Source organism: Sediminicola luteus (assembly GCF_002514735.1).
Lineage (GTDB): Bacteria > Bacteroidota > Bacteroidia > Flavobacteriales > Flavobacteriaceae > HQA918.
The window spans coordinates 230,686-288,356 of the sequence record NZ_KZ300476.1; the positions used below are offsets into that span (position 1 = coordinate 230,686).

Annotated in this window: 40 protein-coding genes and 1 tRNA gene (2 of these 41 only partly in view); 15 read left to right on the forward strand and 26 right to left on the reverse strand. The window is 44.1% G+C overall.

Features of this window, described 5'->3' with window-relative positions:
• The 7 genes from B7P33_RS00755 to B7P33_RS00785 all read left to right on the forward strand — a co-directional run.
• Positions 1-725 carry the 3' portion of an ABC1 kinase family protein gene (locus B7P33_RS00755; protein ID WP_097440061.1) on the forward strand. It extends 589 nt beyond the left edge of the window, so only the last 725 of its 1,314 coding nucleotides appear in the window; its start codon lies off the left edge, out of view; the stop codon is at positions 723-725.
• Positions 722-1,342 carry a flavin reductase family protein gene (locus B7P33_RS00760; RefSeq protein WP_097440062.1) on the forward strand — a complete coding sequence of 207 codons (621 nt, stop codon included), beginning with the start codon at positions 722-724 and terminating at the stop codon, positions 1,340-1,342. The genes B7P33_RS00755 and B7P33_RS00760 overlap by 4 nt, the downstream gene beginning before the upstream one ends.
• Positions 1,339-2,760, forward strand: a complete 1,422-nt coding sequence (locus B7P33_RS00765; protein WP_097440063.1) for an SDR family oxidoreductase — start codon at positions 1,339-1,341, stop codon at positions 2,758-2,760. The genes B7P33_RS00760 and B7P33_RS00765 overlap by 4 nt, the downstream gene beginning before the upstream one ends.
• Before the next feature lie 65 nt (positions 2,761-2,825).
• The gene (locus tag B7P33_RS00770; protein WP_097440064.1) at positions 2,826-3,506 is read left to right on the forward strand and encodes an SDR family NAD(P)-dependent oxidoreductase; all 681 of its coding nucleotides are present in this window, start codon (positions 2,826-2,828) and stop codon (positions 3,504-3,506) included.
• Between the two features lie 15 nt (positions 3,507-3,521).
• Entirely contained in the window at positions 3,522-3,992 is a 471-nt protein-coding gene (locus B7P33_RS00775; RefSeq protein WP_097440065.1) for a TspO/MBR family protein, read from the forward strand.
• Positions 3,992-5,278, forward strand: coding sequence for a cryptochrome/photolyase family protein (locus B7P33_RS00780; protein WP_097440066.1), 1,287 nt, complete (start codon positions 3,992-3,994; stop codon positions 5,276-5,278). Before B7P33_RS00775 ends, B7P33_RS00780 begins: the two co-directional genes overlap by 1 nt.
• Positions 5,279-5,347: 69 nt before the next feature.
• Positions 5,348-6,790 (forward strand): hypothetical protein, encoded by a 1,443-nt coding sequence (locus B7P33_RS00785; RefSeq protein WP_097440067.1) that lies wholly within the window; start codon positions 5,348-5,350, stop codon positions 6,788-6,790.
• Positions 6,791-7,221: 431 nt separating this feature from the next.
• Here B7P33_RS00785 and B7P33_RS00790 read toward each other — a convergent pair whose 3' ends face one another.
• Genes B7P33_RS00790 through B7P33_RS00805 form a run of 4 tightly spaced genes read right to left on the reverse strand, consistent with a single transcriptional unit; the run spans position 7,222 to position 9,812 of the window.
• On the reverse strand, positions 7,222-8,100 hold the full coding sequence (locus tag B7P33_RS00790) for a sterol desaturase family protein (RefSeq protein ID WP_097440068.1): 879 nt from the start codon (positions 8,098-8,100) through the stop codon (positions 7,222-7,224).
• 3 nt (positions 8,101-8,103) lie between these two features.
• Entirely contained in the window at positions 8,104-8,664 is a 561-nt protein-coding gene (locus tag B7P33_RS00795; protein ID WP_097440069.1) for a hypothetical protein, read from the reverse strand.
• A 50-nt stretch (positions 8,665-8,714) separates the two neighbouring features.
• Positions 8,715-8,957, reverse strand: coding sequence for a hypothetical protein (locus B7P33_RS00800; RefSeq protein ID WP_097440070.1), 243 nt, complete (start codon positions 8,955-8,957; stop codon positions 8,715-8,717).
• 18 nt (positions 8,958-8,975) lie between these two features.
• Positions 8,976-9,812 carry an ABC transporter six-transmembrane domain-containing protein gene (locus tag B7P33_RS00805; protein WP_097440071.1) on the reverse strand — a complete coding sequence of 279 codons (837 nt, stop codon included), beginning with the start codon at positions 9,810-9,812 and terminating at the stop codon, positions 8,976-8,978.
• A 247-nt stretch (positions 9,813-10,059) separates the two neighbouring features.
• On the opposite strand from B7P33_RS00805, the gene B7P33_RS00810 reads away from it, so the two are divergent.
• The 6 genes from B7P33_RS00810 to B7P33_RS00835 all read left to right on the forward strand — a co-directional run bounded on the left by B7P33_RS00810 (position 10,060) and on the right by B7P33_RS00835 (position 13,798).
• The gene (locus tag B7P33_RS00810; protein WP_097440072.1) at positions 10,060-10,392 is read left to right on the forward strand and encodes a hypothetical protein; all 333 of its coding nucleotides are present in this window, start codon (positions 10,060-10,062) and stop codon (positions 10,390-10,392) included.
• A gap of 64 nt (positions 10,393-10,456) precedes the next feature.
• Positions 10,457-11,608 carry a hypothetical protein gene (locus tag B7P33_RS00815; protein ID WP_097440073.1) on the forward strand — a complete coding sequence of 384 codons (1,152 nt, stop codon included), beginning with the start codon at positions 10,457-10,459 and terminating at the stop codon, positions 11,606-11,608.
• A gap of 4 nt (positions 11,609-11,612) precedes the next feature.
• On the forward strand, positions 11,613-11,972 hold the full coding sequence (locus B7P33_RS00820; RefSeq protein WP_141402360.1) for a cytochrome c: 360 nt from the start codon (positions 11,613-11,615) through the stop codon (positions 11,970-11,972).
• Between the two features lie 59 nt (positions 11,973-12,031).
• The gene (locus B7P33_RS00825; RefSeq protein WP_097440075.1) at positions 12,032-12,577 is read left to right on the forward strand and encodes a YceI family protein; all 546 of its coding nucleotides are present in this window, start codon (positions 12,032-12,034) and stop codon (positions 12,575-12,577) included.
• Positions 12,555-12,944, forward strand: a complete 390-nt coding sequence (locus tag B7P33_RS00830; protein WP_141402361.1) for a hypothetical protein — start codon at positions 12,555-12,557, stop codon at positions 12,942-12,944. Before B7P33_RS00825 ends, B7P33_RS00830 begins: the two co-directional genes overlap by 23 nt.
• 5 nt (positions 12,945-12,949) lie before the next feature.
• Positions 12,950-13,798 carry a DUF5777 family beta-barrel protein gene (locus tag B7P33_RS00835; protein WP_097440077.1) on the forward strand — a complete coding sequence of 283 codons (849 nt, stop codon included), beginning with the start codon at positions 12,950-12,952 and terminating at the stop codon, positions 13,796-13,798.
• A 109-nt stretch (positions 13,799-13,907) separates the two neighbouring features.
• On the opposite strand, the gene B7P33_RS00840 is transcribed toward B7P33_RS00835, so the two are convergent.
• The 20 genes from B7P33_RS00840 to B7P33_RS00940 form a co-directional block, all read right to left on the reverse strand.
• Positions 13,908-14,474, reverse strand: coding sequence for a Crp/Fnr family transcriptional regulator (locus tag B7P33_RS00840; RefSeq protein ID WP_172435821.1), 567 nt, complete (start codon positions 14,472-14,474; stop codon positions 13,908-13,910).
• Between the two features lie 80 nt (positions 14,475-14,554).
• Entirely contained in the window at positions 14,555-15,442 is an 888-nt protein-coding gene (locus tag B7P33_RS00845; RefSeq protein ID WP_097440079.1) for a glycoside hydrolase family 17 protein, read from the reverse strand.
• A gap of 4 nt (positions 15,443-15,446) precedes the next feature.
• Positions 15,447-17,798: an MFS transporter gene (locus B7P33_RS00850; RefSeq protein ID WP_097440080.1), complete on the reverse strand. Its 2,352-nt coding sequence runs from the start codon at positions 17,796-17,798 to the stop codon at positions 15,447-15,449.
• A gap of 53 nt (positions 17,799-17,851) precedes the next feature.
• A complete protein-coding gene (locus tag B7P33_RS00855) occupies positions 17,852-19,132 on the reverse strand; it encodes a glycosyl hydrolase family 17 protein (protein ID WP_097440081.1) in 1,281 nt (426 codons plus the stop codon).
• Positions 19,133-19,202: 70 nt separating this feature from the next.
• A complete protein-coding gene (locus B7P33_RS00860; RefSeq protein ID WP_245871581.1) occupies positions 19,203-22,655 on the reverse strand; it encodes a hypothetical protein in 3,453 nt (1,150 codons plus the stop codon).
• A gap of 260 nt (positions 22,656-22,915) precedes the next feature.
• Positions 22,916-23,752: a glycoside hydrolase family 16 protein gene (locus B7P33_RS00865; protein ID WP_097440082.1), complete on the reverse strand. Its 837-nt coding sequence runs from the start codon at positions 23,750-23,752 to the stop codon at positions 22,916-22,918.
• A 32-nt stretch (positions 23,753-23,784) separates the two neighbouring features.
• Complete coding sequence (locus B7P33_RS00870; RefSeq protein ID WP_141402362.1) at positions 23,785-27,918, reverse strand: hypothetical protein; 4,134 nt, start codon at positions 27,916-27,918, stop codon at positions 23,785-23,787.
• Positions 27,919-27,928: 10 nt separating this feature from the next.
• Positions 27,929-31,048 carry a glycoside hydrolase family 2 TIM barrel-domain containing protein gene (locus tag B7P33_RS00875; protein ID WP_097440084.1) on the reverse strand — a complete coding sequence of 1,040 codons (3,120 nt, stop codon included), beginning with the start codon at positions 31,046-31,048 and terminating at the stop codon, positions 27,929-27,931.
• Positions 31,049-31,349: 301 nt separating this feature from the next.
• Positions 31,350-34,130 carry a helix-turn-helix and ligand-binding sensor domain-containing protein gene (locus B7P33_RS00880; protein ID WP_216359340.1) on the reverse strand — a complete coding sequence of 927 codons (2,781 nt, stop codon included), beginning with the start codon at positions 34,128-34,130 and terminating at the stop codon, positions 31,350-31,352.
• Positions 34,131-34,276: 146 nt separating this feature from the next.
• Positions 34,277-34,960 carry a GTP cyclohydrolase I FolE gene (gene folE / locus B7P33_RS00885; protein ID WP_097440086.1) on the reverse strand — a complete coding sequence of 228 codons (684 nt, stop codon included), beginning with the start codon at positions 34,958-34,960 and terminating at the stop codon, positions 34,277-34,279.
• Entirely contained in the window at positions 34,941-35,351 is a 411-nt protein-coding gene (locus B7P33_RS00890) for a 6-pyruvoyl trahydropterin synthase family protein (RefSeq protein WP_097440087.1), read from the reverse strand. Before B7P33_RS00890 ends, folE begins: the two co-directional genes overlap by 20 nt.
• 211 nt (positions 35,352-35,562) lie before the next feature.
• Entirely contained in the window at positions 35,563-38,316 is a 2,754-nt protein-coding gene (locus tag B7P33_RS00895; protein WP_097440088.1) for a sugar-binding domain-containing protein, read from the reverse strand.
• Positions 38,316-41,627 carry a DUF5107 domain-containing protein gene (locus B7P33_RS00900; RefSeq protein ID WP_097440089.1) on the reverse strand — a complete coding sequence of 1,104 codons (3,312 nt, stop codon included), beginning with the start codon at positions 41,625-41,627 and terminating at the stop codon, positions 38,316-38,318. The genes B7P33_RS00895 and B7P33_RS00900 overlap by 1 nt, the downstream gene beginning before the upstream one ends.
• 2 nt (positions 41,628-41,629) lie before the next feature.
• Positions 41,630-43,051 (reverse strand): sugar porter family MFS transporter, encoded by a 1,422-nt coding sequence (locus tag B7P33_RS00905; protein ID WP_097440090.1) that lies wholly within the window; start codon positions 43,049-43,051, stop codon positions 41,630-41,632.
• A gap of 277 nt (positions 43,052-43,328) precedes the next feature.
• Positions 43,329-43,402: transfer RNA gene (locus B7P33_RS00910), tRNA-Pro, on the reverse strand.
• Position 43,403: 1 nt separating this feature from the next.
• Positions 43,404-43,643: a GIY-YIG nuclease family protein gene (locus B7P33_RS19785; protein ID WP_097440091.1), complete on the reverse strand. Its 240-nt coding sequence runs from the start codon at positions 43,641-43,643 to the stop codon at positions 43,404-43,406.
• Between the two features lie 559 nt (positions 43,644-44,202).
• Positions 44,203-45,015: a mechanosensitive ion channel family protein gene (locus tag B7P33_RS00925; RefSeq protein WP_097440093.1), complete on the reverse strand. Its 813-nt coding sequence runs from the start codon at positions 45,013-45,015 to the stop codon at positions 44,203-44,205.
• Between the two features lie 18 nt (positions 45,016-45,033).
• Positions 45,034-45,213: a hypothetical protein gene (locus B7P33_RS00930; RefSeq protein ID WP_097440094.1), complete on the reverse strand. Its 180-nt coding sequence runs from the start codon at positions 45,211-45,213 to the stop codon at positions 45,034-45,036.
• A 2-nt stretch (positions 45,214-45,215) separates the two neighbouring features.
• Entirely contained in the window at positions 45,216-45,791 is a 576-nt protein-coding gene (locus tag B7P33_RS00935) for an RNA polymerase sigma factor (RefSeq protein ID WP_245871583.1), read from the reverse strand.
• 158 nt (positions 45,792-45,949) lie between these two features.
• A complete protein-coding gene (locus tag B7P33_RS00940) occupies positions 45,950-54,481 on the reverse strand; it encodes a T9SS type B sorting domain-containing protein (RefSeq protein WP_097440095.1) in 8,532 nt (2,843 codons plus the stop codon).
• 124 nt (positions 54,482-54,605) lie between these two features.
• Between B7P33_RS00940 and B7P33_RS00945 the strand changes: the two genes are divergently transcribed.
• Positions 54,606-55,724: a PQQ-dependent sugar dehydrogenase gene (locus tag B7P33_RS00945; protein ID WP_097440096.1), complete on the forward strand. Its 1,119-nt coding sequence runs from the start codon at positions 54,606-54,608 to the stop codon at positions 55,722-55,724.
• A 3-nt stretch (positions 55,725-55,727) separates the two neighbouring features.
• On the opposite strand, the gene B7P33_RS00950 is transcribed toward B7P33_RS00945, so the two are convergent.
• A complete protein-coding gene (locus B7P33_RS00950; protein WP_097440097.1) occupies positions 55,728-56,543 on the reverse strand; it encodes an N-acetylmuramic acid 6-phosphate etherase in 816 nt (271 codons plus the stop codon).
• Positions 56,544-56,582: 39 nt separating this feature from the next.
• Entirely contained in the window at positions 56,583-57,332 is a 750-nt protein-coding gene (locus B7P33_RS00955) for a DeoR/GlpR family DNA-binding transcription regulator (protein ID WP_097440098.1), read from the reverse strand.
• Between the two features lie 189 nt (positions 57,333-57,521).
• Here B7P33_RS00955 and nagB point away from each other — a divergent pair, with 189 nt between their 5' ends.
• Positions 57,522-57,671, forward strand: the beginning of a protein-coding gene (nagB, locus tag B7P33_RS00960) for a glucosamine-6-phosphate deaminase (protein ID WP_097440737.1). 1,782 nt of this gene lie beyond the right edge of the window; 150 of the gene's 1,932 nt are visible here — the first part of the coding sequence; the start codon lies at positions 57,522-57,524; its stop codon lies off the right edge, out of view.

Below are 57,671 nucleotides of genomic sequence, written 5' to 3' on the forward strand. Positions count from 1 at the left end.
ATTATAGATTGGAACTGGAACAAAGTGTGGCCATTTCCCAAGCTTGCTCGCATATTCCCAAACTACGGTTCCCCAAATACTATCAGTCCCTTTCCAGTGAACGCATACTTACCATGGACTGGATCCGTGGTCAACACCTTTCGGAATTTACCGATAACATAAAAGACCAGGCCACGGCAAATGCCTTAGGCCAGGCTTTATGGGATTTTTATATGTACCAGATGCATGCGTTAAAAAAAGTTCATGCCGACCCCCATCCGGGGAATTTCCTGGTCACCGATGCTGGCGAATTGGCGGTTATAGACTTTGGCTGTATCAAAACCATACCTGAATCTTTCTATGTACCTTATTTTGAACTGGCCAAACGCGAGAACATTGAAAACCCAGATTTCTTTGAACGGAAATTGTATGAATTGGAAATCTTAAGACCAGAGGATGGTCCGGAAGAAAAAAAGTTCTTCTCAGCCCTTTTCCACGAAATGCTACAACTCTTTACGCAACCGTTTCAACAAGAATATTTCGATTTTTCCGATGCTGAATTCTTCGGTAAAATCGCCGAATTAGGACAGCGCTATGCCCAAGACACCCAACTGCGCAAAATGAATGGTAATCGGGGGTCTAAACATTTTATCTATATTAACAGAACCTTTTTTGGTTTATACAATCTTATGCACGACCTAAAAGCCCAAGACGTTCGAATACATGCTATTCAAAATACTTTATGATTTCCTTTGACCACAAAAAGATACTAGAATTGCCCCGTAGGTACAGGGCGCAGTTGATCAATAGCCTGTCGGGTTATAAATCGGCGAATTTGATAGGTACGGTCGATGCAAAAGACCAAGAAAATCTAGGCCTTTTCAGTTCTGTGGTTCATATTGGGGCCCACCCGCCTTTATTGGGGTTTATATTGCGGCCCACAACCGTACCCAGACACACTTTTGAAAACATTAAGGAAACCGGATATTATACCATTAACCATATTTGCCGGTCCATTATTCGCCAAGCCCATCATAGCTCGGCTAAATATGAAAAAACAATATCCGAGTTTACCATGACCGGATTAGGGTCGGTATATAAAACCGATTTTCCTGCGCCTTATGTGGCCGAATCGCCAATTCAAATTGGCCTACAATTCGTAGAAGCCATTCCCATTCCAGCCAACCAAACCCAATTGATCGTTGGAAGCATAGAAGAAATCCATCTTTCAGAAGAAATTCTAAGGGAAGACGGAGCCGCCGATCTCAGTAAGGCCGATATTGCCGCATTGATTGGCTTAGACACATACGTAACCCCCAACACCCCCTTAAAACTCGACTATCAGAAACCTTTGGTAACATGACGATTCTGACAACGGGTACCACCGGATATATCGCCAAAAGACTAATTCCCGTTTTACGGGAAGCAGGCCACGAACTTATTTGTTGTGTACGCAATCGCTCGCGTATTCCGGAGGACCTAAAGAACGATTCCCACATCCAATTTGAAGAGGTCGATTTCTTAGCACCACCCAGCCCGGATTTCATAAAAGCGATACAAGCTGTTGATGCCGCCTATTATCTGATTCATTCCATGGGTACCAAAGGTGACCAATTCACCGAATTGGAAAAAGTTTGCGCCCAAAACTTTAAATATTGTTTAGAACACACCCAGGCCCAACAGCTCATCTTTTTAAGCGGCATCAGTAATGCGAACGCCCTATCGAAGCATTTACAGTCACGCCTAAACGTAGAACTTTACTTGGCCTCACAAAAATATGCATTGACCACACTGCGCGCAGGCATTATCGTAGGTAGTGGCAGCGCATCCTTCGAAATTATTCGAGACCTTGTTGAAAAGCTACCCGTAATGGTCGCCCCAAAATGGTTGAACACCCCCACCCAACCTATCGCCATTCGCGATGTTTTGTTTTACCTAACCCGAAGTTTACTACAACCCAATTTATACCATGGTGCCTTTGATATTTTTGGCCCGGAGACCTTGACCTACAAAACCATGTTATTGCAATTCGCGCATGTCCGGGGTCTAAAAAGAACGATTATCACCTTACCCGTTTTAAGTCCGAAACTCTCGTCGTATTGGTTGTATTTCGTTACAGCTACCTCATATAACCTAGCCCAATCTTTAGTGGATAGTATGCATGTTGAGATAATCGGTCAAAAAAATAAAATCCACCAAATACTGCCCCATAAAACCCTGTCTTACCAAGACGCCGTTATCGCCGCTTTTAGTAAGATCGCCCAAAATGAGATTCTCTCTTCTTGGAAAGACTCCAAGGTAAGCGGGGTGCTAGACACAGAGCTCTCCAAACATATACACCCACCAAAATTCGGCTGTTATAAAGACATCCGTTCCAGACCTATACAACAAAAGGAAAATACCCTCGAAAAAATTTGGAAAATCGGCGGAAACCAAGGTTGGTACGCATTCAATGGTCTTTGGAAAATCCGAGGATGGCTAGACCAACTTACCGGTGGTGTGGGTTTAAGACGGGGCAGGCGTCATCCTTTTGAATTGGAAACCGGGGATGCACTCGATTTTTGGCGTGTTCTTTTGGCCGACAAAGAAAATGGACGTCTGCTACTTTATGCAGAAATGAAGTTGCCCGGAGAGGCCTGGTTAGAATTCAGTATTTCGGACAACCGATTATGGCAAAAGGCTATTTTTCGTCCGAAAGGATTATGGGGACGTCTGTATTGGTACGCGGTACTCCCGTTTCACGGATTGGTTTTTAACGGAATGATCAACGCATTGAAATAAGGAAACCACTATTTTTTAAACAAACACTACAATCCACTTCATAGGTAAACTAAAAATATATAGTTATGAAACGAATTTTAATCGTAGGTGGAAGCCAAGGTATTGGAAAGGCCATTTTAGAAGGATTAGGGCCTGATACCGAAATCATCAACCTAAGTCGGACAGCCCCCGAAACCCAGATTCCGATCAGGCATATACCTTGTGATGTATTGAGGGACGAACTCCCCCAGATCGAAAAACTAGACGGTTTGGTGTATTGCCCCGGAAGTATAAACCTGAAGCCCATAAAATTTTTGAAAGAAGCCGATTTTCGGAATGATTTCGAAATCAATGTCATCGGGGCCTTAAAAGTCATTAAACATTATCTTCCGGCATTACAACAATCCGAGACGGCCTCCGTGGTTCTCTTTAGCACAGTGGCCGTAAAAACAGGTATGGCCTTTCACAGTAGTATAGCCGCCAGTAAAGGGGCCTTGGAAGGTATGGCAAAATCGTTGGCCGCAGAATTGGCCCCAAAAGTCCGCTTTAATACCATTGGCCCCACCATAACCGATACCCCATTGGCCAAACGTTTACTGCGTAATGAAAAACAACAGGAAGAAATGGCCCAAAGACACCCCCTAAAACACTATTTACAACCCGATGAAGTGGCCCAATTAACCCAATATTTGTTGGGTGATGCCAGCCGTTCCATAAGCGGGCAGTCATTTTATTTAGATGCCGGAATTACCAGTATAAAAGCTTAAAGAAAGAACACTCGTATGAAAGGAAACACTTGGGCTTGGTTTGCCCTAATCTTTGGATTGAATTTTTTGGCTCTCGGACTCGGGGTATGGCTAATGGATGATGGCCCTACCCAATCTTGGTACATCTCGCTAAACAAGGCCCCATGGACACCGCCAAATTGGATGTTCGGTTTTAACTGGACCCTAATCATGATCTTTTATGCCGCCTTTATGGTTTGGGCCGGTAAAGAAACAGCTGATGCCAAAAGTCCTTGGATAAGCTACGCATTGCAATGGGTTTTAAATGTGAGTTGGAACGTACTTTTCTTTAGATGGGAACTAACCCATAGTGGTTTAGTATGTATTCTTTTGCTGACAGCTGTAATTACTTACCAAACCCTTCGTTTTGCAAGGCCCATAGGTTGGCGTGGTCTCAGTATAGCCCCGTACCTCCTTTGGCTATTGATCGCAACCAGCCTAAACGCTTATATTTGTTTGTATAACTAATGGAACAAACCACGATATTCTGGTTCCGGCGCGACCTACGTTTGGAAGACAACCATGGTCTTTTCCGGGCTTTAGGTCAAGGTAACGTTATCCCTGTTTTTATTTTCGACCCCGATATTTTATCCGGGCTTTCCCCAGATGACCCGCGAGTAACCTTTATACACCAACAGTTGCAAAGCATTAACCAAAACTTACAAAGGTTTGGTAGTGGCGTACATCTTTTTCATGGCAAACCGAACGATGTTTTTAAACACCTGATCGACAGGTATCGTATTAAGGCGGTTTTTACCAACACCGACTATGAACCATATGCCCAAAAACGTGATCATTTGGTAAAAACCCTGCTTGCTTCACAGGGAATACCACTAATCGAATGTAAGGACCAAGTTATTTTTGAACGCTCTGAAATCGTAAAAGACGACGGTAACCCCTATACGGTTTTCACCCCTTTCAAAAAGAAATGGCTTTCGCGGTTCTATCCGGAACTCACCCTTGCCTTTGCCTCAGAAAAACACCTGGAAAAACTAGCCCGAATAGCGCCAAATTGGTTGAGCCTAAAAGACATCGGTTTTACCGCTTCTTCTATACCCGTGAAGCCCATAAATACTGAATTTCTTGACCATTACGATGCCATTCGCGATTTTCCGGCCAAAGACCAAACCTCTTATGCCAGTGTGCATTTACGATTTGGTACGGTTTCGGTACGAAAAATGGTCACTTTGGCCCTACGAACCAATGAAACCTATTTGAGTGAACTTATCTGGAGGGAGTTCTTTATGCAAATCCTTTACCATTTTCCAAAAACGGTAGATCGTCCGTTTAAAAGCCGATATGCCCGATTGCCCTGGCGAAACGACCCTGCGGATTTTAAGAAATGGTGCCATGGTAAAACCGGATACCCCTTGGTAGATGCAGGTATGCGCCAACTGAACCAAACCGGCTATATGCACAATAGGATTCGTATGGTTTGCGCGAGTTTCCTGTGCAAACACCTTTTGGTCGACTGGCGCTGGGGCGAGGCCTATTTTGCCCGGAAACTATTGGATTTTGACCTCTCGGCCAATGTGGGCAACTGGCAATGGGCAGCCAGTACCGGTTGTGATGCGGTACCCTATTTTCGGATTTTCAATCCGGAAAGCCAATTGAAAAAATTCGACCCACAAAGTCAATATATAAGACGCTGGGTAACCGACTTGGACGAACTTTCGTACCCACAACCCATGATTGATCATAAAGAAGCCCGACAACGTTGTTTGGACTTTTTCAAAACCCATCTCAACAACTGATTAACTTTTTTTGACCTATATCAAATAAAATCCGTTAAGCTTTAACCTTCTTTACCTAAAAAACTACATATGAAGGTAAAACTTATCGGAACCACCGCTTTTATCGCAGTTCTTGGCGTCTTATTCGGATTTACATCGATTAGCCCGAAATCGACCTATACCGCCCAGGTAGATGTGGTGGATATTGAAGAAAAAGGGGGCAATCTTTTAGAAAAACTCCAGGGCCAATGGTTGGGCATTAATAGTGTTGCCGGAATTGAATACAATTGGTTTGTTTGGGATTACCGGGCTATTGCCCCTTCGCAATTGCATGGTATTCACGAAGGGGGCTCTATGGGTAACCTTTTCAACACCTTTTACATAGCCGATTTTAAAGGTAAAAAAACCATTATGGCCCGAAATGGTGGGGTACTAAACGGAATTTACCGCAGCAGCTATTTTGTTATGGATAGGGCCGAAGAAAATGAAGATGATCAATATTATCGGTTGGTAGATGCCGTTGGTGGTAAAGAAACCATGTATATGGAACTACGCTTTACCAAAGACAGCCTATACTGGAACGCCTATACCAGCCAATTAGGAAATCGGTTAGCCGAAAGACATATGACCTATAAGGGTAAGAAATATAGTGACACCCTTGCCCAAAAGGCTGCGAAAACCAATGGCTTTCCCGACACATCAATTGCTTACGACTTTCCAAAAGGCTTTGACGACAGTTACCTATATATTAAAAAGACAGCCACCTTCCTCTGGCAAGAAAAAAGCAATGCCAACATACAGCGTATGGGTGAAAAAGCCTTGGACCCCATAACCCCGAATGATTACCCCTATGTCTCAGAACTGGGCATTGACCTTAGTAGAAGTCCAAAAACGAAAGACAGTCAAATGATCATCTACGTCTCTGAAAAGCCTTTGACCGATGCCGAAGGTAGACTTTCCAATGATGTAAACGATTACAATAACACCATACATCTATCATACCTTACCCAAGGCGAAAACCATTTTAAATACACCTACCTACATCCCGGGGATTATTTTGTAACCCTAATCGCCGATATGGACAGCAACTATATCATTTCTCCCGGGGACTTAAATAGTAGCAGTATTCCCATTCAAGTGTTATCGAAACAAAGCGTTTCCGTAACCGTCTCGGACATTTCCAAAAATAACAAAGCCTTTGTGTTCCAAAATCTCGGAGACGATTTTTACAAAGAAGCCCCCGTTGTAGAGGAAGAACCTGAGGAAGTTCCGGTGATAGATTGGGAGGTGAGCTACCAAAGCGATGTTAAACGAATAATCAGAAACAATTGTATTACTTGCCATGGTGGCCCGGCTCCAGACGCCCGTTTAGATCTTACTGAATTCAAATCGGTAAAAATGGCCATGCAGCGTAAGGGGCTTTTACATCGTATTAACGACAAAAGCGATCCCATGCCTCCTAAAAAAATGCTCTCCCTAAAAGACCGTATGATCATTTTTAAATGGAAAAAAGATGGGTTAAAGAAAAAATAATACCTAAACACTACCATCTGAAGCCGTCTGACTCTTGGTGCAGACGGCTTTTTTTATTGGAACTGTCAAAAGGGTTATTCCTCTGGGTGTGACCCGGTAATATAACCCGAATACATTATCTATTTTTTATGAAGGTATCTGAGCATTTTGTGCTACAGTAATCATAATGGAGACAACAAGTTGTTATTCCGGTTTTCCGTATCCCAACACTAAAATTACCGTAAAAGGATGGGAGATTTTATTCAGTTAAGATCGCGACCAGCCGGTTGCAGGCACACTTTCGCCTACCTTAACCCAGCGTCAACTTAAACAACCCTATTATTCTTGAATTACAATCAACTAAGATTTTAATCATAATACTATCGTAAAAAACACGAAAAAGCCCTGGCTTTACAGACCAGGGCTTCCATTCAAACTTAAAACAGTTCTCCTTAACTCGGCTCCCAATCCGGGGGCTTAATCAAGGCCAGCATTTTGTTTTTAAACCCTTTAAGACCTTTCATTTTTCTGTACAAACGGCCTATACCATGTAAAAACACCTTGAACGGATTATTGGAATTCAAAGGTTCCGAAATACCATAGCGAACCGTTTCCACCTCCGGTTCAAAGGTACCCAACAAACGATCCCAGATAATTAAGATCCCGGCATAGTTTTTATCCCAATACTGACGGTTAGAACCATGGTGCACCCTATGGTGCGAAGGCGTGTTAAAGATGTATTCTATAGGTTTACCCAGCTTCCCGATGATCTCGGTATGCAATAGGGTTTGAAATACCTGAACGAACACCTCGGCCAAGAGTACCAAAATGGGATCGTAGCCCAACATAACTATGGGCAACGAAAACAAAATGGGGAAAACGGCATCCAGCGGTCCAAAACGATAGGCCACAGACATATTAAAATGTTCGGAACTGTGGTGTACCGTATGGGTGGCCCAACCCAGGCCAATACGGTGCATGGTGCGGTGATCCCAGTAATAGGCAAAGTCTGCCAAGAGAATACATGTAATTATGGTCATCCAATTTAAGGGCAAATGAGGCAAACTCAAGTTTTCATGAACCCAGAAATATACTTTGGTTACCGCCAAAATGCCTAAAATAATCTCAATGGCATAAAAAGCCACGAAGGTGAATGCATTGGCCAAAGAATCTAAAACCAGATCTTTGTTGAGGCGTTTTAAATAGGCATATCGTATCAATTCCAGCACAAAAAAGGGAAGTATGATGTACACCAAACTCAGGTCGTTGAATATATAAAACCAATACTCTACATTGGCCCACTCTAAATGTTTGGACAAGAACTCGATCATAACTTATAATTTTTTCCAAGTTTCGGTATCGCCATAGCCATAATAATCATAACTAAGCGTAAAAGTTTTGGCATTCACTCTTTTTAGTTTGGCCTCTATTTCATAAGATTTGCCCTCGTATTCGATGGTATAGGTTCCTTTTCCGGTTTCCCCTTCAAACCTGTCGATTACCAGTACCAAATCGCCTTCGGCCTTTTGGGCATTTCCGGCCGGGTCCCTGTACTCATGTGTGTAGGCCTTGTGTTTGCCCGATTCATTTTTTATGCGGTACACAATGCTTCCTTTATAGTCTTCGGTATCGTACTCTACCTTCCATTGGCCCGTCAATGTTTCTTTATCCACTTCGACAGCTTTGGCTGGTAGTGCATCTTTTTCTGGTGTCTTGTCATTAACTAACATATTTTCTTCTTTCTCATCGGTAATTATCTCTTTTTCCAATTGGGATTCAGCGGCCCCATTTGCTACCATTTCCCCGTCATAAGAAAGATAACTGAACAAATGCGCCCCACCGGCGATAAACACCACCAAGGCCAATGTTCTAAAGAACAATGTTGAATTTTTCATGATTTATGTTTTATGCAAAATTATCGCTACCGATAACCAATACCTTTGACCTAGATCAAAAAATAGGTCTGATTATATACACTATATATGGCGAAAGCAAACCAGACCAAAAGTATGGTCCAATACAATTTCGGATTTTCTTTTCGGTAAATGGCTTCTACAAAATGAATCTCGCCACTTATTATGGCATTTAATAAGGCGAGCCACAAAAACAAACCCCAAAACCAAGTCCAATTTAAAATTACTGCCGGCACCATAAGGGCCAGGGCCAAAAGCGTTTTCCATTTATTCATAAGATACAACAAATAGTATTAGGCATTTTCCAACCGATTCCGTATTTCACGTAAACGGATCAACTGCTGGAATACCATGGGTAACATATAAATGCCCTCGGCGAACTCCAACACATAGGTGAGTACCGAAAAAATACTTCCGGCTGTGGCATTGGGCATTTGAACCGACATAAACAGGGCAAACACCGCAAGACCAAAAAGTAACAACTCGACCAAACCATAATTCAAGGTATCGAGATCACTCATTTTAACCATCCAACGGGCTATAGACCTAAAATGATTAAAAATCGATTTCGGAGCACGGGTGTGTAAAACATCGACCCGTTTTTCCAACTCATCGTTCAAGCCCACATTAAATGCGTAAATCCGATTTGTGCTTATACCGTAAATAGCCAAGATCAATATAATACACAGTAAACATCCCAGTGCAATCCACAGATGAAAGGTTGCCAAAAGCACAATTGCACCAACCACGCCTATTACCGAAGAAAAGGCCTGAGGTAGATCGTGTTCGAAAAAATCGACTAGCTCTTTAATTAAGGAACTGCGTGCCGTAATGGCCGAGATGGTCATTTCACTGCTTCCATTTGCCGTTGCCATATGCGTGGCCGTATTGGCATAAATAGCCGTGTATACCCGAGTATCGTAATACCTCCGGGCAGTTCCGACCATAAATCCGAAGATATATAAAGCCCCGAACCACCACAAACCTTGGTTATCTCCTTCAAGAAGATCGTTAATGGCCAAACCTAATAACAAGGGTTGAAAAACCCGGGCCACGTTTTCAAGTACCAACAAAGAAAAAGTAGCGATGATTCGCCACCTATACTCCTTAAAAATAAAGGAAATACCCATAGGATCCGCTTTGCTTTTGACATGGCAATATTAGTTCACTCTTAACTAACCCCTATTGACTTAGGTCAAAAAATGATATCGTAAAAATTAAGAGCCTGTTTAAGTTTCCCCAATCAATTTTGGCCCCATCACCTCTTTTTGATTTAGGTCAAAAGTGTGAGACGAACATCGGATTAGTTTTGCCGGTATGAAAAAGAAAGTTGTCCTACTCGCCGTTTCCGCGATACTTTTCGCATGCCAAAATCCCATGGAGAAAATCTATGGCACGTGGCAAGTGAAAGATGCATATCATAAGGCCATATATCATATCTATAAAACCAATGACTCTGTAATGGCCCGTGTGGTCTATTATAACGATGGCACCCAAATCATAAGGGAAAGTGATCCCGACACCCTTTTCTATTTTAAAAACCTTAGGGAAAAAGACGGCCACTTTATTGATGCCCTTTCTGGTGCTACCCATAGTGACCAAGTTCCCGATATCAAAATCGTTCCTAAGGGAAACGATAGCTTATTGGTTACCAAACAAATCATGAACAGCCCGACCCAAGAAATCTGGGTTCGCCAAACCACACCATAAAAGCAATACCAAATTGCTCGAAAATCTCAACAAACAAAAACGATAAAACGCAAATCCATTTTACATGAAAACACCATTTAACCTATTCTTGGTGATTTTTTTGATCACCCTAACCTCATGTAGTACCGACGATATACGAAACATAGCCGGTAGCAGCGAACCAAAGCCTCAGCCAGGCCAACCCACAGCGGTCGAGCCCGTAGATATCAATAGCAAAGGTTTTGAGTTAATGCAGAAAATGCAGGGCCATTGGGTAGGCCGTAACTTAGTTATTGCCACCGATTACACTTGGTTCGGATGGGATTATAGGCCCATTTCAGCCTCCCATACCTTTGGCATACACGAAGGTGGGTCTGCCGGTAACCTTTTCAATTCGTTCTTTGTCAGCAACTTTAAGGGCAAACGCACATTAATGATTAGAAATGGCGGGGTTTTAAATGGCATTTACCGCACCAGCTACTTTGTATTGGATAAGGTTGAAAACAATGCCGATAGCGATTACTACCGCTTTGTAGATGCCCGTGGGGGCGATGGCATCATGTTTATGGAATACCGTTTCCCAAAAGCAACCGACAGCCTTTATTTCAACGCCTATACCAGTAATCTGGGTGACCGCATACCCAATAGACATATGACCTTTAGGGCCAAACGTATGCACCCCGAATTGGCACAGGCCGCCGCCGCAGCCACCAACTACCCAAAAAATGAGGTGGAAATCGATTTTGCCAACGGGTTCGTTGAAGAAAACCTCTATGTAAAAAACGGCCTTACCGAAGCCAACTCGGCGACATTCCTAGCCCAGCAAGAAAACAACGACGTTTTTGAAATGGCTCCTTTATCGGGCGACCCATACACCATTTTAGACCACCCTTCCCTAAGTATTCTGAATGTAAAGATTGAACGAGGCCAAGTACCGGCCGACAAAACATTGTTGGTCTATCTCTCTAGGGACCCCTTAACCGATACGGAAGGATTCTATAGCAGCGACCCCGAGGCCTTTAACACCTTATTGCATTTTCCGGTACTGACCCAAGGTGAAAATGAATTCTTGTTCACATACATACACCCGGGGGATTATTATGTAACGATTATTGCCGATATGGATGGCGACCTAGCCCCATCTGAAGGGGATCTAACCCATGCCCAAAGGCCGATAACCATAGCTCCCGAATCAGAAAATGAAATCACCATAACGGATATCACTACAGAAAACTAGACCCATGTTAAAAAGAGTATACCTACCATTATTACTAACCGTTCTATTGTCTTTACCCTTTGGTTGTACCACGGCCATTATCGATGATGATGGTGCATTGCCACCCATAACGAGGCGTGTAACCTATCAGGCAGATGTAAAACAGATCATGACCAATAATTGTATCACCTGTCATGGTGGACCTGCACCGGATGCCGGATTGGACCTTACCACCTACGAGCATACCAAAGCTTCGGGCCAAACCGGGCAACTGAGTGGTCGTATGAACAACATCAACAATCCCATGCCCCAAAATGGCCTTTTGTCACCGGAAACACGTCAATTGGTCGATAAATGGATTGCCGACGGCTATCCCGAGAATTAAAACCAAAACGTCAAGAAGTTCAGGTCAACCCACTAGACTTTTGGCACAAAACATATACCATGAAAAAAACAATCTTTATAATCGCCTTGCTCTGTTTAGGGCATGTAAAAGCTCAAAAATTCTTTACCAAAACCGGTGAAACCGAATTTTCGGCTTCTGTCGACACCTTTGAACCCATAGAGGCCAATAACAAAAGTACCACTGCAGTACTGAACATAGAAAACGGACAGTTGGCCGCCCTGTTGTTCGTAAAGTCGTTCCATTTTGAAGTAGCCCTTATGCAAGAGCATTTTAACGAAAACTACATGGAATCGGATGCGTACCCTAAGGCCACCTTTAAGGGAACATTACACGGTTTTGACAAAGCCTCACTTGGGAATGATACCAAAGAATTTCCCTTAGAGGGCGAGTTAAGCCTACACGGCGTAACCAAACCATTAAGTACCCAAGCTCAGCTTAAAAAAGACGGGAAAACCCTTTGTGTAACGGCAAGTTTCGCGATAAGGCCAGAAGATTTCAATATCAAAATCCCTGGGATCGTGAGTAAAAAAATCGCTAAATCGGTAACCGTAAAACTGAATTATGTCCTTGTCGAGAAAAAGTAAAATCGGACTAGTACTACTAGTATTGGGAATAATAGTGGCCATTTTCGGATATCGGTACCTATACCAATCGCACGAGACCACTTCTGAAGCCCCCATTGCCTATACCGGCGACGCCCAATCGTTTTCTGAATTGATGCCTACCGAAGCCCTAGCATGGCATGGCAAGTTCATTCAACTTTCTGGAAAGGTTAGCGGTAGCGACGATAAAGGCTTTACCCTAGACGGGTCTATTTATTGCCAGTGGGATGAAACCCAAAAACAACAAGAATTACAACTTAACGAAAGCATCACGATTAAAGCCAGGGTCATGGGTTACGATGATCTTTTGGAAGAATTAAAACTGGATAAAACCATACGAATCAACTAATTCACATGCGCAAAAACATTATATTATTCGTTTGTCTAGGCCTCGTACAATTTACCATGGGCCAAGAAGACCTATTACAGGAACTGGAGGCGGAGACGCAACCCGTCACCTTTCAACAACCCGCCTTTAAGGCCATGAAAATCGGAAACCTCCAATCGACAAAAATTGCCGAAAAAGGAGACTTATATTTAAACGTCTCGCATAGGTTCGGCGCCTTAAACGATGGGTTAACCACTTTCTTTGGCCTCGACAATGCCAACACCAATATCGAATTGGTCTATGGCTTTTTTAAAGGTATGCAGGCCGGTATCTCACGCGAGTCTATTCGAAAGACCTATGCGGGGCATCTAAAAATCAACCTTAAGAAGCAGTCCGAAAGCTTTCCGGTCAATATCGTGGCCTATGGTGAAGCCAATATTCGTACCGACCTCAGGGAAGAACAATACCCGTTGATGAAATTTGCCGACCGTTTGAGTTATGCGAGCCAACTTCTTATCTCGCGTAGGTTCAGCAACAAACTTTCCTTAGAGTTGGCACCAACCTATGTTAGGCAAAACCTGGTTCTGGAGCCTTTTCAAAAACACAATCAAATCGCATTGGGTATGGGTGGGCGCTATAAGTTTAGCAAACGTATGTCGCTCAATGTAGACTATGTGCATAATTTTAACCGGCATGAAGACTCGGTATTCAATGACCCTCTCACCTTAGGTTTGGATATAGAAACGGGAGGTCATGTTTTCCAATTGTTATTTTCCAATGCCCAGTCGACCTTGGCCCCGGGGTTTATATCGAATGCGGAGGGACAATGGTTTAAAGAGGTCTATTTCGGTTTTAACGTGGTCCGCGTTTTTTAAGTCAGCCTGAAGTATCCAAATAAAATTTAGTGTAGCGTGGCTATCCCGGGAGGTAAAAGGTGTATCCTTGAGCTTTCCGGGATTTTTTCGTTACTACTTCTGGTGCCATTTAAGCCTTGCCGGCCCTGATTCTACTCAAGGTTTCTTGGCTAATGCCCAGCATAGAGGCGATGTGCCCCAAGTTTGCGCGTTGGGTTACTTCAGGAAACACATAAGTAAGTAATTCATATTTTTCTTTGGCCGTATACAGAAAATAACCTTTATAAAACTCATCGATATGGGAGGTGGCCTCTTCCATGGTCAAACGCCCAAACCGCTCAAGTTCGGGGTAGGCCAAATACAACTCTTGCCATTGGTCATAAGTCAAAGAACATAAAACGGCATCTTCAATGGCCTCTAAATATTCACTCGAAGGCTCCCTTTGAATATAACTATACCAAGGAATGGCCAAATTACCGTCTAAATAGATCCAATAGGTAATATCTTTTCCCTTTTGATAGAAATAGGTTCGCAAAGTACCTTTTGCCACGAAATACATACGGCGGCAAATTTTACCTTCTTCCAATAGCACGGTACCTTTAGGCACTTCTATTTGTTCGCCAATACGTCTAATTTCCTGTTCTGCCTCAGGGCTTAGGGTGATGTAGGTTTTGATATAATCTATCAGGGGGGTCATGCTTAGGTTTTTAACAAAATTAAGCATAATCATTTCAAACCAAACCTTATCTCAAAAAAACAGGACCAAGAACAAAAGGATTAAAATTTTAACTTGCCACCCATATCCCAAAGTCCCCAGTGGGCCCCGACATCACCTTCGTCCCCAACCTTCCAGGCTTCGTCAAAGGCAGAAAAATAGTAGACCTCTACCTCATCTTCGACACTCCATTTTTGGGTGTTTACAAAATACTTCAGGTAATTGGTAAAACTGGGAAAAGCGCCCTCTAAGGAGGTGCCTTTACTGGGCCAACCCGTTTCGCTTATAATTACCTTTTTCCCGTTTGCGACCCGTTGTGCCTGACGGAACATATCCTTCATATATAACAAGGCATAGTCATGATCACAGCCTTCCCAAAATGGATAACAATTCGCAAAAATCACATCGCATGCCGCTGTAATACGGGGTCGCTCGGTAAACTCGTAATAAGCATCTACGTAACCTACTTGAATATGCGGAATGGCCTCTTTCACCCTATGTATATATTCCAATAAATGATTTTCGGTTAGGTCTCCGCGGTACATGACCTCATTGCCAACGGCCGCCAGATCTACAAAACCTGCCTTGGCCAAGGCTACCAAACCTTCTATTTCGGCTTCGTTTTTCTCTAAATCGGGCCCGAGCCAAGACCCAACCAAGGTTTGTAAGCCCATCTCTTTTGCCAATTCAGGTATATATTCATTGCCCTCAGTACATGAAAACGAGCGAATGGCCTTAGTAAACGGCACTAGGGGCGCCAACCGTTCACGAATGGCCTCTTTATCTAAAACATCTCCTGGTTGCTGACCCATTACATACGGGCTAAAACAGAGACCATGCACTCCATTTTCCAAGGTTTTCCGTGCCAATTCTTGAAGTCCTTCCTCCGAAAGTCCAGCATATTCGTTTCTGGCCAAGGCCAAAAAGCGTTCTTTCCTATTCGATGACATCGCCTTAATATTTTAGTTGTTCGTTACTATCCCACAATCCCCAGCGGGCCCCTACATCACCTTCGTGGTGTACTTTCCACGATTCATCGAAAGAAGAAAAATAGAACAAGGGAACTCCTTCTTCCCTGGCCCACGAATTCACTTGGGCAAAATACCCCATGGCATTGCTATCGGATGGTTGGGCTCCTTGAACGGCATCGCCTTTATTGGGCCAACCGGTCTCGGAAATGATTATAGGTTTCCCTTGGGCCACCTTTTGTATCAGTGCATACATCTGCTGTAAATACATTGCGGCATGATCAATATGACAACCTTCCCAGAAAGGATAACAGTTAATCAAGATCAAATCTGAAGCTTCAACCAAACTTGGACGCTCATATAATTGATAATACGCATCTACATAAGCTACCGGCACATGCGGAACCGCCTCCCTGAACCGAGCCATATAACCCAAGAGTTCAGCTTCGCTTAGTTCTTCACGTAACAATACCTCGTTACCTATCACGGCCACATCTACCAGACCACTTTGGGCCAATTGCACCAAATTTTCCATTTCCTTATCATTGGCTTTCTTATCGTCTCCAATCCAAGCCCCTACCATAGTAGACAGTCCCATTTCCTTGGCAACCTCTGGAATAAATTCGTTACCATCGGTACAAGAGAAAGAACGTACCCAAGAGGTGTGTGGTTTTACCACCTCCATACGACGTCTGATCTGGGTACGGCTTAACAAATCGCCAATATCTTGGCCTTCGGTATATGGGCTAAAACAAATACCGTACATTCCTTTATCGAGATTGTCCACAAACAGGGAGCGTATCTTTTTATCGCTCGCGCCGCTTAAATCAATGTGTGACGCAGGTAATGGCTGGTTCTTATCGAAATCCGTTAAAGTCATCAGCTTGTCGGTCTGGTAGTAAGAGTTTAGTAAACTACCAGATTTCCTTTTGTCCAATACAGCCTTTATTTCCATGGCCTTGGCCTCGGTAAGATCATAATCGCGCATAATCCACATGGCTATCAAGGTACCCATAATGGGAACACCTGAGAAAAATAAACGTAACCCACTTACGGCGCCATCCGGTTGAACGACCGCCTCGGGATCTAAACCAACAAACGAAATAATAAGTCCGCTCAATCCGCCAGCTATGGCGAAACCAAACTTGACCATCCACCAGTATATGGCGCCAAAAATGCCTTCCCTACGTTTTCCACCGTTCATTTCGTCTAGATCACATACATCGGCCGTCATCGACATCATCAGGGTAAACAAACTTCCGATTCCAAAAGAGAAAAACGGTAAAGCGAAAATGAACATATAGGGTTTTCCCGGGATAAATAGGAACCAGAGTAAAATATACCCTAATACCGAAAGACTCTGCGACCACATAAACGCCTTTTTCTTGCCCATTTTCTTTGACATCTTGGCTACTATTGGTATTACGATAAAGGTGGTAATCAAGGCGCCTAAACTGCCAAACAGTGTTGGCCAAATACCCGCAGCTTCGGTATCCCCATTAAATAGATGATAGACTACGATAAAAAAGGAAAAGGCGGAAACCGTATAAAAAGTATTGTAGATAAAGAAGGTGGATATACATAGTTTTCTAAAGGCCTTGATTCGGAACGCTTCTGCGAAGCCCTTGAATATTTCGGAAAAGCTCCCTTTGAGGTTGCCCATGGACAAGGTTGCCATGTTTTTATCATGCAAGGTAGACCTGCCCTTGATGAATATGGCCGGTACCATGGCAAATATCATACAGATAATCCCCACCCAGACGGCCAGGTTTCGCGTGGCCACATCTGCCGATTCGAACCACGAATTATCGTACATGATTACCCAAAACCATGGGGCAACAACCCAGGCCCATTGACCGATCCATTGGGCTATGGCCATGATCTCGGTACGCTCATGAAAGTCGTCGCTCATCTCGTAGCCCATGGCCACATAGGGCACCCCGAATATGGTAATACCCAAATAGAAAACAAAAGACCACAACATAAAATAAACGAAGTTATAGTCGAGTCCGTTTTCCCGATACAACTGCCACATAACCACAAAAGCAACACCCATTAAAATGGCCCCTATAAACACATATTGTCTCCGCCGACCCCACCTGGAACGGGTATTATCGGAAATAAAACCCATTACGGGATCGGTAAAGCAATCGAAAATCCTAGGAAAAAAATAAATTGCGGCCCACATCCAACCCGGAAAACCCAAGTCTTGTACCAATACCACCATAAATATCCCTAATGCGGCCGGGAACATTTGATTGGCCAACATACCGATACCAAAGGCTATTTTGTTGATATAAGGTACTTTTTTACGATTTGCAACGCTTACATTTTCCATGGATCTTGTTTTAGTTGGTTTTCATTTCATTTTTAATAATCCCACTGAAATCTTTACGGTTTTATTCCTTGGGAAGCATAGGGTATTTCGCTGGCATCGAGTACCATTTTTTCTTGCCCATTAAAGGTTTTCCCTATCGGTTTACCACCTCTACCCAATCCGTTAAAAACTGCTGAATCTACTTTAGACCAAAGTGCATATTTAGCTTGGCCATTTACCGTAAACAGACCGAAGTGGTTCTCCGACCCACCTGGATTCACGGCATCTTTCCATGGCTCGTCAAAAGCCTCGAAATAAAAGCAGCTAATTTTTTGTTTTTGGGTCCATGCCCTTACTTTTTTATAGTACAAGGCCTGTTTATACTCGTCCGTGGCCTTTGACCCTTTTAGGCCATAGAAACCGTTAGAGGCGCTGGCCCAGCCGGTCTCACCAATATGTATGGGTTTTTGGGCGCCTACACTTTCCATATAATTTTTAACCTGCTGGTATTGTTGTTGGGCATACACGACCGCCCGATCCATAACCTTTTCTAAGGCTTCTTTTTTATCCTTGGCCAAATCTTCTTTATCCACACCCCAAAAAGCGGGGTTGTAATGGGTGTCGTGCATAGGATAGGTATGCATCGATATAAAATCAACGGCATGCATCAGTTGAGCCAAGGCCGGGACATGGTATTCCGGATCCCCGCCACCCCACGAGGCAAAATTATCGGAGCTGGTAACCCATAGGGTCTTGGGTAGTTTGCCCTGCCTTTTCTGTTCTTGGATATACTGTACCCAATTTAGAACAATCTCGGCCTGTACATAATAACGCTCGGCCCATTTTACCATGGCTTCATTACCTACCGCCAAGACCTTTACGATATGCGGATACTTTTTCGCCAAGGCTATGGCCCTTTCTATCTCTGCCGCATTGGCCTCACTTTCTTGTGAATGGTCTACAGGTTGATCTGTCCACGCATTTTTACAATCGATCCAGGCCCCGAGCATCACGTACATCTCAAAGTCTTTATCTGTTTTCTGAATGGCATCTATCGCTTCTAGCACATGGGCCGCATGGGGTAATTGTACATTGTAGGTGCGCAAAACCCGAATGCCCATGGCATGGAGTATGCGCATATCTTCTATGAGTTGCTCTATTGTAGGCTGTTGACTCCTACTAGCCATACGGTAGCCCCCGTAAGAAATGGCCAAATAATCGGGGTTACCCAAAATTTCGGCAGCGGTTAGTGTTTCTGTTTTCTCTTGCATTCGTTCTTTTCTTGGTGTACCACATGCGCAAACCAATACACCTATTAAGGCCCCGATACATAATTGATTCATCACATGTTTCATCTACTCATTGGCTTTGGTTACTTTCAGGGATATCGCCACCCCTACTATATTACAGACTTAGGTTAACCGCTTACTTTAATCTTATGGCTGCCAAATGCACCTCTAAGGCCTCAATTTTTCCGCTCCGTTTAAATATTTCGGCACTTATTTCTTTAGATAATAGCACCCCTTCCATTTCAGAGGAGGTACCATCACTATTTTTGACAACTATATACTCCCGCTCAGAAACCACATAGGTAATCGGAACTTGGCAATAGGTAAAGCCTAGTCCGTTTTTGGGTATACCAAGCTCGAACGTGTCTGTTGATATAGTGTAAACCGTTTGTATTTGCGATTCAGTATGATATTCCCTTTTGCGTAACAGAAAAGGATCAAAATGAATTTGCCCCTGTCGTACCTGTACGCCCAATTCCCCAAATCGGCTTAAAATATCTTCTTTCACCTGCCCGGTCATACCCGGCTGTTGTGCCCCTCTACCTTTTGGGGTATGGGAATAGGGATCTGTTGGAAAGGCCCCGTATAACTTCGGGGATTTATGTACCCCTATACCATCGTTTATTTCGTAATAATGGTCTAGCAAGCGGCCCATTTCTTGATTACTTGAATGATTTTGATGAGCCATAAGACAATTCTCCATCACGGCCAATTGCAATTTGGAAACCATATGCCAATAAATGGATCCCAAGCCTTCATAGCCATAAAAAGTACCGGAACGCCCCGTAAACGACCGGTGTTGAAAAACTGTTTCGAAAAGTGCTAAAAGCTGCTGCTTTTCCCCTGTGACCAAATCGGAATATTCCGAACCACTTAGATTATCCAATGCTTGTTCCAGATCTTCGGCATTTCGAAAATCGCCATTGAAGTGATGCTGACCCAACACATCGGTATAAGCAATTCGGGCATCTTCATTTATTTGCATGGCCATTAACAAACCGGAAGCCTTAAAGTACTTTTCGGGAATATTGTTTTTGTGTAGAAAACCCGGTAGTTCTTTTTCCGGATAGAGTAAATAGCTGTATTGATCTTCCCTAAACAGTGGACTTTTCCTTAAGGCATCTAAATTGGCAACAACCTCTTGGGTACTCAAATAGCCCGAGCTTAATACGGCCACCTGCCCTTCGAGCATAGGATCTAAATGCGAAATCCTTACACCTCCTTGGGTATCAAAGGTCATAATATTATAGGCATGATAGAGACCGTCTTCCCTTTTGTTCTCCCGTATGGTAAATTCGGTCACTTGAATCGCAATAGACAAAAGATTTTTGAAACGACTGAGGTCGAAGGCCCGTTTTTCACCCGAAAATCCATGGGTATAAATTTGATTTCTAAAGGTACTTGCAGCCGACCCCAATTGATCTAGGATACTACGCTTGCATTGGGCATCACAGGTGACATCCAAACTTTGCGCATGTGTTTCCAAGGTTTCAAAAACAGTTTCAAAGAAGGGAAGTATTTCTTTAGATACATTAACCGATTTATCGGTTTCGTTTTGAAGCAATGTATCGAAAAACGCTACAAAACGCCTTAGATAACATAATGTGACCATTGATACCCCATTACCGACCAACGCATTATTGGCATCGTTCCATTCAGGACGCTGGGTATTCATCCAAATGCCGGTACTAGGCACCAAATTGGCAAGTTTCGCCAAAGTCGTAGCCAGTATTTTTTCAATAAAATTGGCTGTATGAATGGTATTATTAGTATCTCTCAACAAAGCGCCATCTGCACCTAGTTCCTTTTTCCTTTTTTGGATAAGGGCATGTTGTTCTTCGTCAAATATGATGGTATCCCGAGGATTGGATACTATAGCCTCATAAGGTTTAATACGGTAAGGCACTTGGGCATACACAAAGAAATCGGCATCGAAAAGTGTTGCTATACGGCCCGGATAATGCGCCTCTAACTGCTCAAGTAGCTTAAGCAAGTAAATAATCTGATGATCTCCCCAATACCCAATATAAGACCACGGATCGTCTGGCTCTATGATTTCATAATCGAAGCCATCTTTGGTCAATCTATATGGGTTGTACCCATCAAAAGTGGTCGCATTTAAAAACTTATGGATCATGGGTTCTATAAACCCCGGATATGAACCCGCCAATGCTTCCCAATTTTGAAAAATGTCGCGCCAGTTCCCTTCATAGTCCAGCACTTTCTGCCCTGCATCGTTTTGTATATTAATGGTAAACTTATTCCAAGGTCGACTGGGATCGCCATGTCTTCTACTAAATTTCAAAGGGAGGTATTCGAAACATAATCGTTTTAAATCGCTTTGCCCATTTTTCGATGCCCACTTATGTAACCACTGAATGTTAAACAAAGGAGGTAACTCGGCTAGCAATATGGCCTTAGCTTGGGCCGAAACCATCGCATTGGCCTTGACCAAATAGTTTTCAAAATCGCTTTTATCTACATTATAGCCATCGTCAAAAATACCTCCTCGCATAATATTGAAAAGTGTATTGGCATAATGCCGGGTATCGCGTTGTGGATCGGCCGTAAACTGAAAGGCATCGGAGGCGGCACATAGGCGTTTTAAGTTCTCGGTACCTTGGGCTACATCTTCCCTAACCGACCGGATAAGTTTTTCTGGGTCTTGAAGTCCGAATCGCAATTTTGCTATATCGGCATGGTTCTGATTAACATCACATACCAGCTCCCATTCTTTTTGTGTTCCAGGTTCTAAACGGCATGCCTCGCGAAGAAAATACGCCCCACGTTCACCTTTTATGTCCGATTCTGGTCGTAATGCCCTACCCTCTCGAAAATCTTGAAGTTGCAGTGACGATAACAATACGCCCCCCCCGGAGAGTCCATAAGACCAAACACTTGTTGTTTTTAACGCTTCGCTAGGTTCTGCCTTATCAACGATGATGGCGCTTAAACTAAAAATAGCCAAATGGGGGGCTAAAATCTCGCTGCGTTTATAGGCATCTACTAAATTACTTACCGTGTTCTGCATTTGCTGCCCTACCCCAGATGGCATGATATTCTGTAGGCCGTCTAATAGTGTAATCTGCCGGGCAGACTCCCCAAGATTCTCGATTTGTGCCTTACGCACAAAACCATATTTTTTTGAACTCGACCAATAATATGAAAAACGGAGCTTTAGGTCGTGGTTTATTTCTTCGAAACCTACAATATTACCGTACTTACTTTTGTAGAGATTGCGCTGTATGTCCATGGAATGGCCCATACCAGAAAAAGGCTCCCATAAAGCCGTGCCTCTAGGGCTCTTTACTTTTACGATCGTTTTACTTCCGGTATGTTCTACCGATTCAGTTATCTTATCGTCGGTATAATATGGAAAAAGGGCCTGATCGGCGTGTTTCCTACCCGCACTGATACCTCCATTACTCGAAATAAACAACCAATGATCCGTATCACTAACTACACTCATAAAAAATGGGCGCATTCGATCTACATGGGAAATCCGTAAAAACTCCCCCTCAGGGTTAACTATGTTATCTAGACGAGGGTCTTGTTCTCCCCCCTTATTTTGGGATGCTTCTGTTACCATAAAAAAATCAGTTATTATTCTCCAGACGTGCCCTTAGCACTTAATACCCTATGCCCCATCGCCATATCTTTTTACGCCTTTCCATTCAAAGATTGAACACCATAAGTTATTCAGTACCTAGTACTCAAAAATTCGATTTAGCGAATAGGCCAAACTTGATAATTTCGCCTACCTCATCGAAAAGAGGATAGTGCTGAACTTAAAGGACATTTCCTAAATGACTCAAAGCCCTTACATACCGGACAATGGACATATAATTTTTATTGTACTTCTTTAAAAACCCTGACGTAATCTACCGTCATTTGTTGGGGAAAACGGGTGCCCTCTGGACTCGGAAAGCCCACAAAAGTACCGCCAACCGCTACATTGAGGATCAAGAAAAACGGATGGTCGTACACCCACTCTCCACTCACTGTTTCCGGGCTTACCCTATGATATAAGCGGTCGTCTACAAAGAACTCTATAAAATCGGCACCCCATTCTACAGCGAAAACATGGAATTCGGTATCGAACCTTGCGTTTTCCAAACTGAACGAATCGGTAATGGCCGCCCCGGCTGAATATCCAGGCCCGTGTACGGACCCATGAATTTTGCTAGGTTCTTGCCCACGTAGTTCCATTATGTCAATTTCACCACATTGTGGCCAACCTACGGTTTCAATATCATTACCTAGCATCCAAACCGCAGGCCATAGACCAGGCCCATAGGGTGTTTTTAAGCGTGCTTCAAATCGGCCATAGGCCTGGTCAAAGATGCCTTCGGTCTTAATACGGGCCGAGGTAAAGGGCGCTCCCTCATAAGTCTCGGCTATAGCCGTGATCACCAGATTACCTTTTCCGTCCAAGGAAACATTTTCGGGCCTATCGGTATAGTATTGCAATTCTTGATTTCCCCATCCGTTTTGCCCAGTTCCTATGTCATACGTCCATTTAGAAGCGTCGGGCAAGGCACCGGCATTGCCATCGAAAGCATCTTCCCAAACTAATTGATATTCTCGGGATGATGGCCCATTGGCATTGTCGTCTGTACATGACCAAAGGATAGGGAGCACCAATCCGAAAAGGAGTACATAGTTTTTATTAAAGATTTGTCGCATCGCTCTATGTTTTATTTGAACCTAAAGGCCCATTAATTTTTGTAGAAATAAACATTGTCTAAATAGACATCAAAGGGGTCGGTATTGGCACTACCATCGCCATTAAACTGACCATCGAACTTCAGTTGGAAAACAGAATCCCAGGTCATGCCCGTGAAGTCTCCAATTGGCAGATCTACACTATTCCAAGCCCCTGGGGTAAGGGGTACGCTGACCAATACTTCGCCCGCACCCGTACCATTGTTAATTGGACTTACCTTTACCTGGCGGTCGGTACCGGCTGGCACCCATATATCGACATGTAAAAACTGCATACTTGCCGCATTCTGCGCATTGCCCGAGAAGTCGGTGCCCTGGTAATTAAAGTTCGGATAGGCCAAGGCCAAGTTGCCATCGCCCGGATCAAATGCCGTATTTACCTGCATATGGCCCGATTGCCCCCAGTTGGGATCGTAATCGACACCCGTGATATTGGTATAGGCCTCGCCGAAAATTGAGATCACATCAGCAGCGTCGCGTACTGGTGGGGCCGGGGCCGATGTGGTCGGGGCCGTACTGGGTGCCGAAGGCTCTTTATAGAAATATACATTATCGAGATAAATATCGAACGGATCGGTATTGGCACTACCATCGCCATTAAACTGACCATCGAACTTCAGTTGGAAAACAGAATCCCAGGTCATGCCCGTGAAGTCTCCAATTGGCAGATCTACACTATTCCAAGCCCCTGGGGTAAGGGGTACGCTGACCAATACTTCGCCCGCACCCGTACCATTGTTAATTGGACTTACCTTTACCTGGCGGTCGGTACCGGCTGGCACCCATATATCGACATGTAAAAACTGCATAGTTGCGGCATTCTGCGCATTACCCGAGAAGTCGGTGCCCTGGTAATTAAAGCTCGGATAGGCCAAGGCCAAGTTGCCATCGCCCGGATCAAATGCCGTATTTACCTGCATATGGCCCGATTGCCCCCAGTTGGGATCGTAATCGATACCCGTGATATTGGTATAGGCCTCCCCGAAAATTGAGATCACATCAGCAGCGTCGCGTACTGGTGGGGCCGGGGCCGATGTGGTCGGGGCCGTACTGGGCGCCGAAGGCTCTTTATAGAAATACACATTATCGAGATAAATATCGAACGGATCCGTATTGGCACTGCCATCACCATTGAACTGGCCATCGAACTTCAGTTGAACCACTGAATCCCAAGTCATGCCTGTAAAGTCGGCCATGGGTAGATCAACACTGTTCCAAGCCCCGGGGGTCAGGGGTACACTGACCAGTACTTCGCCCTCACCCGTTCCGTTGTTAATCGGACTTACCTTTACCTGTCGGTCGGTACCTGCGGGCACCCAAATATCGACATGCAAGAACTCCATTTCGGAGGCGTTCTGCGCATTGCCCGAAAAGTCGGTACCTTGGTAATTAAAGCTCGGATAGGCCAAGGCCAAGTTGCCATCGCCCGGATCAAATGCAGTATTTACCTGCATATGGCCCGATTGCCCCCAATTGGGATCGTAATCGATACCCGTGATATTAGTATAGGCCTCGCCGAAAATTGAGATAACATCGGCGGCATCTCGTGCCAGCGGCTCCGGGGCCGAAGTGGTCGGGGCCGCACTGGGCGCCGAAGGCTCTTTATAGAAATATACATTATCGAGATACATGTCGAACGGATCCGTATTGGCACTGCCATCACCATTGAACTGGCCATCGAATTTTAGTTGCACCACTGAATCCCAAGTCATGCCTGTAAAATCTGCGATAGGCAGATCCACACTATTCCAAGACCCAGGGATCAAAGGTACACTGACCAATACTTCGCCCTCACCTGTTCCGTTATTAATCGGACTCACCTTTACCTGGCGGTCGGTACCTGCGGGCACCCAAATATCGACATGTAAGAACTCCATTTCGGAGGCGTTCTGCGCATTGCCCGAGAAGTCGGTGCCCTGGTAATTAAAGCTCGGATAGGCCAAGGCCAGGTTACCATCGCCCGAATCAAAAGCCGTATTTACCTGCATATGGCCCGATTGCCCCCAGTTGGGATCATAATCGATACCCGTAATATTGGTATAGGCCTCACCAAAAATTGAGATAACATCTGCGGCATCGCGCGCTGGTGGCTCCGGGGCTGAAGTGGTCGGGGCACTACCCCCTGCCCCATTAGATTTGCTAAAGTACAGATTGTCTATATACACTTCGCCCGCATCTAACAGATCGATTACCACTTGCTGTATATTCGAATTGGCGGCCAAGCCGGCAGCTTGTAGTTGATCCATGGTCAAATCTATGGCCAACCATTGACCTTGTGCCATGGCCGGAGTGGCATTGGCATCGATTCGAATCAAGGCCTCAGAGGTGATATCGGGTGCTATATTGACCACCTTTAACAAGAAGGCCGTATTTTCATTAACCGGATTCGGGAACCATAAATCGACATGGAAATCGGTCAGTTCCATGGCTGTGGCATCAATCTGATTTTCGGCCCCCAATTCAATCACTTGAAAGTTACCGCCCGGATTATCGGACTGTTTGTAGTTCAAGGTAGCATTATCGGCCACAGGAATTTCAGCAAAAGTAGCCGCACCATATTGGTTGAAACCTTGATTGGGTACATCGGTATAGGCATCGCTGAAAATAGAAACTACCTGTGCCGCATCTAAAGTAGGGGTCGGGGCCGCTGTGGTCGGGGGTATGGGTTGTGGCCCTCCGCCGCCTGTACCTTGGTCGTTGTACAAGTATAAATTGTCTACATAAAAACCACTTGGCCGTGGTGAGGTATCGCCTTCGGCATCAAATACGATCTGCCCTAAGGTAGCCTTATTGGCCATATCCCTTATATCCATATCAACCGAAATCCACTGCTCGCTTACCAAAGCAGGGTCTGAGGCCGTGGTGAGCAATTGAGAAGCTATGGTGTCGTCTCCTCCATCAAAATTGCCATCGGCCCCAAAATCGCGCAGATTCACTCGCCAAGTAGCATTAGGATCCAAGGCTTCAGGTATATAGATGTCTACATGCAAATGGGTCATTTCGGTAGCATCTATGGTGGGGACTTCTTTATTGAATTCAATACCCACAAAATTGTAGTTGATATAATTTAAGACATGGTCTCCATCAACGGTAAAGTCTGCCGATACGGTGGTTTGGAACGGGGCATAATACCCATTATAAAAATCGACGGGTACATTGGTATAGGCATCACTGAAAATAGAAATAACATCGTCGGCTACTTTATCAGGAAGTGGGGCTGGCTCAAATTCCCTAACCTGAAGGGTTAACGAACCCATGGCCGCTACATCGCCCATAGAAGCCGTGATTACAGCCTCACCTTGGGCCAAAATGCGAACGGTGGAAACTTGGGTGGTTTCATCTACAACCACTTGCGCCACTTGCGGATTAGAAGAAGCAAGTGTAAAAAATGCCGGCGCGGCATTTACGGCCTGACTAACCCCATTGGGAAGACTAAAACTAACCCCCAAACCGGAAACGGGCACCTCTTGGCCTACAAAAACCGTTGATGTTACCTCTTCACCATTTTGGATATAGGCCTGTACCTGCCCTATGGTTCCCGAATTTTCGAATCGTAATTCATCTATCCAGAAGCTATAACCTTTCCCATTATCAGGGGTATCTACAAAATAGAACATTCCTTCCTCCATGGTCAATCGGGCGGGGTCGGGTAATAAAATGTAATATTTTGTCCAAGCCGTACTAAAGGCTACATCGGTAATTGAGGTGCGGTACATTTGGGTATCGGTAAGACCAAAACCCAATTCTTGTATTATGGCACCTTGAGAGGCCTTGCCCCAAAAGCTCAATACATTGTAACCGCTTAGATTGCGACCAGTCTTATCAAAAAATATACCTCCGGCATAACCACTCTCGGGATCCCCTTGGTTGGGTATATCGAATCGCATGGCACTATCGGATTTATCATAGGTCACCTCTTCATCTAGTTGAAAGGCAGTAACTTTTGAGTCGCCGAAAGCGGTATAATCCAATCCGGGACTAAAGCCATCGGTAAACACTGCCGCCGTATCGGGCAAACTGGCCGGAAAGGCGTCGCTATCGTCTGGTTCGCATCCCATAAATACGGCCAAAGCCAATACGAGTAAAACCAGGGCTATCACATATGTGGATATATTCAATTTCTTCATGGCTTTTTCTTTACTTTCCAATGTTAATATGAATGTAGGTGCGTATCTCCCATTCCTCGCCTTGGCCAAAACCTTGGTCGAGTGCCCCTTGGTATAAGTATCTTGGGGAGTATTGATCTAGGGAACGCCAAGTATAGCGTATACCTAAGCGGGTGTTGGGCAAAATAAACCAATCGGGCTTACCTACCGTTGTCGATAAATCGGCAGTTAGCTGTAAGGGAAAGGTTAGGTTAAAATCGCGATGGTAATCAAAAGGTCCCCAATCGTCTACCTTGACCGCCCCTATAAACTTCATCTTTTTATAAATGGCCCTGAGATCGGTACCGTATCGCGTAATGGTTCGGTTAATAGCATCACCAGGGTCGGTACCCCAGGCATTGGGTTGTGCCGTACCGGTGTAAAAATTAATGATAAACCCAAAATCGCGGGTAAGTTTTGAGACTACCCTGCCGTGCAACTCCCACAAATCTTCGGCCGGAGGAGCCAAAGGGAACGCTATGGGGTTACGACCCGTATCGTCGAAACCAATAGCCGCATCTTGACTGGTGGGTAAATGCCTGTAGACGAACCCAAGACTTGCCGCAAAGGTGGCATCTTCGGTATAATCGTTATCCCATTCGTAGAACCAAGTGGCCGGAGTAGGATCGAAAGTGAGTAATATCTCCCCGGCTACGGTTTCCCTATTGGCCCTAACGGCAAAAGGATCGTCTATAATATTCCGTTTACGAATGGGTGCATCGAAGGGTATAGGGTCTACCAATGGTTTTTGCCATAGAAAATTAGGTGCTATTTGCAAATTGCCGACCGAATAGGTAAACCCGGTCAGGAAATTGTATTGATTTCCACTACCGCTATCTTTTAAACGCCAACCCGTAAAGGTCTTGGTCTGATCCGCACCACCAAAAGCAACCAAACCAATGGCGGCAGCCTGGCCATACCAATTGAACTTACCCCCTGAATAGGAAATTTTCACTTTTCCTCCCCAGGTATCACTAGATTCTACCACGTCGGTTAGCTCGGTATAGGAACCATCGGTGTTCTGCCTAACAATACTATACTCGCGACCCACTAAAGGCTCGCCCCCCCAAATGCCCCCTACCTCTAGGGCCAAATCGCCAAATTCACGTTTGGCATGTAAGGTAAGTCTTCGGGTTTTAGGTTGCGGTATTGCTATGGAAGTTTGAGCCTGTTCGGCATCGTCTACATCTTCGTGATATATACCGGTTAGATCTATTTTCGCCAGAGCAGTACTATACTTGACCAAAAATGCCGGGTTGGCCCCCCACCATAATTCAGGGCCCGCAGCGATTTTTAAACCTGACAGTGATTTTTTACCCTCAAATTCAAACCCAAAAGGTGCTTCCCCGTTATACAGGTCGAGATTAGGCCCGTAATTGGCCTCGGGATACAAACCGAAAAAATCGCCTTCGTAGCCCCAATGGTAATGCCCGGTTCTATAAAACCCCTTGAAATTAAAATCTTGATGCTGCCATTCGAATTCCGATTGGTACACCTGTACCCGATTTAGATCGGTTAGTGCCAAATCGCCATTATCGGTTTCAACGGTACGGGTACGCCCCCGGTTTTCATAGAAAATCTCGTTAATCGGATTGGTAGCTACATTACCCAAAATATTGAAACTAACATTGGCATTAAAACCTTCGGTAGGCGAAGCCTCTACATCTACGTAGTAAGACTCCATATGATCGAAGCCCTGCTTATTGGGAAAAGTGGTTTCGTTGTTTGGATCGGCATCTTCCGGTGTTGTAATTAGGTTGCCACCGGTGGTAAAAGTGGTAAACTCTGCCCGTAGGCCGCCTATACGTATCGCACTCGATTTTTCACTGACCATGGCGGCCTTATCGCCCCGAGCCTGTATTACGGCATCGATCAATTCTATTTCGGCAAATTCAGAGTCCAAAGTCTCCATTCGCATAGTATAGGCGAACGGGTCTATATCGTGTACCTCCTTTAAGGCATAATAGGCCGCCCTCGGATACAACTCATAATACCCATGGGCATCGGTCTGGCCTTTGGCACAAATACCGAACCACTCTTCGTTCATATTGTTCTGGCCTTCTTTATGGTCAAAAGTATAGCCTCCATTGGCCCATGAGGCATTGGTGTCGTGTACATCTAAATTCTTGGTTTGACCATATTTCCACCAGCCATCACTGAATTGAAAGGTAAACCCTCCCAAAGAGTTCTGAGACTTACCCAGCCCAGCGGCATTGGCGTATATCTCTTTCCAGTTGCCCACCATATAATGGGCTTGGGCCATTTGATCTTCTTTATTGGTTAGTGCATTAAAGGCATCGGAGCCAAACTCGGTAAAAAGAATAGGTTTACCATATTCGTTCTTTACCCGTTCAAAAGCATCGCCAAAGGAAATACCCCTATACATATTGGTCCCAAAAACATCTACATCTGGGCATTCTTGGGCAATGATATCCAAAAACAAGAGGTCGCCATTACACAGGGCTATCGGATGCCCCGTATCGATGGCCTTCATGGCGATGGCCGCTTCGTTGAACAATTTGTACATGGCCCTTGCCCTTTCGGTCGATTTACGATCTTGAATTGGAATATCTTCTGTTTCCGCACCTTCCCAGAAAAGACCGTAATTGTTTTCGTTACCTAATAAAAAGAGTAACAACCCACGGGTATTTTTATAGGTTTTGGCAAGTTGTGTCGTTTCCTTTAACAATAACTGCTTTACCCGGGGGTCGGCATATTCGGTATTGGCCATCCAAGTGCCATCTATTGTTAAACCGTAACGACCGAAGGAATGGTTAAGCATGGTGTAAATACCATAATTATCGTAGATATAGGTTATCCATTTCGGGGGTACCCCAGTGTATTGCCTAATGGCATTTACCCCCATATTACGCAATAAGGCCATTTCGTTGTCCAGCGCATTTTTAATAAAGGCATCGGACTGTTTCCATAAACTGTAGTTGTAATTGGTACCTATGGGAAAATAATCCCAATTCATACCATTTACCATAAAAGGCCGGCCTTCTACCAAAAGAGCGGTTCCCCTTTGATCGTTGACCAAGCTTACCTTAGATGATTGTGCCCCTACCGAAATGCCCAGTAACAAACACAAGATGATAATGCTGTTCTTCATTAGTACGATTTTTTTGGATTCGAGCCCAACAATCGCACTACCCTAGTTTTTCTTATGAATAAACCAACCAGCAGTGGATTATTAGGTTTGGTTCAAATTAGCCCTACTGAATAAAGATTCCGCATTTTTCGCCTTTACAAAAAACATACATCACAACAAAAGTTATAGTTTTTCACCTAGTATGCAATAATAGCAGCCGTTAGCCGTCAGAAACACATCGGGAAGAAATCGCAAGAAAAAGCCGGCTGTAAGGCCTTTGTATAGGTAATGTTGTGGTATTTGATGGTGGTTATTCCAACATTTATAGGTCCATGATGTATTTTACGAGGTTTTCGTCGCGATCTAATTGCATTTTTTTTCGCAAACGGTACCTTTTTATCTCTACACTACGGGTAGAAATATTGAATAATGGGGCAATTTCTTTAGAGCTTAAATTAAGTCTGAGGTACGCACATAAGCGAATATCGTTAGGAGAAAGTTTGGGATGTTTCGCCTGAAGCTTACCCAAGAATTCGCGATCTACATTATCAAAGGCCTCCTTGAACATTTCCCAATCATCACCGCGGCCCAAATCGGTTTCTATTATATTCAATAAAGAACGTATGCCTTCTTGGGTAAGGTTAGAACTCCTTAATTCATCACGGATTTTTTGAAGCAGTTCATTTTTCCTCACCATATTTAAGGTAGATGCGGCCAACTCTTTGCTTTTACCTTTAAAATCTTCACGTAATTTCGCATTACGCATTTGTATCAGCTCCTTCTCGTTTTTGGCCTTGATCAGATCGAGCTCACGTTTATTCCGTTCTATGAGTTGCTCTTGTTTCTTACGATAATAGCCTTTATAGGTCTGATGAATAAATCGAGCCAATACCAAAGCCATTAAACCGTAGATCAAAAACATTATACGAGCGGCATACCAAGGGGGGTGAATTTCAAAATCCATTGTGGCCGTATTCGTAGAGACCCTATTGCCAATTTTAGCCCTTAGTTCGAACTGATACTTTCCCGGACTAAGGTTTTCAAAGGTCACCGAGCTGTTGGTTGTCCAATCGGACCAATTATCAAAGCTTCCCTTTAACCTATACCCGTACTGGGCTTCTGGAATTTTTCGATAATCGGGTGAGTAAAATGTAAAACCGATATTGTTTTTGTCCCAAGACAACGAAGTAAAGCCCTTTTTTGATATGGTCTCACCTTTACTTACATCTTTCGAATCGTTTAAAAGATACACCCTATCTATATACACTTGAAAATCTTTGACTTCCAATTTATCGGAATTCATGATAACGAAACCTGATCTTGACCCCATCAAATATTGGTTTTCAGCTTGAATGGAGACCAAGCTTTCATAGCCTACGATTCCGTTCCTAAATGCTTCGGAAAGGGGAATTTTGGTTATTTCCGGAATCTCTGCTGTTGTGCCCTGTCGTAATCGATACAAATTCTGTTCGCCAAACAACCATAATGCCCCTGCCTTCCGATCAGAAATCATTTTTCCACTTATATAAGTATCTTCCTGAAATTCGCTTTGGAAGGGTTCATTCATCTTAAATCCACCCGACTTTTTATCATAAACATGCAGTCCCGATTTGGCATGGTAAAGGAGACTATCATTATACAGTGCCAGACCGGAATCGGCATTGGCCAATTCGGTGTAGGCCCGGTTTTCTAACACACTGGAGAAATCATCTGAGATTTGAAGCTTGAACAGACCTTTGTATTCGTGGTTAACCCAAATATGACCATCATAGAGCTCAAAATAACGTGAGGAAAGATCAAAGCCATCAATCTTGTTGCGAACTTGCCATAGGTCATTTTTGCGTTCCAACACCTTAAGGCCCGTATAACTCCCTTCGAGCCAAAGACCAGGTGAATTTGGTACGGCCATAATTTTCCAACTTCCGGCCGTTCGTGTTATATGTTCTGCCTTGCCCCCATCTATTAGGTAAGTACCATTATGGTGACCGCAGACCAACTGACCCTCTACCTCATCTAAAAACCAAACCTGACCTTGGGTACCGGGAACAAAACTAAAGGCATCTCTAGTATCTAATTTTCGGTAAAAAAGACCTTGATTGGTACCTAAATACAAATTTCCTTGCCAAGGGCGAGCGGCATAAACACTACCCAAGTTCCCTTGGTTATCTTTAAAAATTGAAAATGCCGATTGCAGCTCATAATACCCTATTCCGTTGTCGAGCCCCAACCAGATACCTCCGCTGACGCCTTCGAAAACCGATAATACGGTATTGTTGGCCAATGCGGTCTTACGGTTTATCTTATGAACTACGTCACCATCTTCATCTATCAAATATGCCCCTTGGCGCACCGTTCCCACAAGATACCCCCCTCCACGAACGTGTATGCCAGAATAAATCAGTGCCTGGGAAAGTTCGTTTTGAACAGACAAAAAACAGGTTTCCAGACCTTTAGGAGAGGTCTGCACAAAACCAAGTTGCTTTATCAAGTAACGAATGCCCCCAGCAAAAGGAAAAATACCGACCACTTCATAATCCTTGACCCAATCATGGGTTTCCTTTGGTGTTTGTACCCCACCAGTCATCTGAAATATGCCCTGACCCATACGTTGTAGCCAAAGGCTTCCGTTTACCTTAAAAATTTTGGATATTTTTTCTTCCGATTCAGTGATTCGGATTTCTTCCGTGGCGGGATTAAAAGTATATAACCGATCAAAGGATTGAAAAACGATATGACCATCGATTTCGAGTATGTTCCAAAACTCTTCATCGGTCTTTAATCCGTTTTTTACCTTTTTGGCTATAGAAGTATATTTTAATTGCCCTGTTAAATCCCGTTCCCAGTAGCCAAACTCCATATAACAGCCGGTATAAACTCGCGGTCCTTCTACCCATACTGAGCGCATCAAGGTTTCATTCGGACTCGGATATAAGTGCCATTGGGCACCATTATATTCCAACAACCCTTTATTGTTGGCCACAAAAATGCGTTTATCCAAAGATTGGGCTATAGCCCAGTTCTGGTTCTCGGCCCCATATTCATTGGGTGCATAATTGATTATGGGTGGTAGTTCCTGTCCTCCAAGGAAAAAGGATATCCCCAAACATAAAATGAAAAAGAAATGCTTAACCATGGCCCAGAATAACAACCTAAATATACAGCAAAATAGCCTAATGCGATTTAGTTTTCAGCTCTATTGACAACCTCTTAAACAACAATACCCTTATCCCAAAACAGCATCCTCAAAAATTATTCATTTAAGTAATTTTGCAATTCCATTATCTTTTGTGGTGTATTAAAAACCCCACCGTAATACGATGTTACCGTGGCCGAAGTATCGTCTTTAACACCCCTTGAGGAAACACAAAGGTGTTTGGCATCTATTATGACCGCAACATCTTCGGTACCCAAGGTTTGAACCATTTCCCGTGCGATTTGATTGGTTAGGCGTTCTTGCACTTGGGGTCTTTTGGCATAATATTGTACCAATCTATTAAGCTTCGAGAGACCGATTACCTTACCCGAAGATATGTAGGCCACATGGGCCTTGCCTATGATTGGAACAAAATGGTGCTCGCAATTGGAATAAAAGGTAATATTCTTTTCGACCAACATTTGCTGGTATTGATATTTGTTATCGAATAAGGCTACCTTGGGTTTATTCATCGGGTTTAGACCTGAAAAAATTTCATCGATATACATTTTAGCTACCCTATTGGGAGTACCTTTTAGGGAATCGTCTGTAAGATCGAGCCCCATAACTTCCATAATCTGACCGAACAAATCGGCTATTTTTATTTTTTTCTCTTCATCACCCAACACAAAGGCATCTGGTCGCATAGGGGTTTCCAAACCCATATAAATATGATCATCACCTATTTCGTCTTCCGAAAATCCGTTCAGGGTTTGCTTCTCAATAAGGGTATTCCACATAATTTCTGGGTGTTTCGAATAATTTGACTTTCAATTCCAACCGCTCTTGTAGCTCAGACCGCAACAGCTTGTAAATTACCATGGCCATGTTTTCCGCCGTCGGATTAAGTTCCCGGAATTCTTCGGTGTCCAAATTCAGGTTTTTATGATCAAACCTATCCAGCACCCTTTCCTTTATAAGATCCGAAAGTATTTTTGTATCGATAACATATCCGGTATGCGGATCAACCGTTCCGATTACCTTTACCTCTAAGTCATAGTTATGCCCGTGATAATTGGGATTGTTGCACTTTCCGAAAATGGATTTATTCTTTTCTTCACTCCAATGCTTATTATGAAGTCTATGTGCCGCATTAAAATGTTCACAACGTACTATGGCTACTTTTTCCATTTGGATTGAACTAACGATTGGAATACAAAATTACCAATTTTGTCTAACTATATTTATATTTTATTAGACATTTAATTCTTTCCGATGCATTATTGCCTAAAAAACCGTTGTATACAATTGATTTTATGTGTTTTAGAAAATATAGTATAAGCTATAAAAATCAGCCTAATCTATGGATCCGTGGTAGTAAAACCAGCCTTGATGTTCCCTGCTATTCAGACATCAATGCCCGTAATTTCGTTTTTGAAACCTCTTTTTGGGGATTAAATACGGAATCACTCATATAATATACCAGACTATGACGCAGCTGGCGGGCCACCGGCCGGTCCTCTAAATTAGAGTTGAGGTCAATCGATGAGAATATCAATTTCCCTTTGCCTACCTTAGCTTCGAATACATTCCCCAAACTACGGTTGGTCACAAAATTATCGATTACCCGAACAATGGGATCGACCCCTAGCCCTCCCATATCGATGCTTTTGGAATTTATCAACAGATCCCACCATTGCCAATTGGTATGCGATTGGGTTGGAAACTCACCCAATGCCGGATGTTTTGGATCGCAAAGAATGCCCATAGTGGCAGGCTGGTCGGGAAAGTGCACCGGACTCCAAAACACGGGTACGAAACGCCCATCTACCCCAACAAGCGATTCTTTTGGTGGACTTAAAAGCACACGGCCACCTTGATCCAAAACGGCTAGTACTTTATCGATATCATCGGTTACCACTATATCTTCCGGTTCTTTTTCTTCATGCCTCGGATACACCCAAATGGACCATGAATTTATATATGGACTATCTTTTAATCCGACCTGAATGGTCAATTGGGTCGCTTTATTTACGGTTAGGGCCAAATCTATGATGCCTAAACCTTTTTGTGTTCCCATGGACAAGTAATCGATAGCCAAGGTATCCGTGGCCCAAACGGTACCCTGCTCATCGGTAATTGTCCATTCAATTTCCTGATTTTGTAAATCTTGGTAATAATTGGCGATATCGATACATCCGTTAAAGCGTTCCCCGTCTTGGTATACTGCTTTTCCAAATCGTAATAAGGGCACCATTTCCGAATTAAACCGTCTAAACTCCTTTGCCGTAATTATGCCTTTAGACTGCCAAAAAGCATTCAACAATCCTACCAAGGCTGTACCCTGTCCCGGAAAATCTTGTAATTGCAACAACTGAAACCCATCGAAACCAGGGGTTTTTAATGCGCGTTCAATTTCTTCCTTATAAAGTAAGGCGGCTAATTTGCCCGAAGCTTGGGTAAACTGCGGGGCCAAATTCAACAATCCTTTTTGCTCTAGATCATTTTTAACAGCCATAAAATTCATTGGACTAAGCACCCCTGTATATTTATCAATTTCAGACAAATCGGGATATACGGCATACTGACCAATCTCATGCGAGACTATAGGCAGTTCTAAATAATCGATGTTTTCGGTGTAGCCTTTGTTAAAACTAGGAGGTTCCTCATTAAAAATACCTTGCCCACGCACCCAGCCTTTCTCCGTCCATTGGGTAATATAAAAATCATCGCCCATTAAAGGCCAAATGCCCTTGGGGCCCTGAAAAGAAAACGAAGTTGCCGCATAAAGATGTCTAGGGTCTTGGGTTTTGAGTTCGTCTACCATTTGGCCCATTAGGTCTACATCGCCTTCCAATTCATTTCCAAGGGTCATAAAAAGAAATGAGGGATGATTACCATAATCGCAAAGAATACGGCTGGCCTCACGTTCTAAAAAGGAAGTAGCATAACGGTCTGCACCTACTTCGGTACTCCAGTGGGGTAGTTCTACCTGTAAATACAAACCAAGGGCATCGGCCACTTCGAAGGCTGCTTTTGGCGGACACCACGAATGGAACCTAAGGTGGTTGATACCATAGGCCTTGGCCGTACCCATTATTTTTTCCCATTCAGCTGTGGTAGTTGGTGGGGCTCCTGTAAGCGGAAAACTGGCACAATTCAAATTTCCCCTTAAAAAAATAGGTTGGCCATTAAGTTTAAAATTTCCTTGCGCTACTTCAAGATCCCTGTAGCCAAAAGTAGTCTCTAAAGTATCCGTACTTTTCTCATGGGTAAACCGTATCTGAAATCTATACAGATTCGGATGGAACTCATCCCAAACTTGCATTTCCTTAGGTCTCGGGATTTCAAATTCGATTAAATCAGTCAATATCTTGGCTTTATCCATATTGCCGGTAATCATTTCATTACCCTCAGCATCATAAATACTATACGCCAAAGCCGATATTTTAGGAATGGGTTGTTCAAATACCGCCTTTAGACGATTAGTTGACGGTTCTGGGTAAATATGTAAGTTTTTTGGGGTATTGGCATCTTGTATGCTCAGCTCCATAGCACCCAATATCCCATTCCACTTTATTTGGGTATGATTGGTATACCCATGCATCATTTCCTTTGATTCTTTCTCGGGATACTGACCTCCGTACCTATTGATCAAAGGAAATTTATTGGCATTGTCAACCATAATGGTCAACAGATGCCGACCTGGTGTAATCATATTGCCCAAATTGAATTTATGTGCCGTTACCAAACTCTCGGCCTCGCCTACCAATGTACCATCGAGAAATACTTTAGAGCTCCATAAAATGCGTTCTAAGCTTAACTGTACCTCATAGGACTGCCAAGTATCCGGAATTTCTATTTCCCTTTGGTACCACGCCTTACCAATGTATTGATGTTTACGTTGTAAATGCGACAACACATGGTTATTAAGAGCAGGCTTTTGGATATTGGGGCTTCCTATTTCGGCCATATCCAAAGTGCTGGGTAATTCGATACCACTTCCATCTAGCCGTTTAGTTGCCCATAATTCAGTCTCCCCTCGATCTAGGGAATCCAGCCTAACTGTCCACTGACCCGAGATATCAATGGATTTTGGGTTCTCTGTTTTACAAGCTATAACCAGTATAACAAAAAGAATTGAGAAATACCGCATCACCAACCAATTAAAGCATTCGACATCAAACGTTTATGAACTAACAGTGAGACATTGAAACGGTTCAGTTGCGTAGCTTGGGCAAATACCTCTACCGCCAGAACCATTTTTTGCTGTCCCAAATACCCAAGCCCTTTAAGGTAAAGACACATCTGTTGTTGCCTTGCGTTCAAATCCTCGTTCCAAATCAACATGTCAGGTAAGGAAACCGCAAAGTAATCTACGGTCGCTTCTTCATGCATCATGGCCTCGCCAAACAAAATCAGGTTATTGAATTTATCTTGGGCCTTATGAACATCGCCTAATTTAACCAATGCCAAACCTTGATAAAAAATTTGATCGGGCCGCTGGTCATTGTAGTACATATTCATTTGCAGTTCCATTTTACCAGATGCCGCCTGTAACCATAACGAACGGGCCCTTTCCGTATCACCCATGGCCTCATAAACACAACCTTGCCAATACTGGATATCGTTTTCCAAGGTTCCCAAAAGCTTTCCCTCCCCCAAGTTTTCGGGATAGATCTGGGCCGAAGCCAAATGCGATAAAGCCTCTTCATACGCCTCTTCCATTAACCCTTGTTTAGCCAATTCTATATGTGCTGTAACATATTGGAAGCTAATCTTACCTTCGCCCCCTTCCCAAGGATGGAAATTTCGAACAGCAATCAAATCCAATGCCTTTTGGTAATGGCCCATTAGATTATGAAGTGTTACCCATTCGATATAAAGATCGTCACGACTTTGGATGAGGGTGATATTACGTTCGAACTGGCTTAGCCTTGATTCTACGGAAACATTCATTTTTTTGTTCAACTGATCAAACTCCATAAACAATCGAGCATTGTCGTAATCTAGGGCAAATGCCTTTGACATTAAGACCCGGGCGGAATCTTTCTCTTTGAACTTATTGTAATAACAAAGGGCCAGATTTCTGAACGGAATGGCAAAGGTTGTGTCTAATGCCACTGCCTGTTCCCAAGATTTCTTGGCCTTTTCGTACGATTTGGCATGATACTGGAAATTACCCAAATAGTAATGGGCCCTAGCATCTTGGGAATTGTATTCAAGCGCCTTTTTCAAGGCTATCAATTCTTCTAAACGGTTGGGAAAGCAATAATCAGGCGTAGCCTTTGTCGCCGAATCCCAACTTTTCTGAGCAGCTTTTATAGCTCCGGTCATAGCTTGATAATACCCCAAAAGATAGAATACCATGGGTGGTTTTTCACCACTCCATTCTAAATAATGCTGTAAAACCGCTACACTTTCTTTGACCATACCTGCATGACCATAGTCTATGGCCAACTCGAGAAAATTGTGTGCCTTGTTTCCCATAATTTCCATAAAATGGGTTAAATCGGAAGCCTTTTTATGGATAACCAAGCTTTCGAATGCAAGACCAAAACTTAACTTATCTAGATTTTGGGCTTGATCCAGTTTTTTTTCAGCCTCCACCATATTGCCCGATTTCCGTAAGACGACGACTTCTAAATGCCTAGCCTTATGGTTCAATGTATTCCTAACCAACGCATTTTCGAGATGATACAATGCCTTTTCGTAGTCTTGGGCCATACAATCCAATCGGGCCAAATGAAAGTATCCGGCATCTTGCCACGCTGCATTCCAACAACTTTTATAAAATGCTTGATATGCCCCTTGGCAATCCCCCATATAATTAAGGCACAAACCTTTGTTATACAACGCCTCGCCATCATACGGATTGGGATTCCTCTGGGTCAAGGTAGTAATGGCTATATCAAAATAGGCCAATGCCTCTTGAAACAACCCCCGTTTCATAAACAGTAACCCCATGGCATTATTTACCCGCACATTGGCCGGCTCCCTATCTAGGGCCTCCAAATAATAATCCGTAGGGTCATAAGTGGCATGGCGGTATTGCTCTAAATGTTGACCGCGGAGATACAATTGTTCCACACTATTCTTTTCGGCAGGTTGTTGGGCCGGTTGGGCAGGACTTGGTAGCTTTTTACCCCCTTTTTCGGTGCTCTCCCAAGAAACCAAAACTTTACCCTCATCATCTTGAACCAACACCTTAAATATGGGTTTAGATTTGTCTTCTATGGGTAATCGCAGCTCAAATGCCCCTTCGGGATCCAATCTGAGCGTATTTTCCAAAAGCAAAGCTTGATTTTGATGCACTTGCAATTTGGCTCCTTCATAAACAGCGGTCACATGAATAATAATATGGGCCGAAGCTCCGTTTACTTCGAAATTAAGCAATGCTTCCTTGGTTGCATTCTTCACCATGCCTACCTTATGATACGGTAAAAAGTATTGTTCGAACCGTTTCTCTTCATAGGGATGGAGCCATGCAAAATCGGGCTGATTATCGGTATAAACCCCACACATCAACTCTATATATGGCCCATCGGAATCGGTAAGGTTCCTATCCCAGGCCCTCCCGAAATCGCCATTACCCCATGTCCATTGTTTTTTACCTGGTGAAATATGATGATTGGCCACATGTAACAAACCACATTCTGCAGCTTTATCGTAGCCCCCAACAAAATCATAATCAGAGTTAATGGCCATATACGAGGTAGGCACCGGAATATTGGCATATTTAGAAATATCGGTACCAGGCGCATAATCTACTTTGTAATAGACGCCCTTGGCTATCGGAAACTCTGAAACATCACGTTTGCCATGATCGAATACCGCATTTACATCGGGTGGAAAAACAGATTGGTATTGATCATTGACAGATACGGCCGGGTTGGCCCACCATAAGAAGGTCTGTGGGTGTGGGGTACCATTAAAAACCCTTCCCTTAATCTCTAGGTAGGCCTTGTCTGGATATAGGGTAAAACCAGCCATACCTTTGGTTCGTCCCATACGCTCTACCTCGCCCAACCATACCGTCTTACTGCCATCGATCTGTTCTTGTATCTCACATTCAACAGGCTCATAAGTACTTGGCCTATGATGTTGGGGCCAGTTAAATTCAATACCCCCAGAAATCCATGGCCCAGTAAGTCCGACCAATGCGGGTTTTATCACTTGGTTATAATAAACAAAATGGCGCTTTTTAACCTTATCGTATGCCATTTGAACCCTGCCGCCTAATGCCGGAAGCAACATGATCTTGATATACCGATTCTCGAGGTAGATTACTTCCCAGTCAATTTCTTTCGGACTATCGGCCACAGATTCGATTACGGCATAAGGGTACACCGAGCCACTACTACCCTGATAGACCCTTTTCTCTAAAAAGACAGGATACTTTTCAGCTTCACCCACCTCGTAAGTGGGAAAGGTTTTTTGGGTTTTCCAAACCTTTACTTTTTCCATACTCAATTCAATTTGGAACGCCCTATCAATCGGATCTCTATTTCTTCTAAAGATTTTCCTTTGGTCTCGGGAAGGCGTTTTGTTATGAATACATAACCCAAAAGACAGATTACCCCATAGGCCCAAAATGTTCCCGATGCCCCAAATAAATCGTGTAATACAGGAAAGGTATAGGTAAGTAAAAAGGATGCAATCCAAAGGGCCAAGGTAGCCACCGCCATAAGCTTGCCACGCCATCTATTCGGGAAGATTTCGGAAAGCACTACCCAAGTAATCGGCGCCAAGGTCATTGCATAAATACCAATGCCCATGACGATCAACACCAAGACCAATACACCTTTAAGACCCAAATAGTAGGCCACGCCCAACAGGGTATACGTTATGGCAAGCCCTAAGGCCCCTTTTCTAAGCAGGTTACGTCTACCCCATTTATCTACCAGCTTAAGTGCCAACAACGTAAAAACCAAATTGACACTACCTGTAATAATGATATTGAATAAAATGTCGTTAATCCCAAATCCGGCTGAAGCGAAAACCTCTTGGGCGTAGTTAAAAATAATATTAATGCCACACCACTGCTGAAATATGGCCAATACTACACCCAAAAGAATTATGGGCCTTATTTTCTTAGCTGTTATCTTGCTTAAATGCGAATCTTGATTTTCTGTATTTGCCAAACTCTGTTTAATAGCCGCCAATTGTTTATACGCATAATCGGTATTGGCAATTTTCTGCATTACGGCAGCCGCCTCGGTCAAGCGCCCTCTTTTAACCAAAAACCTAGGGCTATCGGGAACCAAAAACATACAAAACAGAAACAATAGCGCCGGAACACCTTCTGCCAAGAACATGAAACGCCATCCCATTTGCCCATTCCACGAATCTTCAATCTGAGCGTCTGTATATGTTGTAGGAATCGGTTCGGCAATACTATAATTCACTATTTGGGCCAAAAGAATACCTATAACTATGGTTAATTGGTTTAAGGAAACCAAGCGCCCCCTATAACGGGCCGGGGCCATTTCAGCAATATATAAGGGAGACAAGGTCGAAGCCAACCCTATACCCACACCTCCTAAAACCCTGAAGAAAACAAAAGCCGAAACCGTATCGGCATAACCTGTTCCGAAGGCGGATATCGAAAAAAACAGAGCCGCCAAGACCAAAGGTTTCTTCCTACCCCAACTATCGGCTAAAAAACCCGATAAAATAGCTCCAATGACACAGCCCAACAAGGCACAGCCCATGGCCCAGCCTTGCAAAAAAGGGTTATCGGAAATCCTAAAAAACAGCTCGTAAAAAGGTTTTGCACCGCCTATTACCACCCAATCATATCCAAATAGAAGCCCGCCCATAGCCGAAACAAAGGCAATAGAAACCAGATAGAAATGATTTATTTTTTTGGAATTCGAATTATCTAACAAAATCGAGTGCTTGTTACACGTTACACTATTTTAGTCGTTAAACCAAAACACCTCCTACAAATCTTGCAGGATTAAAGCGCAATTTAGTGTCGTATCCACTCTTAGCCAATAGACGAATTTCGAAGTGATATGGATAATTCTATGGTGCTCTAATTGCTGTCTGCACTTACATTTAGCACACTAATGTATTGCTTCAAGGGAAGCCGACCTCACCAGCTATGTACCAAAGTATACAAAACAAAAAGACCCACAGCAATGCTGAGGGTCTTTAGGGTTGTCGGGATGACTGGATTCGAACCAGCGACCACACGCACCCCATGCGTGTACGCTACCAGACTGCGCCACATCCCGATTATTTTTTATCTTCCATATATCTTCTAGCTCCCTTGCCTTTAATAACCTTTTCAAGTTGTACAGCTTCAGACCTATCCTTACATGGATACACTTTCAGTAGCTTCCATGGTATTCCACGAGAAGTATACTTACTTCGTGACGTATTATGTCGTTCTATCCTTTCAGAAAGGTCATTGGTATAACCTACATAATACTTATTCAATTTTTCAGAGAACAGTATGTAAACAACATATTCCATTCTACTAACGTTTGGCGACCATCCTGCCTCGCAGGATACGCTACCTCCCGATAGCTATCGGGATGCGCCACATCCCGTGACAAGAACTTGATACCCCTTGATACCCGATTCGGATGGCAAAAATATAAAAGTCCAGCAATTATGCCGGACTTTTTTTAGATAAATTTTGCTCAAATCTATCAACCAATTCAACTAAAAATCAATGAAGGACTGATCATCATCTTTCCAAGCTGCTATGTTTTTGAGGGTTAACCATCAAATTACCCTCTAAATCATTTTGTAACCGTAAGAATGTGGCTTTCGATTTTTTGTATTGCTCATAAGAATCTTTACAAAGCAACAGTAAAGTTACCATGGCTGCAGCCAAGGCGATCCAAACGGTATAAACAATTATCATCTGTGTCATTTCCATTTTTACCAAAATAGGTATTTACCAAGTCCTAAAACTGGTTTAAGTGCGTTCTCATTAATTATGACACCACTTCTTTAAAAAAGACACAAAAAAAATAGGCCCTTGTCACAATCAAAGACCTATTCCGCTGTTTTTCTTCAAGTTAACTTAAGAAATAATTTCGATTTTTTTATTGGATACCTGCTTAATCGGGTACACTTGCTTGGTCTCCCCTATTTTAATGACCATACAAATATTATCTATGGCCAATATGGTGCCTTCCTCACCATCGATACGGATACGTTGCCCCACTTCAAAATTCTTTCTGGAATAAAACCCTAACATCAATCTGTAGATTATATCGCGGGAGCCTAGGCCCAAAGCAATCGTAAAGGCAGCCAAGAAAGCCCCAAGTATCAAGAAAAGGTTGTTGGTGATGATCTCGGTATCGATTCCCGCCTGATCCAAGGCCATTACGAATACCATGACAATCAAAATGTAAAAGACTATGGTGCTGATACTTTTTGAACCATTCAAATCAAAGCCCTTTAGCATTGAGGTTATGGACTTGCGCACCAATGCCGCACCATAGGCCCCAATAAAGAAAATGGCCACTGCACTAAAAATACGCGGTAAGAAATTTATCAATTGCCCTACTTGGTTCGATACCACCGTTAGGCCTAGCATATCGGCACCAACGATAATGAACACCAAAATCAAAAACCACTTTACAAAGGTCAATACGATTTTTGAAGGTACGATCTTAACACTGCCACCGAACATGGGATTATTTTCATTGAACTTTTCGGCCAGTTTATCTACCTTGGTATAGGCCAAGCCTTTTTTTACGGCATATAAGAAACCCTTCAATACCAACCATCCTACGATCAGAAAAAGTATCCCGCCCAGGATCTTAGGTAAAACCCCGACAAACTGCTGCCAAAGGCTTTCCAATAATTCTATATTTAATTCTGTGTCCATGATGTGTAAGTTATGTTTTTATTGCTTGCTTCGTCTTAACATTTTTAAGAGACTTTCTACTGAACTGGCATATTTTACCATTAAAAGGTCGGCCAAATCTAAGGTAAGTTTCACCAAGGCCACATCTTTCATGACCTTTTCCTTCAATACCTCAGGAAGCTTTTCGTTCTGTATTACCTGTTCAAAAGGATTTTCCATACCTACAACCTTTTATAAATTTCCAAAAGCTTTGATTTGGCCCTGTTCAATCTCATTTTTACGGCACTCTCGCCTATTTCCAATACCGACATAATCTCTTTGATACTCATGCCGTCTTGATATTTCATGAACAGCAACATCTTTTCGGCCACATCGATACGATCGAGGGCCTTGGCCAATTTATCGGCCTTCATTTTATAGATTTCGCTGTCGTCGACCTCTTCGTCGTGCCTGTTCGAATAATTTTGGATATCATCGGTAAGCACTTCTTTTTCCTTACGTTTCTTTAACTGGCGCTGTACATAGTTCACACAAAAATTATAGGTAAACGAGTACAGCCAAGTAGAAAACTTGGATCTTCCTTTAAAGGTCCGCAACTTCACGAAAAGCTGCACAAAAATATCGTGGGTCAAGTCTTGGGCCTCTTCTGTATTCTTCACAAAACCCAAACATTTGTTATATACCTTGTTCGAGTAGCGATCGTACAAAATGGCAAATAGAAAGGTGTCGTTACTCTCAACGATTTTTGAGACTAACGCTTCATCACTACTGCTTCTATCTATTCCGCCTTCGGCCAACTATGGATACTATTGAGGCTATTTGATACCATTAGGACACTACACTTTTCGATAGGTCACAAAAAAATTACCAATAGGCCCGATTCAGTATAAAAACGAAGCAAACTTTAAAATAGTACGAAATTTCTTATTTAATTTCTCAAGGAAGGACACCACCCCTATCGGTACAGGGTGAAGTGTCCTATATAATGCTGTTTTTCACGGTCGTTGGCGTTTACTTCGTACCAGTAATCGCCTGTCGGAAGCTCTTTTCCTTCATAAGTACCATCCCATTTCTTCACCTGATCTAAATGGGCCACTACCCTACCATATCGATCATAAATGATCACTTCGATAGACGGGAACATTTCCCGATTGGTAACATACCATAGATCGTTAAGGCCATCGCCGTCGGGGGTAAAGAATTTCGGAATCTCCATTTTACCATCGAAATCAAAGGGAAACATTACTTGTGTCTGGCAGCCCATGGCATCAATCACACTGATCAATACATCGGCATCGTAATTCAAATTGAATACATTGTTATCTCCCTGATACTCGCCATTGAAATAAAACTGATACTCGCCATAACCCCCAGAGGCCGTGGCCGTCATTTCGTTCGGGCCAGTTTTTTCTACCTCCAACACCAATGGCTCATATGCCTCCATAGTAAAGCTCACCGAATTGTTACAACCATTGGGGTGGTAAATATATACGGTATGCTCACCTGCGGCCAAATCGCCAAAAGTACTTTGTTCCGTAGCTACGGCTACATCGTCTACATCCAAAGAGAACAGTAGTCCCCCGACCGAATTGTCGCTCATTTCGATTACCGTGGTACTATAAGGGAATATGCCTTCACAGCCATAATCAATTTGGGCTTCGGCGGCCAAGTTTACCCCAATATCTATTGGGATAGACACATTGGCTTCACAACCTTGGGCATCCCTGACGAACAACACATAGGTTTCACCGCCTTGTAGCATATCAAAGGCCAAGGTATCGTTTCTTTCATAGGTTTCGGTACCATCGGAATCGGGACCAATAAACATGGTTTCGTAATACGTTGCCCCAGTAACCGGGTCTTCGAAAGGTGTACCCCCTTGTACAATTACTTGGGCCGAACCATTGGATTCGCCCAAACAAATCTCAGGAGTGGTGTTTACATCGCTAATTACCAATTCATCTGGTTCCTCTATGGTAACGAAGGTCTTTTCGGAACAGCCTTGTTCGTCTTGGATCAATATCTCGTAGGTTCCGCCTTCCAATTCTTCAAAGACATAGGTGCCCGGGGTATCGGGATCACTGAAAAAATCATTGAAATTCGGTGATATCGCAAACTGGATCAATCCCTCCCCACCATCAGTCACCTCTATGGTAATGGTACCGTTGGCTTCGCCATCACAACCTACCGGGGTCGGGGTAGCATTGAAAACGATAGGCTCGGGTCTAACGATTTCCCAAGGTCCGTCTACATCGAAACAGGTAGAACCACTGGTAACCGCCACATAATAATCATCAGCTTGATCCAATCCTTCAAAAGTCCCGAAATCTTGAGGGCCCATAATCAAGGTTGCTGTAGCATTAGGGCTGAAAGGATCACCTGGATCTCCCCTATATAAGAAGTATTGATTACTACCTATACCACCGGAAGCGAAAGATTCAATACGGCCATCAATTTCCGAGGCACAAGAAATATCATCGGGTGAATTTACCAATAAATCCAAATTCTGGGCATCGATCAAGGTTAAACCATTGGAAGTAACCACATCACAGGTATTGGCCGCATTCACTTTACGTATATCGAACTGATAGAAATTTGGTCCGCCATCGATTAGTACGGAACTGTTACCTACTCCCATAGAGGTAAAAGTCGCTGCGGGGGTTGGATGCACCATACGGTATTCGTACTCAAAGCCGGCTTCCGGATTCTCTACACTCAAGCGCATTTGTCCGAGTCCGCCACAACCGGGTGCCTGAACCTGAACCAAATTCGGGATAACGGCCGGTGGTGGATCTACATAATAGGGCGGACTAACCCCGATACAGCCGTAACTAGACGACACTTCAATGGCATACCAACCCGCCGAGATATACCCCGTATTGGCCGCACCTTCGAAAGTAGGCCCATCTTGAAGTCCGCTACGCGACAACTCGTCGGTGACATCGTTACTGCCCAAATAGATCAATTGATATTTATACCCGGCACCGGTTACACCGCCCGAAGCCCCGGGGGTTGCCGTAACCGCATCGCCCGTAGCGGGATCATAGGCTTCTAAAATAGCGTTATTACCCCCTGGACAAACCAAAGCTTGAGGTTCGCGTATACCTACAGCTATGGGCGGTACGGCATCTAGTGTAATATTAAAATTGATGGTACAGCCTTCGACATCCCTATATTCTACGATATAGTCCCCACTGGATAGATTTTCGAATCTCTCGCTATTGCCCCAAGGTCTTACTTCAGTTCCAGAGCCATCCAACAGTCTATACTCATACGGAATCAAATCCCAACCACCAGTAAGGCTAGCGGCTATGACTCCGGTGTTATTATTACAACTTACGTTACCAATAGCTACTGCATCGGGTACCAAGGCCCCGTTAGGTGCACGTACCGTAGTTACATTACTAGTGGCCGGACATTGAGGGTCGACTACCGTGGTGATATCCACAATAAAATTCCCGCCAGTTAAGCCGGTGATACGGGCTGGGTCCCCACTTACATCAGGGAAATTGGCCGTATCGAAGCTACCGGAAGTCACTCTTGGCAACACTCGGTTCCCCAGATTGTCCATTTGAAAGACTTCATAATTATAAACCCCCACATAGTCGGTAACCTCAATAAACAGGGCTCCGTCGTTACCCGGCACCGCACAACGCACCGGATTGGCCTCTGTTATGACCACAGTAGGCGAAATGGGATCTATCACCGTATGTAGCGGTAACGGATAAATACAGCCACCCGTAAGATCTTCTACCTCTAACAGATAACCTCCGGCCACCGGAAGCTCTACCGTTACAAAAGTACTGCCTCCACTATTCACCGGTGTAACGGCAGCTGGTCCACTGGCGGCACTCACCCTAAAATTGGTCGTACCCACCACATCGACCCGAACCCTTTCCGGGGCGGCACAGGTTAAGGCACTAAGCAAACTTAAACTGGGTACAACATCGGTAGGTGGATTAAGTGGTGGTAGACTGAAGGTGGTCTGACACCCATTACCATCTATGGCATAAACCGTTATATTTTGGGTAGCCCCATTATCGACGATCTCAAAAGTATTCGCGGTCTGGTAATTCTCAAAACCGGTAATACTATATTGATAGCCACCCACCGCAGTACCCGGATTTCCAGGATCTACCGTCACTGTTACTATCGTAGAACTATATCTATTGGCACCCGGCTCACAGGCAAAATCGGGTGCAGCAGCACTAATCGCAAATGCTGGTGGATCTATGATTTCGATCAATCCATAAACCACTGTACAGTTACGTGCCGTAACCACTTCTATATCGTACCTTCCCGGACCTAAATTCGGGAATGACCCTCCGGCATTATTACTGATCAAGGCCCTTGAATCGAAATTCAATAAGCGATAATCGACCGGGGCATCTACATCTGTACCCGCCTGTAATAACACATCTATGCTACCATCATTGGCCCCATTACAGCTTATTTGTTGGATATTGACCGTATCTATAACCGGTGGCACAGCGGCATCTAAGGTAATACCGTCTACCAAAAAGGTACAGTTTCCGGTAATATCAACCACGATATTATCAGTCACCAACACCTCATAATCCCCTGGGGCATAACCCGTAAAGACTCCGGTATTGTTACTGGCGATCACCATACTGGTAGCACCGTCGCGTAGGTCGAAGGTAAAATCACCACTACCTCCAGTGGTCGAAATTTGTATCTCACCATCGTTTACATTACAGCTTGGCTGGGTAGTAAACCCGCCCGAAGCGGATAGAAACTCATAAACCTCAGCTGTTCCGGTACTGGTACAGCCATTGGCGTCTTCCAGATGAACCGGGTAACTTCCGGGGCTATTGACCGTAAAATGGGCTTCATATGCCGTACCACCCCCATTAAGTACCCCAAACTGGGTTACCCCTCCCAAGGTAAACCTCGGCGTATTGATGGATGCAGGCGTACTAACCGTTATCTGAAAAATTGCTGCGGTTATATCACATTGGTTATCCACTAAAATAGAAGGTGCCGGTAATGGTGGATCTTGACTGATAATGGTAGCAATAGCAAAAGAAGTACAGCCTGCGGCATCGCGTACAAAAACACTATAGGTTCCGGCCGGGGCAACAAAAGTGGTTTGGTTCCCAAAATCGTCGGATGGATCGGCCGGGGTACTGGTTCCCGTATAATCGGGGGTAAATCCGGCAGAGCCAAAAGCAAAAGTATAAGGCCCACCACTGCCCCCGCTGCCTTGTACGGTTATTTGTCCGTCGGCATTACAATTCGCGGGTTGTTCGGCTATGATATCTATGGCCGGTAGGTTTTCGTCTATGACCACTCCCGTAGCATCGGTACAACTATCGGTAAGATTGTTTACCAAAATCTGATAATCGCCCGAAAGTGCCCCGTAGGTATTCACATAAGGATCAGCACCCGGGGTTACCGTTTCCACTAGGGTTACCGTGCCGGTATCGTTATCGATAATACTGATTTCCAGGTTATCTACACCAGCATTGAATCCAGTTACCGTATACACGATTTCGCCAAAGCGGTTGGCGTCACAGGCACCAGGGGTAGAAACCGCGGTAACATCCAATGGCGAAGGCCCATTAATCGGCGGAATCTCATCTAAATACACACAGCCCGTTGCCGTATCGGTTACCTCAACCGTATAGGCTACCCCAAATTGAAGATTGTTAAACGTATGGCGTACCGGTGTTAGGTTCGGACTCACAGGTGGGTTCGGGTCATTCGCCAATCGGATCAAGAAAGGCCCAACACCACCTACTATTTCAACCGTATTGCTAAATCCGGCCGGACCACAAACCGGAGCCGGCACCGGATCGGGAACCACATCTACCGTGGTTTGGGTTATGGTAACGGTATCTTCGTCCCTACAACCATTAACATCGAGGGTGGTAACCGTATAATCACCAGGAGCAAGTCCGGTAAAATTCACCGGAAAAGTCGAGGTTGGTCCAGAACGGGCCACTTCTACCCCACTAGCGTCACGAACGATAAAGGTAAAATCGGCGGTCCCATCGGTGACTCCCGTAACATCTATCCCTCCTTCTACCGTACCAGAGGCACAGGTTGCGGCCACAGGGGCCACTGTGGCATCTGGTGGGGTACCGTCCAAGGGCACCGTAATATTCTGGGGAACGGTCAAACATCCCCTAGCATCACGTACTGTATACGAATAGGTGGTCCCTTCGGTTAAACCCGAATATACGGTCTGGCTACTAAAGGCGCCACCGTTAAAACTTATTTCATAAGGAGGTAAGCCGCTGGTTGCATCGGGCGTAATGGTTACCGTACCATTATTCAAATCACTACAGCTACCAGAAAGAGCGGTGGCGGTAGCCGGATTTATATTGGCCGGAGGATCAAGTACCAGAGGATTGGATACCGCAGTACAACCTTGATTATCGGTAATCCGGAATACATAGGTACCATCTACATTGGTATCATATAAGAAAGAATTCGTGGTCATGGCAACGGGCGCACCAAAAGTGGCACCATTATCGGAACTTACCTCATAGGTTTTGGAAGCCCCGGTTAAATACCCACCGGAAGCGCTCACACGAATACTACCATCGGCCCCACCACATGGAATTTCGGCATCTACTCGGGTAACCACCCTTAATTGGGGGTTCACGGTAACATTAACAACATCGGTACAATTGTTTCCATCGACCACTTCAATATTGTAGTTGCCTGGGGCCAAGCCCGTAAAAACAGGACTGGCCTGAAGGGTTCCACCATTAACACGGTATTGGAAACTAGCGGCTGGAGCGGAACCTGCGGTTGCCGTTACACCAATAGTAGCCCCAGTACCGGGCACATAGCAAAAATCGGATGCCGCGGCATCTAAACCGATACTTGGGGCATTTAATGGGGTCAGACTAAAATTAAAGGTCGCACTACAGCCCTCAATATCATCTACCTGTAGCGTATAAGCCCCAGCTTGGGACAAATTACCAAAGGTACGGCCCGATTTTGGCCCTACCGTGCTACCATCGGGTCGAGTTAGGGTATACCGGTAGCCACCCCAACCACCGGAGGCATTGGCCACTACCCTACCCAAATTGCCATTGGCACAGCTCATATCCCTCACATTACCGTTCAAGGCTATGGGGGCTGCCGGTTCTTCAATGGTTATTGAAGCGGTATCGGTACAACCGGAATCGGTATCGGTAACCGTTATTGTATAGGTACCAGCACCGGAAGCCGGCAGAACGACTTCGGCATTGTTCTGTGGACCACCCGTTATTCCACCCGGATTGATTTCATAGGAATAGGTGTTCGCAAAGCCATCGATAATAAAGGCTCCCCCACCATCGGTGGCGCCCGTACATACACGGGTATCGGCACCGGAACGCACCCTAGCGCGTATAGAGCTGATAACGGCCGGGGTAAAGAATCCGGTCAATTGACAGCCATTGGCATCGGTAACCCTAAATTCGTAGGACGTATTGGTACTAAGTCCAACAAAGGTATCACTAGCACCATTATTGATGCTTACCGGACTAATCACCTCGTATTGGGTTATGGCCGCATTGGCCGTAACGGTGAGCTGTACATCGGATGTACCGGCGGCACAACTGATATTGGCCTGGGCAAAACTTATGGCCGTTGGCGGATCTACATCATCTATGGTTATAGGTGTTATCGGCAAAGAACAACCTCCCGAATCTCGAATAACCGGATTATAGGTACCTGCCGAAAGATTGGAATAGACTTGTTGGCTACTAAAATTCACCCCATCGATACTGAATTCATAACCACTGCCCGAACCTCCGGAAAATGGCCCAACGAATTCAATCTCACCGCCATCTACACCACCAGTGCCGTTACATACACGGTCTTGGTTTTTAACAGCATTACCGGTTATGGCGCCCACATTGGTCACCGTTACCGTTGTGGGTATGGTATAAATACAATCGAAAGCCCCTTGCTGATAACGTACCTGAATACTATTATAGGTGCCATCGGACACGGAAAGTACGGGACTATTGCTCCAAGCATCGGCCGGAGTAGCCCTAAAAGAAAGGTTATACCCTTTGGCATCAACTATGGCTATATTTAAAGTAGCCCCGCTGGAACAACTTCCGTTGGTACCATTAACGGTTACATCGGGTGGGGTTAGCTCCTGAACTACCGCCCTAGTCGTAATGGTACAACCATTGGCATCGGTAATCGTAAAATCGTAGGTACCGGCAGTAGTGACGTTATACAAATTTTGGGTGGTATACGACCCACCTGAATTACCTCCATCACTTACGGTGTAGGTATAGGGGGCGGCACCCCCCGAGGTACGAACGATAATATCTACATCGTTGGCCCCACAAGTTGGGTCGGCACTTAAACTGTTGTTTACTTCGGTTGAGGCGGAGAGGGCTGTAATGCCATCGCCAATAACAATGGGATTACCTCCCGTATCTACCGACTGGGTAGGGGCTGGAATTCCATTGGCCGGATCACCCGTACATTGCTGGGTCTCTACCCGAACACTATAGGTACCAAAACCAACTGCGGCAAAGGTGTAGGGGTTATTCGGTATAAAAGTGGTAAACTCCTGAGGCACGCCGGAGGCATCTAATAAGGTATACTTATATGGCCCGGGAACGTTATTCACATTAACCGTAATACTTCCGGTTTCGCCATAACAGGCCGCGTCGGTAAAGGTTACATCGATATCGATATCCAACTGTTCGATCACAATGGGATCATACGGGTACTCACAGGTATTCGGGGTATTCTGTAATCTAGCTTTTACCACATAGGTCCCCGGTGCCAGACCATCGAAAATAGCCGAACTCTGCCAGGCCCCGAAGCCGCTACCACTGTCAATGGCATACTCATAGGCACTCGAAAGGTTGGTAATCTGTATACGCCCATCTACCCCACAAATAAAATCCCTTTTAACAAAGGTCTGGGTAATGGTACTTTTCTTAACCTTGATATAATAATAAGCACCACCATTTACACGTACCCTAAACTCTGCTCCATTCGAGGCGGATACCGAACTGGCGTCTATATTAAAGTTGGCCGCGGTACTTACTGTAGACCAACACGAATTGTTACCATCGGCACAGTCGGCATTGATATCGGCATTACAACTACCACTAGGGTTATAGACCTGCCATTCGTAGCTACTGTAAGAGCCACTTAGGCTAATGGGACGGTCATCGGAATTACCACAAAGGTTAAAACGCGCAATAGTACTACCATCATTGGAACAGGCCACTACCTCGTCGGCGTTAGTAACAATGGTAGAAAACATAGGCGCAGCCTCAGCTAAAGACAATTCAGCTTTTTGGGACAACAGCGATGTTTCCGATTGGATTTTGGACTGGGGGAGGCGTTCTTTGCTTTCCGTAATTCTATATATGGTACGTTCTACCCATGTGGATAGATCCATATTGGTATTTGCCAGAGACGTAGTGCCGATTACGAACAATAGCATAAGAACTACGGCGTACGCGAAACGCTGTAACTTCTTTGGGAGCATAGGTTAAGTCTGATAAGTAAGCTATTACGGGATTTGGGAGCCCTTAATCGCTTAGCAATGGTAAAATTTTACATTTAATTCATCTATATTTATGTTCTAAATAGTCTTAATTGAACGCCTTATCATGGGAAATAGTATAAAATACCTGCTTTTATTACTCGTCTTCTGCAACGCTTGCGGACAAAACAACAAAGATACCGGAATCGAAAGCCCGGAAACCCAAAAAATAAAACCCCAATTAGTGGTCTCAGACCTCGAAATTCCTTGGGGAATGGCATTTCTACCGGATGGCGGCATACTCATTACCGAGAAAAAAGGTCAACTATATCGGATTAAAGGTACAAAAAAAACGATAATCGGCAATACTCCGGAAGTTTTCTTCTCGGGCCAAGGCGGATTATTGGATGTAGCCCTACATCCCAATTTCTCGGAAAACCAATTCATTTATCTTACCTACGCTTCTTCGGAAGGTGGCGGTGATGGCGGACATACCGCCTTGATGCGTGCCCGTCTACAAGGCGACCAACTTACTGAAAACCAAGTATTATATAAAGGCACCCCAAACACTGAAAAAGGACATCATTTTGGATCGCGTATCGCCTTTGACCGTGACGGTTATTTGTATTTTACCATTGGAGATCGTGGGAATCGCGACGAAAACCCTCAAAATATTACTAGGGACGGTGGCAAGGTTTATCGACTACATGATGATGGCAGTATTCCCAGCGACAACCCTTTCGTGAATGCTTCCGGCGCCAAAACGGCCATTTATAGTTACGGACACCGAAACCCCCAAGGTATGGCATTACACCCAAAAACGGGTGCCATCTGGACACATGAACACGGCCCAAAAGGAGGCGATGAGATCAACATCATCAAAAAGGGGGAGAATTACGGATGGCCCGTTATTTCATATGGCATTAACTACGACGGTACTAGCTTTACTGATATTACCGAAAAAGAGGGTATGTTACAACCCCTTCACTATTGGGTACCCAGTATAGCCCCCAGTGGCTTGGCCATTGTGAGTAGCGACAAATACCCTGACTGGCAAGGTGACTTATTGGTAGGCTCCTTGTCTTTCCAATACCTAGAACATTTGGTAATGGACGGCGAAAAGGTCGTAAAACGTGAAAAACTCATGGAAGATATCGGCAGGGTACGTGATGTGGTTCAGGCACCGGACGGATATATCTATGTTGCCGTAGAATCGAAAGGAATCTATAGGCTAGATCCTATGTAGACATCAACCTTTAAAATTGGCAATAGCCTCCTTGACCGAACCGTGAGTATCTAAGAGTTCTTTGGCTTCATCATAAGGAACACCTAACTCATCTACTATAAAACGGGCACCACGGTCTACCAATTTTTGGTTGCTCAATTGCATATTGACCATTTTATTGCCCTTCACCCGACCGATTTTGATCATAAGGGCCGTTGATATCATGTTCAAAGCCAATTTTTGCGAGGTACCACTTTTCATACGGGTACTTCCGGTAACGAATTCAGGCCCCACATTCATGGCAATCCCTATTTCTGATAAAGCATCCAATGGGGAACCCGGATTGTTCGTGATTCCGGCGGTAAGCAAGCCTTTGGCCCTAGCCTGCTCTATGCCCCCTAACACATAAGGGGTAGTACCCGATGCAGCAATACCAACAACCGTGTCCAAGACTCCTATATCATGGGCTTCAAGATCTTTCCAAGCCTGCTCCCTATCGTCTTCCGCATTCTCAACAGACCTTCTTATGGCGACATCACCTCCTGCAATCAATCCGATGACCCGGTCATGTGGCATACCATAGGTGGGCAGAATCTCAGAAGCATCGAGAATACCCAATCGACCACTTGTACCTGCCCCAATATAAAACAAACGCCCCCCTTTATCGAAACGTTCCGCCAAACCATCTACCAATTTTGTTATATTAGGTATCACCTCGGCAACAGCATCGGCCACCTTACGATCTTCCGCATTCATATTTGAAAGCAAAGACATCGTATCCATTTGCTCTAAATCGTTATAGTTCGAGGCTTTTTCCGTTATCTTATTAAATGTATTCATTATTAGGCAATAGGGGTTCGGTTCTTAACTGAAGATAAATTATAGTAGTTCGATGTTTTTGGTTCGGAACAAATCCAATTTTGGATCTGTTGGGGCCAATTCCGTTACCATGGTAGAAATGGCACTAATATCACATGTTTTATAGCGGTGTTGCGAATTGATTTTTTCAGAAATACTAAGTAAGACGGTATTTCTAGATGCCGCCAAAACCGCCTTTTTTATCTGTACGATCTCCCAGTCGAACTCGGTAAGTCCAAAATTCGGGTCTACATAACCTGTACCGATAAAACTATAATCGACATTGATTTCAGACAGATGATGCATCACATGGGCGCCTACAGTAATCTGCGCTTCTTTAGACACCTGTCCGCCAACGAAAATAACTTGAGTCCCTGCCTTTTCCAACAATTCCATGGCTACGGGTAAGCTCAGGGTAAAACAGGTTAGTTGTAAGTCACTAGGAATGGCTTTGGCCATCTCTAAACAAGTGGTTCCGCCATCCATTAGAATAACACTACCATTTTTTAAGAGACTTACCGCCTTTTTGGCAATCATACGCTTTTCTTCCAAAGCGTACACATGCTGGTTTTGGGAGGTAACGTTAACAAAACCGAGGGATATAGCACCGCCATGCACTTTACGAAGACGCCCTTCAGTATCCAATTCTTTTACATCTCTACGAACCGTATCAATGGAAACCTCTAAAATTTCGGCAATATCGGTAAGTAATACCCGATTGTGCAGGGCTACTTCATTAAGTATAATCTTGTGGCGCTCTTCCTTTAGCATGGGGCTTGGCAAATTCCCGCAAATATAACCATTTAATCCCTTTGCCCATTTCAGTGCTAACAAAAGGTAAAACCTGGGTTAAAAAAGCATTAAAACGCAAAATAAAATGCAAAAAACAGCAAACAATACCATCTTTTGCTATATTTGCAATTCGCTTTAATCGAAATATCCAATAATCTACAGGTAGGCATGACAGCAGCAGCAAAAAGAAAAAAGAGCATCACATATAAACCGGCTGGGCAATTCGAGGAAACCCGCTTCGAAAAAATCCACAACGTGGTTTTCGAAAGCTCTAACGAAGCTTCTATTCGGGTAGCGCAAGAAATTGCTTCTTTGATA

Coding starts and splice junctions, on each gene's coding strand:
- B7P33_RS00895 (WP_097440088.1), bottom strand. CDS start 38,316: ATGCGGTATTTCTCAATTCTTTTTGTTATACTGGTTATAGCTTGTAAA.
- B7P33_RS00925 (WP_097440093.1), bottom strand. CDS start 45,015: ATGGACACAGAATTAAATATAGAATTATTGGAAAGCCTTTGGCAGCAG.
- B7P33_RS00790 (WP_097440068.1), bottom strand. CDS start 8,100: ATGATCGAGTTCTTGTCCAAACATTTAGAGTGGGCCAATGTAGAGTAT.
- B7P33_RS00825 (WP_097440075.1), top strand. CDS start 12,032: ATGAAAAAAACAATCTTTATAATCGCCTTGCTCTGTTTAGGGCATGTA.
- B7P33_RS00930 (WP_097440094.1), bottom strand. CDS start 45,213: ATGGAAAATCCTTTTGAACAGGTAATACAGAACGAAAAGCTTCCTGAG.
- B7P33_RS00850 (WP_097440080.1), bottom strand. CDS start 17,798: ATGGAAAATGTAAGCGTTGCAAATCGTAAAAAAGTACCTTATATCAAC.
- B7P33_RS00900 (WP_097440089.1), bottom strand. CDS start 41,627: ATGGAAAAAGTAAAGGTTTGGAAAACCCAAAAAACCTTTCCCACTTAC.
- B7P33_RS00820 (WP_141402360.1), top strand. CDS start 11,613: ATGTTAAAAAGAGTATACCTACCATTATTACTAACCGTTCTATTGTCT.
- B7P33_RS00770 (WP_097440064.1), top strand. CDS start 2,826: ATGAAACGAATTTTAATCGTAGGTGGAAGCCAAGGTATTGGAAAGGCC.
- B7P33_RS00760 (WP_097440062.1), top strand. CDS start 722: ATGATTTCCTTTGACCACAAAAAGATACTAGAATTGCCCCGTAGGTAC.
- B7P33_RS00840 (WP_172435821.1), bottom strand. CDS start 14,474: ATGACCCCCCTGATAGATTATATCAAAACCTACATCACCCTAAGCCCT.
- B7P33_RS19785 (WP_097440091.1), bottom strand. CDS start 43,643: ATGGAATATGTTGTTTACATACTGTTCTCTGAAAAATTGAATAAGTAT.
- B7P33_RS00945 (WP_097440096.1), top strand. CDS start 54,606: ATGGGAAATAGTATAAAATACCTGCTTTTATTACTCGTCTTCTGCAAC.
- B7P33_RS00795 (WP_097440069.1), bottom strand. CDS start 8,664: ATGAAAAATTCAACATTGTTCTTTAGAACATTGGCCTTGGTGGTGTTT.
- B7P33_RS00785 (WP_097440067.1), top strand. CDS start 5,348: ATGAAGGTAAAACTTATCGGAACCACCGCTTTTATCGCAGTTCTTGGC.
- B7P33_RS00845 (WP_097440079.1), bottom strand. CDS start 15,442: ATGTCATCGAATAGGAAAGAACGCTTTTTGGCCTTGGCCAGAAACGAA.
- B7P33_RS00810 (WP_097440072.1), top strand. CDS start 10,060: ATGGAGAAAATCTATGGCACGTGGCAAGTGAAAGATGCATATCATAAG.
- B7P33_RS00955 (WP_097440098.1), bottom strand. CDS start 57,332: ATGCTAAAGGAAGAGCGCCACAAGATTATACTTAATGAAGTAGCCCTG.
- B7P33_RS00890 (WP_097440087.1), bottom strand. CDS start 35,351: ATGGAAAAAGTAGCCATAGTACGTTGTGAACATTTTAATGCGGCACAT.
- B7P33_RS00860 (WP_245871581.1), bottom strand. CDS start 22,655: ATGGTAACAGAAGCATCCCAAAATAAGGGGGGAGAACAAGACCCTCGT.
- B7P33_RS00765 (WP_097440063.1), top strand. CDS start 1,339: ATGACGATTCTGACAACGGGTACCACCGGATATATCGCCAAAAGACTA.
- B7P33_RS00835 (WP_097440077.1), top strand. CDS start 12,950: ATGCGCAAAAACATTATATTATTCGTTTGTCTAGGCCTCGTACAATTT.
- B7P33_RS00870 (WP_141402362.1), bottom strand. CDS start 27,918: ATGAAGAAATTGAATATATCCACATATGTGATAGCCCTGGTTTTACTC.
- B7P33_RS00855 (WP_097440081.1), bottom strand. CDS start 19,132: ATGAAACATGTGATGAATCAATTATGTATCGGGGCCTTAATAGGTGTA.
- B7P33_RS00775 (WP_097440065.1), top strand. CDS start 3,522: ATGAAAGGAAACACTTGGGCTTGGTTTGCCCTAATCTTTGGATTGAAT.
- B7P33_RS00950 (WP_097440097.1), bottom strand. CDS start 56,543: ATGAATACATTTAATAAGATAACGGAAAAAGCCTCGAACTATAACGAT.
- B7P33_RS00830 (WP_141402361.1), top strand. CDS start 12,555: ATGTCCTTGTCGAGAAAAAGTAAAATCGGACTAGTACTACTAGTATTG.
- B7P33_RS00780 (WP_097440066.1), top strand. CDS start 3,992: ATGGAACAAACCACGATATTCTGGTTCCGGCGCGACCTACGTTTGGAA.
- B7P33_RS00940 (WP_097440095.1), bottom strand. CDS start 54,481: ATGCTCCCAAAGAAGTTACAGCGTTTCGCGTACGCCGTAGTTCTTATG.
- B7P33_RS00815 (WP_097440073.1), top strand. CDS start 10,457: ATGAAAACACCATTTAACCTATTCTTGGTGATTTTTTTGATCACCCTA.
- B7P33_RS00800 (WP_097440070.1), bottom strand. CDS start 8,957: ATGAATAAATGGAAAACGCTTTTGGCCCTGGCCCTTATGGTGCCGGCA.
- B7P33_RS00875 (WP_097440084.1), bottom strand. CDS start 31,048: ATGAAGAACAGCATTATCATCTTGTGTTTGTTACTGGGCATTTCGGTA.
- folE (WP_097440086.1), bottom strand. CDS start 34,960: ATGTGGAATACCCTTATTGAGAAGCAAACCCTGAACGGATTTTCGGAA.
- B7P33_RS00805 (WP_097440071.1), bottom strand. CDS start 9,812: ATGGGTATTTCCTTTATTTTTAAGGAGTATAGGTGGCGAATCATCGCT.
- B7P33_RS00865 (WP_097440082.1), bottom strand. CDS start 23,752: ATGCGACAAATCTTTAATAAAAACTATGTACTCCTTTTCGGATTGGTG.